Annotated in this window: 60 protein-coding genes and 1 other RNA gene (1 of these 61 running past the window's edge); 14 read left to right on the forward strand and 47 right to left on the reverse strand. The window is 45.5% G+C overall.

What is annotated here, in order from left to right; all coding sequences use genetic code 11:
• From ACK1LH_RS18415 to gnd, 3 genes are all read right to left on the reverse strand, one after another.
• Window positions 1–466, reverse strand: partial view of a 6-phosphofructokinase gene (locus ACK1LH_RS18415; protein WP_411333870.1) — the 5' portion only. 335 nt of this gene lie to the left of the window's left edge; 466 of the gene's 801 nt are visible here — the first part of the coding sequence; it begins with the start codon at window positions 464–466; the stop codon falls past the left edge of the window.
• A 24-nt stretch (window positions 467–490) separates the two neighbouring features.
• Window positions 491–2,014 (reverse strand): gluconokinase, encoded by a 1,524-nt coding sequence (gene gntK, locus ACK1LH_RS18420; protein ID WP_411335124.1) that lies wholly within the window; start codon window positions 2,012–2,014, stop codon window positions 491–493.
• A 125-nt stretch (window positions 2,015–2,139) separates the two neighbouring features.
• The gene (gene gnd, locus ACK1LH_RS18425; protein ID WP_282035255.1) at window positions 2,140–3,039 is read right to left on the reverse strand and encodes a phosphogluconate dehydrogenase (NAD(+)-dependent, decarboxylating); all 900 of its coding nucleotides are present in this window, start codon (window positions 3,037–3,039) and stop codon (window positions 2,140–2,142) included.
• Window positions 3,040–3,184: 145 nt separating this feature from the next.
• On the opposite strand from gnd, the gene ACK1LH_RS18430 reads away from it, so the two are divergent.
• Window positions 3,185–4,030 (forward strand): MurR/RpiR family transcriptional regulator, encoded by an 846-nt coding sequence (locus tag ACK1LH_RS18430; RefSeq protein WP_029284476.1) that lies wholly within the window; start codon window positions 3,185–3,187, stop codon window positions 4,028–4,030.
• Between the two features lie 244 nt (window positions 4,031–4,274).
• The gene (locus tag ACK1LH_RS18435; RefSeq protein WP_411333871.1) at window positions 4,275–4,838 is read left to right on the forward strand and encodes a hypothetical protein; all 564 of its coding nucleotides are present in this window, start codon (window positions 4,275–4,277) and stop codon (window positions 4,836–4,838) included.
• 27 nt (window positions 4,839–4,865) lie between these two features.
• On the opposite strand, the gene ACK1LH_RS18440 is transcribed toward ACK1LH_RS18435, so the two are convergent.
• A complete protein-coding gene (locus ACK1LH_RS18440; RefSeq protein ID WP_029284480.1) occupies window positions 4,866–5,183 on the reverse strand; it encodes a hypothetical protein in 318 nt (105 codons plus the stop codon).
• Window positions 5,184–5,317: 134 nt separating this feature from the next.
• On the opposite strand from ACK1LH_RS18440, the gene ACK1LH_RS18445 reads away from it, so the two are divergent.
• Together ACK1LH_RS18445 and ACK1LH_RS18450 are read left to right on the forward strand one after the other, a co-directional pair.
• Window positions 5,318–5,749: a MarR family winged helix-turn-helix transcriptional regulator gene (locus tag ACK1LH_RS18445; protein ID WP_320154612.1), complete on the forward strand. Its 432-nt coding sequence runs from the start codon at window positions 5,318–5,320 to the stop codon at window positions 5,747–5,749.
• 4 nt (window positions 5,750–5,753) lie between these two features.
• Window positions 5,754–6,971 carry an MFS transporter gene (locus ACK1LH_RS18450; RefSeq protein ID WP_411333872.1) on the forward strand — a complete coding sequence of 406 codons (1,218 nt, stop codon included), beginning with the start codon at window positions 5,754–5,756 and terminating at the stop codon, window positions 6,969–6,971.
• Between the two features lie 54 nt (window positions 6,972–7,025).
• Here ACK1LH_RS18450 and ACK1LH_RS18455 read toward each other — a convergent pair whose 3' ends face one another.
• Window positions 7,026–7,514, reverse strand: a complete 489-nt coding sequence (locus ACK1LH_RS18455; RefSeq protein WP_411333873.1) for a TlpA family protein disulfide reductase — start codon at window positions 7,512–7,514, stop codon at window positions 7,026–7,028.
• Window positions 7,515–7,624: 110 nt separating this feature from the next.
• Here ACK1LH_RS18455 and ACK1LH_RS18460 point away from each other — a divergent pair, with 110 nt between their 5' ends.
• A complete protein-coding gene (locus tag ACK1LH_RS18460) occupies window positions 7,625–7,957 on the forward strand; it encodes a hypothetical protein (RefSeq protein ID WP_411333874.1) in 333 nt (110 codons plus the stop codon).
• A 496-nt stretch (window positions 7,958–8,453) separates the two neighbouring features.
• Here ACK1LH_RS18460 and ACK1LH_RS18465 read toward each other — a convergent pair whose 3' ends face one another.
• The 5 genes from ACK1LH_RS18465 to ACK1LH_RS18485 form a co-directional block, all read right to left on the reverse strand.
• Complete coding sequence (locus ACK1LH_RS18465) at window positions 8,454–9,281, reverse strand: carbohydrate ABC transporter permease (protein ID WP_029284490.1); 828 nt, start codon at window positions 9,279–9,281, stop codon at window positions 8,454–8,456.
• A 12-nt stretch (window positions 9,282–9,293) separates the two neighbouring features.
• Window positions 9,294–10,190 carry a carbohydrate ABC transporter permease gene (locus tag ACK1LH_RS18470; protein ID WP_029284492.1) on the reverse strand — a complete coding sequence of 299 codons (897 nt, stop codon included), beginning with the start codon at window positions 10,188–10,190 and terminating at the stop codon, window positions 9,294–9,296.
• A 139-nt stretch (window positions 10,191–10,329) separates the two neighbouring features.
• Entirely contained in the window at window positions 10,330–11,580 is a 1,251-nt protein-coding gene (locus ACK1LH_RS18475) for an ABC transporter substrate-binding protein (protein WP_411333875.1), read from the reverse strand.
• A gap of 60 nt (window positions 11,581–11,640) precedes the next feature.
• Complete coding sequence (locus ACK1LH_RS18480; protein WP_029566890.1) at window positions 11,641–13,755, reverse strand: amylo-alpha-1,6-glucosidase; 2,115 nt, start codon at window positions 13,753–13,755, stop codon at window positions 11,641–11,643.
• Window positions 13,756–13,847: 92 nt separating this feature from the next.
• A complete protein-coding gene (locus ACK1LH_RS18485) occupies window positions 13,848–14,852 on the reverse strand; it encodes a LacI family DNA-binding transcriptional regulator (RefSeq protein ID WP_411333876.1) in 1,005 nt (334 codons plus the stop codon).
• 195 nt (window positions 14,853–15,047) lie between these two features.
• Between ACK1LH_RS18485 and ACK1LH_RS18490 the strand changes: the two genes are divergently transcribed.
• Window positions 15,048–15,539, forward strand: coding sequence for an NTTRR-F1 domain (locus ACK1LH_RS18490; protein WP_411333877.1), 492 nt, complete (start codon window positions 15,048–15,050; stop codon window positions 15,537–15,539).
• Between the two features lie 47 nt (window positions 15,540–15,586).
• Here ACK1LH_RS18490 and ACK1LH_RS18495 read toward each other — a convergent pair whose 3' ends face one another.
• The 5 genes from ACK1LH_RS18495 to ACK1LH_RS18515 form a co-directional block, all read right to left on the reverse strand.
• Window positions 15,587–15,898, reverse strand: coding sequence for an iron-sulfur cluster biosynthesis family protein (locus ACK1LH_RS18495; RefSeq protein ID WP_029284502.1), 312 nt, complete (start codon window positions 15,896–15,898; stop codon window positions 15,587–15,589).
• Window positions 15,898–16,791: a diacylglycerol/lipid kinase family protein gene (locus tag ACK1LH_RS18500; protein WP_029284504.1), complete on the reverse strand. Its 894-nt coding sequence runs from the start codon at window positions 16,789–16,791 to the stop codon at window positions 15,898–15,900. Before ACK1LH_RS18500 ends, ACK1LH_RS18495 begins: the two co-directional genes overlap by 1 nt.
• A gap of 473 nt (window positions 16,792–17,264) precedes the next feature.
• Window positions 17,265–17,996, reverse strand: coding sequence for an exonuclease domain-containing protein (locus tag ACK1LH_RS18505; protein ID WP_411333879.1), 732 nt, complete (start codon window positions 17,994–17,996; stop codon window positions 17,265–17,267).
• Window positions 17,993–18,973 (reverse strand): DUF294 nucleotidyltransferase-like domain-containing protein, encoded by a 981-nt coding sequence (locus ACK1LH_RS18510; protein WP_411333880.1) that lies wholly within the window; start codon window positions 18,971–18,973, stop codon window positions 17,993–17,995. The genes ACK1LH_RS18505 and ACK1LH_RS18510 overlap by 4 nt, the downstream gene beginning before the upstream one ends.
• A gap of 24 nt (window positions 18,974–18,997) precedes the next feature.
• Window positions 18,998–20,263, reverse strand: a complete 1,266-nt coding sequence (locus tag ACK1LH_RS18515) for an ammonium transporter (protein WP_411333881.1) — start codon at window positions 20,261–20,263, stop codon at window positions 18,998–19,000.
• Window positions 20,264–20,504: 241 nt separating this feature from the next.
• Here ACK1LH_RS18515 and ACK1LH_RS18520 point away from each other — a divergent pair, with 241 nt between their 5' ends.
• On the forward strand, window positions 20,505–21,470 hold the full coding sequence (locus ACK1LH_RS18520; protein WP_282033844.1) for an L-lactate dehydrogenase: 966 nt from the start codon (window positions 20,505–20,507) through the stop codon (window positions 21,468–21,470).
• A 620-nt stretch (window positions 21,471–22,090) separates the two neighbouring features.
• On the opposite strand, the gene ACK1LH_RS18525 is transcribed toward ACK1LH_RS18520, so the two are convergent.
• Entirely contained in the window at window positions 22,091–24,226 is a 2,136-nt protein-coding gene (locus tag ACK1LH_RS18525; protein ID WP_411333883.1) for a heavy metal translocating P-type ATPase, read from the reverse strand.
• Window positions 24,216–24,587, reverse strand: a complete 372-nt coding sequence (locus ACK1LH_RS18530) for an ArsR/SmtB family transcription factor (protein WP_029284516.1) — start codon at window positions 24,585–24,587, stop codon at window positions 24,216–24,218. The genes ACK1LH_RS18525 and ACK1LH_RS18530 overlap by 11 nt, the downstream gene beginning before the upstream one ends.
• Before the next feature lie 145 nt (window positions 24,588–24,732).
• Between ACK1LH_RS18530 and ACK1LH_RS18535 the strand changes: the two genes are divergently transcribed.
• Window positions 24,733–25,047, forward strand: coding sequence for an ArsR/SmtB family transcription factor (locus ACK1LH_RS18535; RefSeq protein WP_029284518.1), 315 nt, complete (start codon window positions 24,733–24,735; stop codon window positions 25,045–25,047).
• A 49-nt stretch (window positions 25,048–25,096) separates the two neighbouring features.
• Here ACK1LH_RS18535 and ACK1LH_RS18540 read toward each other — a convergent pair whose 3' ends face one another.
• The 4 genes from ACK1LH_RS18540 to ACK1LH_RS18555 form a co-directional block, all read right to left on the reverse strand.
• Window positions 25,097–26,014, reverse strand: coding sequence for a cation diffusion facilitator family transporter (locus tag ACK1LH_RS18540; protein ID WP_411333884.1), 918 nt, complete (start codon window positions 26,012–26,014; stop codon window positions 25,097–25,099).
• Window positions 26,015–26,189: 175 nt separating this feature from the next.
• Window positions 26,190–27,170 (reverse strand): ABC transporter permease, encoded by a 981-nt coding sequence (locus ACK1LH_RS18545; RefSeq protein ID WP_029566898.1) that lies wholly within the window; start codon window positions 27,168–27,170, stop codon window positions 26,190–26,192.
• Window positions 27,163–28,080 carry an ABC transporter ATP-binding protein gene (locus ACK1LH_RS18550; RefSeq protein WP_029284524.1) on the reverse strand — a complete coding sequence of 306 codons (918 nt, stop codon included), beginning with the start codon at window positions 28,078–28,080 and terminating at the stop codon, window positions 27,163–27,165. The genes ACK1LH_RS18545 and ACK1LH_RS18550 overlap by 8 nt, the downstream gene beginning before the upstream one ends.
• Window positions 28,070–28,882 carry an SGNH/GDSL hydrolase family protein gene (locus ACK1LH_RS18555; protein ID WP_029284526.1) on the reverse strand — a complete coding sequence of 271 codons (813 nt, stop codon included), beginning with the start codon at window positions 28,880–28,882 and terminating at the stop codon, window positions 28,070–28,072. The genes ACK1LH_RS18550 and ACK1LH_RS18555 overlap by 11 nt, the downstream gene beginning before the upstream one ends.
• Before the next feature lie 178 nt (window positions 28,883–29,060).
• On the opposite strand from ACK1LH_RS18555, the gene ACK1LH_RS18560 reads away from it, so the two are divergent.
• On the forward strand, window positions 29,061–29,726 hold the full coding sequence (locus ACK1LH_RS18560; RefSeq protein WP_029566900.1) for a haloacid dehalogenase type II: 666 nt from the start codon (window positions 29,061–29,063) through the stop codon (window positions 29,724–29,726).
• Between the two features lie 607 nt (window positions 29,727–30,333).
• Here ACK1LH_RS18560 and ACK1LH_RS18565 read toward each other — a convergent pair.
• The 10 genes from ACK1LH_RS18565 to ACK1LH_RS18610 form a co-directional block, all read right to left on the reverse strand.
• Entirely contained in the window at window positions 30,334–31,773 is a 1,440-nt protein-coding gene (locus ACK1LH_RS18565) for a hypothetical protein (protein WP_411333885.1), read from the reverse strand.
• Between the two features lie 63 nt (window positions 31,774–31,836).
• Entirely contained in the window at window positions 31,837–32,754 is a 918-nt protein-coding gene (locus tag ACK1LH_RS18570) for an FTR1 family protein (RefSeq protein ID WP_203288953.1), read from the reverse strand.
• 26 nt (window positions 32,755–32,780) lie between these two features.
• Window positions 32,781–33,533, reverse strand: a complete 753-nt coding sequence (locus tag ACK1LH_RS18575) for a hypothetical protein (protein ID WP_029284534.1) — start codon at window positions 33,531–33,533, stop codon at window positions 32,781–32,783.
• Window positions 33,534–33,607: 74 nt separating this feature from the next.
• Complete coding sequence (locus ACK1LH_RS18580; RefSeq protein WP_411333886.1) at window positions 33,608–34,372, reverse strand: glycosyltransferase family 2 protein; 765 nt, start codon at window positions 34,370–34,372, stop codon at window positions 33,608–33,610.
• The gene (locus tag ACK1LH_RS18585) at window positions 34,369–35,844 is read right to left on the reverse strand and encodes an alkaline phosphatase family protein (RefSeq protein ID WP_411333887.1); all 1,476 of its coding nucleotides are present in this window, start codon (window positions 35,842–35,844) and stop codon (window positions 34,369–34,371) included. Before ACK1LH_RS18585 ends, ACK1LH_RS18580 begins: the two co-directional genes overlap by 4 nt.
• Window positions 35,831–36,775 (reverse strand): lysylphosphatidylglycerol synthase transmembrane domain-containing protein, encoded by a 945-nt coding sequence (locus tag ACK1LH_RS18590; RefSeq protein ID WP_242524632.1) that lies wholly within the window; start codon window positions 36,773–36,775, stop codon window positions 35,831–35,833. Before ACK1LH_RS18590 ends, ACK1LH_RS18585 begins: the two co-directional genes overlap by 14 nt.
• Window positions 36,741–37,688, reverse strand: coding sequence for an SDR family NAD(P)-dependent oxidoreductase (locus ACK1LH_RS18595; RefSeq protein ID WP_203288975.1), 948 nt, complete (start codon window positions 37,686–37,688; stop codon window positions 36,741–36,743). Before ACK1LH_RS18595 ends, ACK1LH_RS18590 begins: the two co-directional genes overlap by 35 nt.
• Before the next feature lie 85 nt (window positions 37,689–37,773).
• Complete coding sequence (locus tag ACK1LH_RS18600; protein ID WP_029284542.1) at window positions 37,774–38,970, reverse strand: hypothetical protein; 1,197 nt, start codon at window positions 38,968–38,970, stop codon at window positions 37,774–37,776.
• An 826-nt stretch (window positions 38,971–39,796) separates the two neighbouring features.
• Window positions 39,797–40,411: a PH domain-containing protein gene (locus ACK1LH_RS18605; protein WP_029566908.1), complete on the reverse strand. Its 615-nt coding sequence runs from the start codon at window positions 40,409–40,411 to the stop codon at window positions 39,797–39,799.
• 101 nt (window positions 40,412–40,512) lie between these two features.
• A complete protein-coding gene (locus tag ACK1LH_RS18610; RefSeq protein WP_411333888.1) occupies window positions 40,513–41,922 on the reverse strand; it encodes an MBL fold metallo-hydrolase in 1,410 nt (469 codons plus the stop codon).
• A gap of 197 nt (window positions 41,923–42,119) precedes the next feature.
• Here ACK1LH_RS18610 and ACK1LH_RS18615 point away from each other — a divergent pair, with 197 nt between their 5' ends.
• Window positions 42,120–42,479, forward strand: a complete 360-nt coding sequence (locus ACK1LH_RS18615) for a DUF202 domain-containing protein (protein ID WP_320154642.1) — start codon at window positions 42,120–42,122, stop codon at window positions 42,477–42,479.
• Between the two features lie 52 nt (window positions 42,480–42,531).
• On the opposite strand, the gene ACK1LH_RS18620 is transcribed toward ACK1LH_RS18615, so the two are convergent.
• The 9 genes from ACK1LH_RS18620 to ACK1LH_RS18660 form a co-directional block, all read right to left on the reverse strand.
• Window positions 42,532–43,308, reverse strand: a complete 777-nt coding sequence (locus ACK1LH_RS18620) for a sulfite exporter TauE/SafE family protein (RefSeq protein ID WP_029284550.1) — start codon at window positions 43,306–43,308, stop codon at window positions 42,532–42,534.
• 54 nt (window positions 43,309–43,362) lie between these two features.
• Window positions 43,363–43,590 (reverse strand): sulfurtransferase TusA family protein, encoded by a 228-nt coding sequence (locus ACK1LH_RS18625; RefSeq protein WP_029566910.1) that lies wholly within the window; start codon window positions 43,588–43,590, stop codon window positions 43,363–43,365.
• A gap of 35 nt (window positions 43,591–43,625) precedes the next feature.
• Window positions 43,626–44,753, reverse strand: coding sequence for an MBL fold metallo-hydrolase (locus ACK1LH_RS18630; RefSeq protein ID WP_029566911.1), 1,128 nt, complete (start codon window positions 44,751–44,753; stop codon window positions 43,626–43,628).
• A gap of 43 nt (window positions 44,754–44,796) precedes the next feature.
• Entirely contained in the window at window positions 44,797–45,363 is a 567-nt protein-coding gene (locus ACK1LH_RS18635; RefSeq protein WP_029284556.1) for a sulfurtransferase TusA family protein, read from the reverse strand.
• A 42-nt stretch (window positions 45,364–45,405) separates the two neighbouring features.
• Window positions 45,406–45,693, reverse strand: coding sequence for a rhodanese-like domain-containing protein (locus tag ACK1LH_RS18640; RefSeq protein ID WP_029566912.1), 288 nt, complete (start codon window positions 45,691–45,693; stop codon window positions 45,406–45,408).
• 12 nt (window positions 45,694–45,705) lie between these two features.
• On the reverse strand, window positions 45,706–46,065 hold the full coding sequence (locus ACK1LH_RS18645) for a rhodanese-like domain-containing protein (RefSeq protein ID WP_029566913.1): 360 nt from the start codon (window positions 46,063–46,065) through the stop codon (window positions 45,706–45,708).
• A 20-nt stretch (window positions 46,066–46,085) separates the two neighbouring features.
• Window positions 46,086–46,565: a DsrE/DsrF/DrsH-like family protein gene (locus tag ACK1LH_RS18650; RefSeq protein WP_029284562.1), complete on the reverse strand. Its 480-nt coding sequence runs from the start codon at window positions 46,563–46,565 to the stop codon at window positions 46,086–46,088.
• A 114-nt stretch (window positions 46,566–46,679) separates the two neighbouring features.
• Window positions 46,680–46,940 carry a metal-sensitive transcriptional regulator gene (locus ACK1LH_RS18655; RefSeq protein WP_029284564.1) on the reverse strand — a complete coding sequence of 87 codons (261 nt, stop codon included), beginning with the start codon at window positions 46,938–46,940 and terminating at the stop codon, window positions 46,680–46,682.
• Between the two features lie 17 nt (window positions 46,941–46,957).
• Window positions 46,958–47,296: a hypothetical protein gene (locus tag ACK1LH_RS18660; protein ID WP_051865613.1), complete on the reverse strand. Its 339-nt coding sequence runs from the start codon at window positions 47,294–47,296 to the stop codon at window positions 46,958–46,960.
• Window positions 47,297–47,473: 177 nt separating this feature from the next.
• Here ACK1LH_RS18660 and ACK1LH_RS18665 point away from each other — a divergent pair, with 177 nt between their 5' ends.
• Window positions 47,474–47,992: a sigma-70 family RNA polymerase sigma factor gene (locus tag ACK1LH_RS18665; protein ID WP_029566915.1), complete on the forward strand. Its 519-nt coding sequence runs from the start codon at window positions 47,474–47,476 to the stop codon at window positions 47,990–47,992.
• Window positions 47,985–49,265: a DUF4179 domain-containing protein gene (locus ACK1LH_RS18670; protein ID WP_411333889.1), complete on the forward strand. Its 1,281-nt coding sequence runs from the start codon at window positions 47,985–47,987 to the stop codon at window positions 49,263–49,265. The genes ACK1LH_RS18665 and ACK1LH_RS18670 overlap by 8 nt, the downstream gene beginning before the upstream one ends.
• A gap of 86 nt (window positions 49,266–49,351) precedes the next feature.
• Here the strand turns inward: ACK1LH_RS18670 and ACK1LH_RS18675 are convergent, their stop codons facing one another.
• From ACK1LH_RS18675 to secG, 7 genes are all read right to left on the reverse strand, one after another.
• A complete protein-coding gene (locus tag ACK1LH_RS18675) occupies window positions 49,352–49,492 on the reverse strand; it encodes a hypothetical protein (RefSeq protein WP_203288987.1) in 141 nt (46 codons plus the stop codon).
• Window positions 49,493–49,715: 223 nt separating this feature from the next.
• A complete protein-coding gene (locus ACK1LH_RS18680; RefSeq protein WP_029566917.1) occupies window positions 49,716–50,063 on the reverse strand; it encodes a VOC family protein in 348 nt (115 codons plus the stop codon).
• A gap of 149 nt (window positions 50,064–50,212) precedes the next feature.
• Window positions 50,213–50,577: a transfer-messenger RNA gene (gene ssrA / locus ACK1LH_RS18685) on the reverse strand.
• Between the two features lie 156 nt (window positions 50,578–50,733).
• Window positions 50,734–51,204, reverse strand: a complete 471-nt coding sequence (smpB, locus tag ACK1LH_RS18690; RefSeq protein WP_411333890.1) for an SsrA-binding protein SmpB — start codon at window positions 51,202–51,204, stop codon at window positions 50,734–50,736.
• Window positions 51,205–51,298: 94 nt separating this feature from the next.
• Window positions 51,299–53,689 (reverse strand): ribonuclease R, encoded by a 2,391-nt coding sequence (rnr, locus tag ACK1LH_RS18695; protein WP_411333891.1) that lies wholly within the window; start codon window positions 53,687–53,689, stop codon window positions 51,299–51,301.
• Between the two features lie 18 nt (window positions 53,690–53,707).
• The gene (locus ACK1LH_RS18700) at window positions 53,708–54,451 is read right to left on the reverse strand and encodes an alpha/beta hydrolase (RefSeq protein WP_029284573.1); all 744 of its coding nucleotides are present in this window, start codon (window positions 54,449–54,451) and stop codon (window positions 53,708–53,710) included.
• A 172-nt stretch (window positions 54,452–54,623) separates the two neighbouring features.
• Window positions 54,624–54,857, reverse strand: a complete 234-nt coding sequence (gene secG / locus ACK1LH_RS18705; RefSeq protein WP_029284575.1) for a preprotein translocase subunit SecG — start codon at window positions 54,855–54,857, stop codon at window positions 54,624–54,626.
• Between the two features lie 173 nt (window positions 54,858–55,030).
• Between secG and ACK1LH_RS18710 the strand changes: the two genes are divergently transcribed.
• The gene (locus ACK1LH_RS18710) at window positions 55,031–55,954 is read left to right on the forward strand and encodes a DMT family transporter (protein ID WP_411333892.1); all 924 of its coding nucleotides are present in this window, start codon (window positions 55,031–55,033) and stop codon (window positions 55,952–55,954) included.
• Between the two features lie 250 nt (window positions 55,955–56,204).
• The gene (locus ACK1LH_RS18715) at window positions 56,205–57,056 is read left to right on the forward strand and encodes a nuclease-related domain-containing protein (protein WP_411335125.1); all 852 of its coding nucleotides are present in this window, start codon (window positions 56,205–56,207) and stop codon (window positions 57,054–57,056) included.
• The last annotated feature ends 235 nt before the right edge of the window (window positions 57,057–57,291 follow it).

Below are 57,291 nucleotides of genomic sequence, written 5' to 3' on the forward strand. Positions count from 1 at the left end.
CCTCCTTCATCAGGTCAGATACTTCATGCCCGGGCAGCTGCACGCAGCAGACTCTCTGTTTCATGTAAAGCAGCGAGCTGATTGTATCTTTTACTTTGAGTACATTCGTCACGACTTCATTCAGTGCCGTATCATATCCAAGAGCATGATCCCCGAGGTATGAGACCGGCAAAAAGAGTACGTTCGTTTTTGCCTGTGAAAGCAGCTGCACTGCTTGTTCTGATCCTCCTAGGACGAGAACAGCATCATAGGTTTCCATTACAGGCAAGAAGTCATGTTTATTCTCTGCAACCGTTTTTTCCGGGATGGAGCGGATCCATTCGCCAAGCGGCTCTGCCTGCAGCTTTCCAGTGTGCCATTCAAGTACGGATGCTTCCGTGTTTTTTTCCGCAGCAAATGCTTTAATGGCATTTAAAATCATTCGTGTTTCATTAATGGTATCAATTCCGAAAACAGCGATGCGCATGTGATCCCTCTTTCATCTTGGAAGTTAAATGTGCTTTTGCTGAAAGGCGGCGATGCTTGCATATTCTTCCTTCAGCAGCCTCGAAAGACGTATATAAATCGGTGCCAGTTCCTGATAAACGGCAGCGTTTTCGGGAATTGGCTTATGATGATGAGCAGCCCCCACCATGTCAGAGACAACATCAAGGGAAGATACATGCCCAAGGCCGTACAAGCCCAGAATAGCAGCTCCAAGGCATGAGCTTTCAAAGCTCTCCGGTACAGAAACCTCCTGGTTGAAAATATCGGCCATCATCTGGCGCCAAAGTTCAGACCTGGCGAATCCGCCTGTCGCCTGAATGCTTGCCGGCTCTCCGATCAATTCTTCGAGCGCGAGAAGAACAGTATACAGGTTGAAAATAATTCCTTCAAGTACAGAGCGTATCATGTGTTCTTTTTTATGGTGAAGAGAGAGGCCGAAGAATGATCCTCTTGCGTTTGCATCCCAAAGAGGCGCCCGCTCGCCTGCCAGATACGGATGAAAAAGCAGGCCGTCTGATCCGGGCTTTACTCGTGCCGCAATTTCTGTCAGCACTTCATACGGATCTCTGCCAAGTTTCTTGGCCAATTCCGTTTCTTCGTGCCCGAGCTGATCTCTAAGCCACCTGAAAATCATTCCTCCGTTATTGACCGGCCCCCCGATGACCCATTTGTCTTCAGTCAATGCGTAACAGAACGTTCTGCCCTTAGGATCTGTAACGGGCTTATCCGTCACGGTGCGGATAGCGCCGCTTGTTCCGATCGTCACAGCTGCAGCTCCCGGCTGAACGGCGTTTACGCCAAGGTTGGAAAGCACGCCGTCACTTGCTCCGACGACAAAAGGCGTATCACCATGAAGCCCCATAAGAGACGCATACTGAGCATCGAGTCCAGTCAGGGAAACCGTCGTGCCGACCGGCTCAGACAGGTGCTCTGCAGTAATTCCGGCAACTTCAAGAGCCTCCCTGTCCCAATTAAGCTCACGAAGATTGAACAGACCCGTAGCTGAAGCAATGGAATAGTCAACCACGTACCGCTTAAAGAGCTTGTAGAAAACATATTCTTTTATCGAGATAAACTTAAAGGTTTTCAGGAACAGCTCAGGACGGTCATGTCTGATCCAGGTGATTTTGGATAGCGGAGACATTGGATGCAGAGGGGTTCCCGTTCGAAGATAAATCTCATGCCCGTTCATTTCATCCTTAATTTTCTCCGTCCATTTTGCACTTCGGTTATCTGCCCATGTTATGCAATTTGTAAGAGGATTTCCCTCCGCGTCAACGGGAATGACGCTGTGCATCGCAGAACTGAATGAAACGAACAGAATATCCGATGGATGGACATTCCCTCCTGAAATCACTTCGCGGATGGTTGTCACAACCGCCTGAAAAATTTCTTCCGAATCCTGTTCTGCGGTCTCCGGGTCCGGGGAGTGCAGCGGATATTCAATCCCATGCGTAAAAACAATGGTTCCATCTGTTTTAAATAGAACGGACTTTGTACTTGTCGTTCCTATATCCGTGCCGATCATATATTTTTCTCTCACGTTTATTCCTCCCCTGCATTTCGTACGTACAGCGTTTTCATTTTACCTAAATGAAAAAGAAGATGCTTCTAAATAAGCCTCTTCCCTTTCCAATTATGCACGTAAACGCGTTAATCTTTATTTACAACAGCGTGGCCGCCAAATTCATTGCGCAAAGCTGCTACTACTTTTCCAGAGAACGTATCCTCATCAAGAGAACGGTATCTCATCATTAGAGAAAGGGCGATGATCGGCGTTGCCGTTTGAAGGTCAAGCGCTTCTTCAACTGTCCATTTCCCTTCGCCTGATGAATGCATAACTCCTTTAATACCGTCAAGTTTCGAATCCTTGGAGAACGCATTCTGAGTAAGCTCCATCAGCCATGAGCGGATAACAGATCCGTTGTTCCAGACTCTTGCCACCTGTTCATAGTCAAAATCAAACGGGCTTTTCTCAAGCACTTCAAAGCCTTCTGCGATTGCCTGCATCATGCCGTATTCTACGCCGTTATGAACCATTTTCAAATAGTGGCCGCTTCCTGTTTCACCGGCATACAAGTAGCCATTTTCAACACAGATATCCTTAAACAGCTGCTCGATTGATGCAAAAACCTCTTTGTCTCCGCCGATCATTGTGCATGCGCCGCTGCGTGCGCCTTCCATGCCGCCGCTTGTGCCGACATCAAAGAAATGAACACCCTGTTCTTTCATTTCCTTCCCGCGCTTAACGGATTCTTTATAGTTTGAATTTCCGCCGTCAATGACAAGATCGCCAGGCTCAAGCAAGCCTTTCAGCTCAGACAGTACATTTTCTGTAATCACGCCGGCTGGAACCATCATCCAGATCTTTCTTGGCGCCTCAAGCTTTGAAACTAGTTCCTCAATGGAAGAAGCACCTTCTGCACCCATATTTGAAAGTTTGGCTACTGCTTCTGAATCAATATCAAAAGCAACAACCTCATGTTTATGATCCATTAAATTAAGTGAAAGATTATAACCCATCTTTCCAAGGCCAATTAAACCTACCTGCATCTTTGAAAACTCCTTTTTATCACATATTATGTCCTATCCCTATTATACGAATTTTTTTTCGTTTAGCAATCGCTTCCAAGAAATTTTTTTTCACATTTCCTTTGTGCTATACTTTTTTTAGTACATGTAAGCGAGGTCATTTTATATGGGGCAAAATTGTCTAGGTAGCATCCGTTCTCATTATGCAAGGTTGAGTGAAAAAGAAAAAAAGATTGCTGATTTTATTTTGGAAAACCCCAAGGAAATTATTCATAGTACGATAAATGAAACAGCTGACCGGCTCGGTGTTGCAGAAGCGACCGTTTTCCGCTTTTGCAAGCGCATTGATTTTAAAGGCTATCAGGCGATGAAAATCGCTCTGGCTTCAGAGATTATGAGTCCGATCCAGCAAATACATGAGGAAATTAATGAAAACGATAATGAAAAAGCGGTTGCTGAAAAAGTGTTTCAATCCAACATCCGCACCCTTGAAAACACCCTGCAGATTTTAGATTTTTCATCTATTGAGAAAGCTGCCCGCATCCTTGCAGGCGCGAACCGCGTAGATTTTTACGGAACGGGGGGCTCTGCCATCATTGCGATGGATGCCTATCATAAATTTATCCGCACCGGCATTTCCGCCTATGCGTTTATTGATTCGCATTTTCAGCTGATGTCAGCCTCGCAGCTGACGAACAATGATGCAGCAGTCATCATTTCCCATTCAGGGACCAATAAAGACACGATTAAAATCATGAATACAGCGAGAAAGAACGGAGCAAAAACCATCGGGATCACAAGCTTCCCCAAATCTCCTGTCGGCCAGAATTCAGATGTTGCGCTGTTTACAAGCTCTGAAGAAACCGAATACAGGTCTGAAGCTCTCGCATCGAGAATCGGCCAGCTCAGTTTGATTGATGCGCTCTATGTAAACATGATGATTCAAAATAAAGAAAAGGCGAATCTGTCTCTTGAAAAAATCCGGAGTGCGATTTCTGAAACGAGAGTATAGCGGAAGGCGGAATACTCTGCATCGCGAAAATACACCGGAAACAGCACTGAAATAAGCAGCCTATTCCAGCACCGTTTCTGCGGTGTTTTTTTTTTGCATAGTAAAATCTAAATGAGATCGAAGAGGCAATAGACGTATAGATTAATAGATTCATAGCACTCACTTTATACAGGTTAAATTTGACAATACCAGCATGGTATTTTACATTGTGAATAATTGGGAGAATGAAAGGGAGGCGAAAAAGATGGGATTTTTTCAGCGAATGTTCAAAAAAGTAGAGGATGTTAATCGCGGAGAAGCAGCAGCCGCTGAGCTGGAATCGGAAATGGTGCTGATCACAGAAGAGGATGCCTACGATTTTTGGATTCAAATGGCCCAAAATATTCTCGTAAATGCTGTCAACGCAACAGGTTCGACAGTAGATCGCGCCTTTGTCATTCTCGATTTTCGCACTGAGCCGTCGTTTGAGCTGTTTTATCAGCAAAACGGCTCACTTTTAATGTGGGATCAGCTCGAGAACAAGACGATTACAGAAAAAATCCGGACACAGCTTCTGCCGCAGGCGCCTGACGCAGCGAATGCGATAAATGAAAACTTCATCGCAGCAGGACACGTCCCAATTGCGTATGCAGAGCTTCAGTTTGAATGGGCTACGAAAGCGTGGTTTTCCCACATCATATGGGCGGACGGCGAGCACGCTGATATTTCAAGGGATGAGCTTCTACAAAACTGGTTTGCCCGCATGGAAAAAGAAACCGAGAATGTGCCGCTCGACAGTGACCATAAGCTTTCTTGGTATCCGGAATGAAAGTGAACTCCACCACAATCAAAGCCCTCAGACGTCTGCCTGAGGGCTTTTCATTTTCAATGTATCCATAACCGTCAGACTGACAGTTTCTTTCCCCCTGACATAGCTCAGAGCATAAAGGACGGATGCAAGAAAAATCGATATTACTAAATAAATCATCCAGTAGATTGCCGTGCCGGCATACGAGATGCCGAGCACAAACGCAGCTGAAAACCAGAGCATAAGATGAAGAAGATGCTGCAGTTTATACCTTTTTTTCTCTAAAACAGCCGTAAAAAAGGACGCGCAGTATAAAGCAGCTATTGCGGCATAAATACCTGATACGATGATAACAGCAAACAGCATAACCGATCATTCCTTTCCTTACTGACTATTTTCGCACAGGCTGCAGAATCAATAAAGCAAGAACTTTCGTTACCCAGGTAACTAAAAGCTATGATATAATTACCTAGGTAACTATTTAAAAGGAGAACCAACACATGACCGCCGAACAGAACCTTTTTCACGCCATTCAGCAGCTGTCGAGGAAGCTGACAAACCGTTTAAATGAAACGCTCCAGCCTTTTGGCCTTTATAGCGCTCAATGGACCGTGCTATTTACCCTCAAAAAATCAGGAACTCTTACACAGACTGAGCTCTGTGACTATTTATCGATCGAAGCTCCTCCTATGACACGTACCATCCAGCGCCTCGTGAAACAGGGATATGTTATGCAGCTTCAGGGAGCTGATAAACGGACGAAGCACATCAAACTGACTGACAAAGCCATCCAGGATTATGAAAAATGGGAATCAGCAGTAGCTGAAATGGAGAAGGACCTTCTTTCGGGCATGCCGGAAAGCACTCAGGAGCCTCTCAGGACTTATATTCAGCAGTGGCTTCTCCACATAAGAACCACAGAAAGGAAATGACCCGATGAACGAACAAAAACTATGGACCCGAAATTTTTGGTCCATTTCTATAAGCAGCTTTTTTCTTTTTTTGACGTTTTACTACCTGCTCGTAACCCTGCCCATTTATGCCATTCACGATTTAAACGGAGTACCTGCACAAGCAGGACTGATCGTGACCATTTTTCTGGTCGCAGCCATTGTAGTGCGGCCATTTGCAGGTAAATGGATTGAGCGGCACGGAAAACGGAAAGTGCTCCTTTCCTCCCTTCTGATCTTTTTAATAGGATCCCTGCTTTATTCTTCGATAAACTCAATGAACGGGCTGCTTGCGCTCAGGTTCCTCCACGGAATCGGCTTCGGAATGGCCACGACGGCTGCAGGAGCGATTGTGGCTGATATCATTCCTGAATCAAGGCGCGGCGAGGGGATGGGCTATTACGCCATGTCGATGAATCTTGCGATGGTCATAGGACCGTTCCTTGGCTTAACCGCAATGGACCAATGGGGCACGGGAATTATGTTCAGCATCTGCATCTTTACAGCTGTTTTCTCCTTAGTGTCAGGATTACTTATGACTCTTCCAAAGGATGCTGCGGATGGAAGCAAAGTCGTTCCAGCTGCCGGCCGCACAGGAATAAAGGGACTGTTTGAGGCCTCAGCCATCTCAATAGCGCTGGTTGCAGGGCTATTCGCTCTTGTATATGCATCCATCCTTTCCTTTGTTTCTGTATACGCAAGGGAAATCGGGCTGATGCAGGCAGCAAGCTACTTCTTTGTTGTCTATGCTGTGGTCATGCTCATGGCACGGCCTTTTACAGGAAAATGGTTTGACCGCTATGGAGCAAATGTCATTATCTACCCTGCCATCCTGATTTTTGCGGCCGGAATGGTGCTTTTGAGTTTAGCCGGCACATCTGTGAGCTTTCTCATCGCTGCAGGCTTAATCGGCCTCGGATGGGGCACTCTGTTTCCAAGCTTCCAGACGATCGCCATCCAGTCCGCCGAGCCGAAAAAAAGGGGCCTTGCCACGGCGACCTTCCTGTCCATTTTTGATATCGGGATTGGTGCAGGTTCATTTATTGTCGGTGTTCTGACAGCGAAGATTTCGTTCAGCACCTTGTATTTTGCCAGTTCGTTCTTCATTTTGGGATGCCTTGCTGTTTACTATTTGCTGCATGGTAAAAAGGATTCTGCTATGCGAACGGCAGCATTGGCAGAGACGGAAAAGCAAAGTGCATAAGTAGTCATTTTGATATAGACCATTAAAAGAGCCGGCTCACATAGAGCCGGTTCTTCAGTTTTCCAGCAAGTAGTTTATTCTCTTCTCCAAAAGCCCTTCTCCGCCATATCCCATCAGCACATTCACAATCTCTCCGTCCCGGTTAATGAAAAAGGTTGTCGGCACAGCCGCTACCCTGAATAGTGATGCTGCTTCTCCCGTTTTATCCAGCAGGACAGGAAACGTGAAGCCATAATCTTTCGCAAACATATACGCTCCTTCTTCTGAATCCTTGGCTGTTAAATTCACGGCGTATATTTTCACTTTCCCTTCATATTTCTTTGAAAGCATGACTAGCTCTGGAGCTTCCTGTTTGCACGGACCGCACCAGGAAGCCCAGAAATTCAGGACCACAGGCTGTTTGTAAGGAGGTTTTAAATGATGCTCCTGCCCCCGCATATCCAATAGTTTGATTTCTGGAGCAAGCGGATCTTTCGCCAGTGCAGGCTGGTGGAATGCTAAGCAAAAACACAAAGAAAGCAGTAATACGATTATTTTTTTCAACGTATTTCCTCCCTTTTTAAAGCTAGCGTTCTCCTTATCAAAAGGGCATATTCCTAAAAAGACAAGCGTACACATGAGATAGGATGGTTTTCTGAAAGGAGCGGCTCGTTTTGCTTTCTAAAACAAGTTCAGCAGTGGTGACTTTTCTTTTTTTAACTCTGTTTATCGCGATGATGGCCTATTTGGATACACCCCAGGCAACAAGTGATGAAACCGTAACGTTTCCAATGGCTGCTGAAGAAGAGGATCAGGAGACAGCGGCTTGGGAATCGCAGCTTGTCACTGTTTATGAGGACAAAAAGATCGGGACGATATGGGAAGACGGCTACCGTGTAGAAACGTATCAGGAATTTGAGGTAGATAAAGATGCAGATGGAAAAACAGTAGATGTCAGGCCGACGGGGAATTACAGTTATTTGAAGTATAAAGGTGATGAGGAATAAGAAAAGGGCGTCCCGGCAGCTGGCCGGAACACCCTTTTTTGTTTGGGCAATAGACTGTTGGAACAGCATGAAATATTGAGTGCTCCATTAGTTCACAGCATTTATTTTTTGATGGCACTTATCATGATTTTGAGTACAATCAAAAACCGGAATCCATTTCTTGATGGCACCTATCATGCTTTTGAGTACCACCAAACTCAGAAACCCTTCTCTTGATGGCACTTATCTCGCTTACAAGTACCACCAAATTCAGATATCCTTTTCTTGATGGCACTTATCTCGCTTACAAGTACCACCAACCCCAGAAATCCTTCTCTTGATGGCACTTATCTCGCTTACAAGTTCCACCAAACTCAGAAACCCTTCTTTTGATGGCACTTATCCCGCATACAGGTACCACCAAACTCAGAAATCCTTTTTTGATGGCACTTACCTCGCTTACAAGTACCACCAAACTCAGATATCCTTCTCTTGATGGCACCATTCAAACCACAGATTATTTCCCTCCGGTAAACGATATCCCCTTAATAAAGTACCGGTTAAAGAACGCATAAATCAGCAGAACCGGAAGCGTGAACACCATAGATGCGGCCATAATGTAATTCCAGTAGCTGACGTACTGACCCTTAAAGGTATTAAGTCCGAGCGGAAGGGTGAACATTTCAATGTCGGTCATGACGATCAGCGGTCTCATAAAGTCGTTCCATGAGCCCATGAACACGAAGATGGCCTGTGCTGCAAGGGCTGGTCTTGCGAGCGGAAGCACAATTTTAAAGAACGTGCCGAGTCTGCTGAGTCCGTCCATTTCTGCGGCTTCTTCAAGTTCTTTCGGAAAGTTGATGAAAAATTGTCTCATCATGAAAATGAATGTAGCATTGATCATCGCAGGGACAATCATGCCCTGATAGGAATTGAGCCAGCCAAGCTCTTTCAAAATCAGGTAGTTCGGGATCATTGTGACCTGAGCCGGAATCATCAGGACAGCCAGAATCATGATGAACAGAGCTTTTTTCCCCGGGAAACTGAGTCTTGCCAGCGCATAGCCTGCCATGGAGTTGAACAGGAGATTGAGTGCCGTTCCAACCACTGCAATCAGCACGCTGTTAAACATCCATCTTGGAAAGAGCTCCTGCTCGATGAAGATTTGTTTGTAATTATCGAGTGTAAAGTTTTTTGGAATAAAACTTAAGGTGCCGCTTACGATTTCCTGGAGTGTTTTAAAGGATGAAGACAGCGCCCACAGGAAAGGCACAAGTGTTGTGATGGCATAGAGAATCAAGATCGCATAGACAATGATCCGTCCGGCTCCAAGCTTTTTCTTCATGTTTCTCCCTCCTTAATATAGCGACTCTTCTTTTGAAAATTTTCTCTGAATCAGTGTGGCCACGAGGATGACGATGGCGAGCATGAGCACAAGCGCTGCTGCGTAGCCCATCGTTCCAAGATTTTTGAACGCATATTGATAGACTAATAGAACGACCGTCAGTGTGGAGTTGTCAGGTCCCCCTGATCCTCCTGAAAAAATATACGACTGGTCGAACAGCTGAAACGTTCCGATCAGACCCATGATTGCGACGAATGATGTGACCGGACGCAGCTGCGGGACAGTAATCTTCAAGAATTTCTGGATTGTATTTGCCCCGTCCAGTTCAGCGGCTTCATATAAGGAGTCCGGTATATCCTGCAGGGCTGCCAGGTAAATGACCATGAAAAACGGTGCTGTTGACCAGATATTCATGATCATAATTGCATTAAGCGCAATGTTCGGATCCCCGAGAAAGTTATATGTCGGAAGTCCGATAGCATCTAGCACGTTATTGATCAGCCCGTTTTTGTTGTACATCCACATGAAAATCAGCGTCAGTACGGCTGATGAAGTCAATGTCGGCAGGAAGTACACAATCCGGAAAAAAGTCTGTCCTTTCATGCCGGCATTCAGAGTAGCAGCCAAAATCAGAGCAAGGATCGTCTGGCAAGGCACTACAATGACAACGTACTTGAACGTATTCCAAAGTGCAATTTGCGCCCTCGTATCATCCAGAATGCGCGCGAAGTTTTCAAAGGCTACAAAATCATAGCTTGTTGTTCCAAGCAGCTGAACCTTATGGAACGACATGAATATGACGTAAAAAATCGGACCGATTATAAACAGCAGCAGGACAAAAAGTGCTGGCGACATGAAGAAGTAGCCCTGCCCCGCTTCTCTTACTGTTCGTTTTGAAAGATATTTCATTTGCTGGCCACGCTCCCTGTGCAACGGATTGCTGCACAGCCTCTTTCCATTGAAGCCTTAACTTCAGCAGAAAGAAGCCGTGCAGATTTTTTAAAGGGAGAAAGGAAGGTCACGCTTCCCATTCTCCCGATTCAGCAGTTTATTTTGAGTCAATCTCGCTGTTTGCCTGTTTTTCCGCTTCTTTCAAAGCCTCTTCAAGCGGCCGGTCTCCAAGGAAAGCACTCAAAAACTGGTTGTTGAAGTTGTTCATGATGATCGGCAGATTAGAACCCTCTGACCAGACAGTCGCATAGGATGCCCCGGCAACAAGAGGTCCTCTTAGTTCGTCTTGATCATAGCCAAGCTTTTCAGCCACTGATTTACGTGTAGGCAGTGCATAGCCTTTACTTGTCCACGTTTCCATTCCTTCTTTTCCTGTCAGATAAGAAAGCAGTTCCCATGAAGCTTCTTTCTTTTCAGAAGCAGCATTCATGACATAAGCAACACTGTAAGCCATAGTTGATTTTTCACCATTGATGGAAGGCAGCTCGGCTGTTCCGTATTCTACATCCGGGAATGTATCAGCAAGAAACGGGATCGCCCAGTTTCCTTCAATGACCATAGCAGCTTTCTGCTGGCCGAATACTTCTCCGCCCCAAGTCGCGCCGACCTCTTTAGGTTCAACGGCCGACTTGTCGACATTGTGCATATCAATGACAGGTTTTAATGCTTCTGCCACTTCATCTGATGCAAAGTTTGCCTGGCCGTCTTTTACCACATCTCCGCCGAGGGACTCAGCCACCCAGAACTGGCGTGCAAGCTCAGGTGCAACCCCGAAACCGTACTGTCCGTCTTTTGTAAGCTTTTTAGCTGCCTCGCGGAATTCATCCCACGTCTGCGGTACTTCTACACCCGCATCAGCAAGCATTTTTTTGTTGTAAAATAACGCTAGAGTCGAGTAATCTTTTGGAAAACCGTACGTTTTGTCATCCGCAATAAACGCTTCAAGCAACGGCTTTTCAAAATCCTCTACATCGAAATCTTCTGTTACATACTCATCAAGAGGCTCAATTACGCCCGTTTCGATTAACGCAGGAGCTTCAAAAGCATCCAGGTAAAACACGTCCGGACCTTCGCCGCCAATTAGACGGGTTTTAATGACATCCATGTATTGCTCCGTAATAACCTCAATTTTCACATCAATGTTCGGATGCTTCTCTTCAAAGTCAGCAATGGTCTGCTTTAAAAGCTTTTCTTCCGTCGGATTTCCTCCCCATCCGGCAAGTGTCACTTCTGTCTTTTCTCCGTCTGTCCCTTCTTTAGAAGCTCCGTCTGAACTGCACCCTGAGAGAACACCCGCCATCAGCATTGAAGCAATTCCAAGTCCCGCCATCCATTTTCTTGATTTCATGTCCTTTACCCCTTCCAATTTTTATGATCTAAAGGGGGTTCCCCCCCAGAAGATAATGGGTTATTTCTGTGCGAGCTGCTTAGATGTGTTAAGTTGAAATCCTGTCGTATTGTTAAGCACTTCGATTTTGTAATCTGTTCCGCTGCGTTTGATCGAAAGAGACAGTTTTCCCTTTCCGATTGCGAGATCATGTACTTCAAGTGAATTCATTGTTGGGAGCAGAACAGGTGAAAGCGTGATTTCTTCCTTTATGCTGTCCGGAAATAACCCGAGCAGAGATTGAATAAACACAAGCGGTGTTCCGGCTGCCCAGGCCTGAGGCGAGCAGGCAACAGGATATTTTACCGCCTTGCCTCCCTCGCTGCTGTAACCGCAGAACAGTTCAGGCAGACGGTCATATTCAAAGTGTGATGCCGCTTCGATCAAACCGTTTATGACTTTGGCTGTTTCCTGATGGAAGCCCGTTTTGCTCATTCCAAGCAGTGACATGCTGTTGTCATGAGGCCAGATGCTGCCGTCATGATAGCTCATCGGATTGTAGCCGGCTTCGCCTTCCGCCATTGTCCTAATGCCGTAGCCTGAGAACATTTTCGGCGACACAAGCATGTCTGTTACTGATTTTGCCCGGGTGTCGCTGAGCATGCCTGAAAACAGAACGTGACCGGGATTTGACGTAATCGTTCCTACCTGGTCTTTCTTTTCATCAAGAGCGATGGCATAGAACTGAACATCCTCCATCCAGAACGCTTCTTCAAATCTCTCTTTTAAAGCTGATGCCTGTCTGCGGAGAAGTTTTGCTTTTTCAGAAAGATTCATTTTTTCATAGATATCAGCAAGCCCTGTTTTCGCCTGATAGACGTAGCCCTGTACTTCTGAGAGAGCAATCGGCGTTTTCGCATACTCCCCGTCACGGTGAACAACTGAATCACCTGAATCCTTCCAGCCTTGATTGGCTATGCCCTTGCTTGACTCCTGATGATATTCAACAAATAGATCATCATCGCGGTCTCCGTATTCATTGATCCACATTAAAGCGTTCTCAATTGTCGTCTCAAGCGATTCAGCAAGCTCGAAATCTCCCGTCCATTTCACATATTCTGATAAGAGGATTAAAAACAGCGGTGTAGCGTCAACCGTTCCGTAATATGGGGTAAACGGGATTTGCCCTGTCGCTGCAAGCTCTCCAAACCGGATTTCATGCATGATTTTACCCGGCTGCTCATCTCTCCAAGGATCCAGATTCTTCCCTTGGTAGTGCGCCATTGTAAGAAGGGTGCCTTTTGCAATCTCTGCCTGGAAAGGAAGGATCTGAAGTGCGGCAATCAGGCTGTCACGTCCAAATGGAACGCCAAACCAAGGAAGTCCTGCTACCGGGAAAGGTCCAAACCCAACGTCTGTCAAAAGCACTCTCATATCATTCAGCCCGCGGTCAACCAGACGCTGCAGCGGTGCAAAATCAGTTTTCACTGTCGCTGTGCCGTCATTCCATTTTTCATATGAAGCTTCAAGCTTTTGAAGAGCGTCTTCTTTTTTCACCATCTTATTTCCGCTGATGTCGCCAATTTTCGGCTGTACGGCAAGTGTCACCGAATCTGATTCCCCGTGTGCCAGTTCAAATTCGAAAACAATGGTTCCGTCCTCTTCAGCGCGTTTCGCTTGTTTATCCCAGGTAATGACCGTGCTGCGGTTTACATGGTCTGCGCCTTCATAGTGAAACGAAAGGGTGTTTTCCTCAACCTTTTGTCCGGTTCTTTTGCCAAGATCGCCGTTTTGGAATCCGCGGACAACAAACATGTCGAGAAAATCAACATCTGCATGCACACTGATTTCAAATTTTACCGGTTTCGGAAAGTAATTTTTCACTTTCACTTCCTCGTACAGCACATCATCGTAGATAAAACGGGAGCGCTCCATTTCAACGGATTCTCTCCACAGAATCAGCTCGCCGTCTTTTTCCATATGGGGATTCGTTAATAGAATGCTTGATTTGTAGTTTTTATCCGCTTCAGATGAGAGAAGGATAGGATCTTCGCCGTTGATTTTCAAGTCCAGTTTGCTCAGGAAGCGTGTGTCCTTTGTGTAAAGCCCTAAGCCGTACGGATGGTTTTCAGGTATATTCCCACTTGTGTCTGTCAGCAGAAACAGGTCGTTTTCTTTAATCACTCTGTAATCCATGAATGTCCTCCTTGATGGTTCCGAAACGTTTTGGATTTCATGCAGCACTTCCCGAAACGTTTCGGTTTTTAGCAGTACCACGTAAGTGGCTTTTATTTTGCAGACTCTCTTATGATTAATTCTGTTTCAAGTGTAATAACTTGTGCATCGCTTTTTTCTTCAAGCATATCTATGAGTGCATTCGCTGCTTTGTAGCCGAGGTCAAACTTGTTCTGGGCAATGGTCGTCAGAGGAGGTGATGAATAGGCTGCAAGCAGAATGTTGTCGTAGCCGATGACAGAAAGCTGTTCAGGAACGGAAAGTCCCGCTGCTTTTGCACTTTTTATCACGCCGAGCGCCATAAGATCGCTTGCGCAGAAAATGGCTGTCAGTTCAGGGTGTTCTTTTAAAAGCATCGTTCCTGCTTCCTCTGCTTTTTCCTCCGTAAAGTCACCGCTCGCGATATACTGCCCGTTTACTTGAAGTCCAGCTTCCTGCAGGGCTTCCATATAGCCTTTAAGCCTTTGTTTACTGACATAAGCCTGATCATGGCCATTCACCAAGCCGATGTTTTTATGGCCGGATTGAATGAGATGCCGGACTGCTCGTTTTGCCCCGAGAACGTTGTCAGTTGTGACATAGCCCACGCTCTTTGATGAAATCGGGATATCAATCAGCATACACGGGATGTCGCTTTCTACAACTTCCTTTAAATAAGGGTCATCGATTTTCATCCCTTGAAGAATGACTCCGTCAACTCTTCGTTCCCTGCACAGCTGCGAGTACGTTTTCTCCCGCTGCTTTGTCGTTGTTGTACTGAAAAGCACCAGATCATAATCACGTTCTGAAATGCATTCATTTACGCCCGAGAGAACCTCAAAAGTGAAATTGTCTTTGGAGCTGACACGGTTCATGCCGGATACAAGCATCCCGATGGTTCTGGACTTTTTCATGACAAGTCCCCTAGCCAGTGTGTTCGGGCTGTAATTGAGCTGTTTGGCAATATCCATTATCTTTCGTCTTGTCTTTTCATTCACATCGGAATAGCCGTTCAGTGCCCGTGATACAGTCGTTACCGACACGCCTGCCGCTTTCGCAATGTCTTTTATCGTAGTCAAAATACTTTCCTCCAAAACGTTTCGGATGCCTTTGATAGTCATCTTACCCGATTATGATAACGTTTGCAAATGTTTTTTATCTGGAATTTTTTTCAGGTTCGCCAATTGAATATCAGGTTTATAGTTACTAGCACTGTCAATTGATTAGGCACGTACATATAGTAGGAAGACTACTCTAAAGGAGAATATGAACCTATGAACAATCGGATGATAAATGGTCATTTTGATGCGGGATCCCTGTTGCCGTGGACCTGCACAAATGCATCACCTGCAGCACCGTCTGCTGCCAAACTTCATGGCGGAACCGTCAACAGCAGCATCTCACAGTATGTAAAAGTTAATTCCGGAGAGACGCTCGAACTTCTTGTTGCCTTATCAGATGTTAGAGCTCCGCTTACAATTTCTGTTGTTTATTACAGCGCTTCGTACGCTTTCCTTGGTTACGGCCTTATCAAAAACATTCCTTTTAATGCCGGCAATAAAGGAACGATGAACGTTCGTGAAACCGTCTCTGCAGCACCAGCAGGTACAGCCCAGGCACTGATCTTAATCAACAAGCTGCCTCAGGCGGGCTCTTCAGATGTCATTGTAACTGGCGTTGAACTGTTTTCAGGCGCAGAGGAAGAACCGATGGTTGTGGATATTTTCAAACTGATTCAGGGCAATCAGTCATTAATAAAGAGCTGAAGGGATGCTTTCAGAATGAAAGAAAGGGATGAACCATCCCTTTCTTTTTATACATATCTTAAGCCAATCCTATTATTGAATGTCTGATTCTTATTTTTAAAAACAAAAAAGTTGTTTGCGAAGTCTATGGTCAGCTCGTGATCATAGGCTTCTTCAAAATCATGATCAACCAGGATGCTGAGTTTTTCCACTTCCAGTATTTTTTCATAGTCTGCCGGATCGCGTTTAGGGACAACTTTCATTTCATAAAGGGTATTGACGATGTCACAGCTGCCGCGGTCAAACGAGAGCTGAAGCATTTTGTCATCCGGTATGCTTTTAAGCTGCTCCTTCGCCCGGTCGGTTACAGTCATTAACATTACTCTTCCTCCTTCGGAACCAGGATTTCAATGTGCCGTTTTAAGTTGCCCACTTTCACAGGCAGCTTATCCCCTTCATCCCCGTCAACATTTGCAATCATTTCGTATGTAGAGGAAACATCTACCTCGGGAACTTTTAAATAAACAACCTGCTCGCTCTCTGCCAGATCCCCTGTCATCACTTTTGGGAGCAGCAGAAGAAATTGAGGCAAGGCCATATCTTTTATGATCAAGACGTGCAGTTTGCCGTCGTTGACCTTTGCTTCTGGCGCAATGGTTTCAAACCCGCCCACAGAATTCGTCAGGGCGATCAGCATGAGCAGCGCCTCTCCCTCCCACACGCCCTCTTCATGCTTGACGCGGAGTTCAAATGGCTGCTTTTCTTTCATTTTTTTTACCCCTTCGACAATGTAGGCGAGCGGACCAAGCTTTGTTTTTTGCTCAACAGGCGTGGAAAAGGACGCTTCAGCGAGAGCGCCGACAGCTACAATGTTGATAAAATAGCGGTCGTTTATTTTGCCTACATCTGTCCATCTAGAATGCTGCTTCTTCATCAAGCTGATTGCAGCTTCCGGATCTAGCGGGATATTCAGCGCCCTCGCAAAATCATTGACCGTACCAAGAGGGATAAGGCCGAACAGCGGTCTGTGCTCCTGTTCAGCTATTCCGTTGATCGCTTCATTAATTGTTCCGTCGCCGCCCATTGCCGCAATAAAATCAAGCCTCCGTTCGCAGGCTTCGCGTGCAAAATCTCTGGCGTCCCCTTCCCCCTCTGTTTCACGCAATTCCGTTTCATAGCCCATCTTTTTCATTGTTTCCAGGGCATATTCCGTGTATTCGGCCCCTTTTTCCTTGCCTGAAGATGGATTAACAATCAGCATCGCCTGCTTCAAACCCGATTCCCCCTTGAATGTGTTCTTTTCTATGGCTTTACCCTTATTCTGTATTATTTGAACCTGTTAGATTGATGGATTGATGTTTTTTCTTTTAAAAGTAAAACTGTTACCACTCCGATTTTTATTTTTGAATTGTACCCGTTCCCTTGCGCTCCAGTCACTTGCTTTCCGCGGGGAGGGCCGGGAGCCTCCTCGGCCAGCCTGCGGGGTCTCCCGTGCCCTCTTTATGCCCCAGAAAAGCGGAAGCGCCCGTTTTGCTCCGGCAGTCAGATAAGAAATCCCCCGAAAAGTCCGGGTCCCGCCTTTTTGGGGGATTTTGTTCTGACAGAGGAGCCTGAGCGCTGCAGCTGGACAAGGAGTCAAGTGCCTTCCGCTACAGTTCACTGGTGCATTTAAGTTGTTCATAGAAGTAGCAAAATTCATGAATTGAATCAAAAAAAAAAACACTGCCAAGTCAAATGGCAATGCTTTTAACCCGCAGCGATCCGTTCATAAATATCCCGAAGGTTTCTGCAGCCCTCTTTTTTCACATCTTCAATGTACCCGCACCAGAGTTTGGCTGTCATGACGGCATCTCCAAGGGCATGGTGCCGGTCAGTGACAGGAATAGACCGGTGTTCGCACAAGTCTTCGAGTCTGACAAAATCCGTGTGGGGTTCAGCAATCCGCTGAAGAAAGGAAGTATCGACGATCCGGTGCTTGAAGGGTGCCCGGAAATGCTTCCAGCTTGCGTGCTGCATGAACTTTTTTTCATGAGCTGAGTGATGCGCTACAAGCGTATCCCCTTTCACAAATTTAAAAAATTGAATGAGCGCTTCCTCAAGGGCCGGTGCCCGTTCCAATTCCGCTTCTGTAATTCCCGTCAGCGTGCTGATTTCATCAGGAAGGCCGTTTTCATGCCGGACAAGTGTATAAAACCGCTCGTCTTCGAGCATCTCGCTTCCCTTCACTTTCACCGCACCAATTGAAATGATTTCATTTCCCTGTTCAGGAAAAAAGCCTGTCGTTTCAATATCAAACACGACAGCGGAAAACTCTTCTAAAGGAACAGACATCACTTCCTCCGCCTTCATTTCCCGCTGGAGCTGCCTCAAAAAGGCAATCTGCTGGGAATTTTGCCCGCCCTGTGCCGTTCCGAAAACACTCGTCTGAAACTTGCCGTGCACTTCCCTGATAAAATGAATAAACGGATTGGATTTCATGAATGAACACCCTTTTCAATGATCACTTGAACGTAGTGATGCAGTTTCTTCCCGTTCTTCAGAATCGTTTTCAGCTCTTTCTTTTCCGCACGGGTAAGGTCCTGTACAGGCAGATAATGCACATCATCATACTCTTTAATTCTCTTTAAATTCGACATCCTGAACTGAAGCAATCTCAGAAAACTGTCTTTATAGATTTCAAGTTCATTTTTATATTCACCCTGCCGGGAAAGGCTGTTTATCCGCTCAAGGGTGGAGGATTCCATAATCCCTTCTTTAATGGCAAGAATTCTGACCGCATTGACATATGGAAGAAATGCCGCCTGTTTAATGTTCAAGCACCCCTGATAATGGCCGCTGCTTTCTGTAAAAATCTGTCCGAGCGGTCCGACAGACGGTTTGATGTGCATGATGGTATCCAAAAACCTTTGCAGAAGCTTTGGCGTTTTCTTTTGATGATTGTCCACCCTCCGCTTTAAACGGACAAGCAGCTTATCATCCCCCGCCATGGTTCTTGCATCAATGAAGATCTGCAGGTATCTCATCGATTCAAAGCTGACATCTTCCATCCATTTGTCGAGCTGTCCTTCATATCCTTCTGCTGACTTGCACCATAAAGGATTTGAGCTCATCACTTTCCCTTCGCAATAAGGGTAGCCTGCAGCATGAAGTCCGTCCGATAGTTCTTTTCCGAGAGCCAGAAAGTATTCCTCTTCAGCTGCACCACTTTTTTCATACACCATTCCATGATCCTGATCGCTTACGGCCCCCTGCTCAAATCTCCCTGCACTCCCCATGACAAACCATGCATAGGGCGAAGGAGGATCCCCTTTCTCCTCCTTCACAATCTGCAGAGACCGTTCGAAAACCGTCCGCATGACCCGGTCATGAAACACATTCAGCGAATGCGCATCAGACATATGATTCTGAATCTCCTTCTCTCTCCACTCCTTGATTGACCCGTAGCTATCTCCCATGAACCGCACGTCCCTTTCGCTCCATTACGAGCTGATCTTATCCTCTTTTGATAAGAATACTTCAGGATAGCCGTAACTTCCATGCTCACTCATATCAAGACCCATAATTTCTTCTTCCTCTGTCACACGCAGACCGCCCATCAGCTTTTTTGCTGCGTAAAGAATGACAAACGAAACGATGAAGGCATATGCACCTGATACCCCGACGCCCATGACCTGAACGCCAAGCTGTTCAAAACCGCCGCCGTAAAAAAGTCCCGGCTTTCCTACTGTTGCAAGTTCAGGCGCTGCAAAAAATCCGGTTGAAATGGTTCCCCAAACACCCGCTGCCCCGTGAACGGATAAAGCAAAGATCGGATCGTCTATTCTTTTCTTTTCAAAAAATCTCACACTATAGAAAACTAGGATTCCGGCAACAAATCCGATTAGAACAGCTGCCCACGTTTCAACAAATGCACATGATGCGGTAATCGCGACAAGGCCGGCAAGTGCCCCGTTCAGCATCGTCGGGACATCTGATTTCCCGAGAACCGCCCATGAAACAAGCAGAGCAGCAACCGCGCCGGCAGCAGCCGCAAGGTTCGTATTCAGGGCTACATAGCCGAAAAAGCCATCTTCCACTCCGAGCGTACTAGCGGCATTAAAGCCGAACCAGCCAATCCACAGTACGAGCACACCAAGAGCCGTAAAGACCTGGTTGTGGCCGAAAATACTGTTGGCAGAGCCGTCCTGATTAAATTTTCCGATACGGGGTTTTAACAGAATTGTAGCAGCTAAAGCAGCCATAGCACCTGTTAAATGAACAACTGTCGAACCGGCAAAATCCTGCTTGCCGTGCTCTGCAAGCCATCCGCCTCCCCAAATCCAGTGAGCGACTACAGGATACACAAGCGCCGAAAACAAAACCGTGAACACAAGATAAACTGAAAGCTTCGCGCGCTCAGCAAATCCGCCAAGAGCAATGGTGATCGCAATCCCTGCGAATGCAAGCTGAAAAAGAAAGAAAACAGATGAAGATAAATTCATCCCCTCAAGCTCGTATCCAGAATAGAAAAAATGAGAAAGTCCAACAAAGAAATTGCTGTTGTCACCGAAAATAAAACCGAATCCAACCGCCCAGAAAATAAGCGATGCAAGACCAAACGTAAAGATCGTTTTCCCTGCAATATGCCCTGCATTTTTCATCCTGGTCGAGCCTGCTTCAAGCAGAATAAACCCGCCTTGCATAAGTATGACAAGAATGGCACCCAGCACCACCCATAAACTGTTTAATAAATACACCGAATCCAATTGAATGTCCTCCTTGATGATCTTTATCTTACATTACATGTTATAAAACATAACATTAAACTATTATTCTATATTCTATCTGAATATTGAATGTTGTCAACCAGTTTTCTGTAAATCATGTCATAAATCCTAACATTGATGAATCTGCCTATTTTTTCTAAACAGGAATGGACATTTTTTCCTTTTTAAGGTAAAATTATATTGTGAAGTTTTTCACATAATAATGGGAGGGTGTTGCACTGTGGCACAGGAAAAAATAAACCGTGTAGTGCTTGTTGGAACCGGATTTGTAGGATCAAGCTATGCGTTTGCTCTTATGAATCAGGGAATAGCAGATGAACTGATTCTTATTGACGCGAATGCCGAAAAAGCCCTTGGAGATGTCATGGATCTGAATCATGGAAAAGTCTTTGCTCCGAATCCGACTGCCATCAGGCTCGGAGACTATGAAGATTGCAAACACGCAGACCTTGTTGTTATTTGTGCAGGCGCCAATCAGAAGAAAGGCGAAACACGCCTTGATCTTGTTTCAAAAAACCTGAAGATTTTCAAAGAAATTACCGAGAGTGTCATGCAATCAGGATTTGACGGCATCTTTCTCGTTGCAACAAATCCCGTCGATATTCTCACGTATGCCACATGGAAATACAGCGGACTGCCACAGGAGAAAGTGATTGGTTCAGGAACCATTCTGGACACATCCCGCTTCCGCTACCTGCTTGGAGATTACTTTAAAATTGCGCCGAACAACGTCCATGCATACATCATAGGCGAGCACGGAGACAGCGAGCTGCCGGTGTACAGCACTGCGGACGTCGGAGGCATACCTGTTATGAAAATGATTGAACGGAACAGCACCTATAAAAAAGAAGACCTGGATGAGATCTTTAAAAATGTACGCGACGCAGCCTATCAGATTATCGAGAGAAAAGGCGCAACCTATTACGGCATTGCCATGGGCCTTGTCCGCATCACAAGAGCCATCTTTCATAACGAAAATTGTGTGCTCACCGTTTCTGCGCGTCTTGACGGACAATACGGCGAATCTGATGTGTACATCGGCGTACCCGCCGTTATTAACCGCGACGGCATCAGGGAAATCGTTGAGCTTGACTTAAGCGAAGACGAACAAAGCAAGTTCCGCCGCAGTGCAGGGGTGCTGAAAGAGATCCTGGCACCGTTTTGGCCGGGAGATGCACCGGCTTAAGGAAAAAGAGAGTAAGACTGCAGCACTCCGGTTTATGGGAAGCCGGAGTGTTTTGAGTTGGAAAATGTGCTTTTTAGCAGATGGATGGAAGAGTCATAAGAGGCTTCGATTGTTACCTTTAGCTGCGGCGGAAAGGCATGAAGGGTCATAAGAGGCTTCGATTGTTACCTTTAGCTGCGGCGGAAAGGCATGAAGGGTCATTAGGGGCTTGGATTGTTACCTTCAGCTGCGGCGGAATTGTCTGAAAGGTCATAAGAGGCTTGGATTGTTACCTTCGGCTGCGGCGGAAAGGCATGAAGGGTCATTAGGGGCTTGGATTGTTACCTTTAGCTGCGGGAGAATTGTCTGAAGGGTCATAAGAGGCTTCGATTGTTACCTTCAGCTGCAGCAGAAAATCCTGAAATGTCATTTGTTACCTTCAGCTGCGGCGGAAACGGCTGAAGGGTCATAAGAGGCTTGGATTGTGACTTTCAGCTACGGCAAAAATATCTTAAGCGTCATATAGGCAACAGATTGTGACCTTCATACATGATAAAGACCTCTGAAAGGTCATAAATTCCCCAAAAGCACTTATTCCATTCAAAAAAACACGAACCCCGCAAGGTCCGCGTTCTCCCATTCTAGCTGTCTCTTTTTTCTTTTACTCTTAACAGACGCAATCCGTTGGCTGTCACAAGCAGGGTTGCTCCCATATCTGCGAAAATGGCGATCCAGAGGGTCAGCCAGCCGGGAATGACAAGAAGCAGCGCGATGAGCTTAAGTCCGAGTGCAAACGCGATGTTCTGCTTGATGATGACAAGGGTTCTGCGGCTTAAGTCAATGGCAAACGGCAGCTTCTTCAAATCATCACCCATCAGCGCTACGTCCGCTGTTTCAAGCGCCGTATCGGTTCCGGCTCCGCCCATGGCTATTCCTACAGAAGCTGATGCAAGAGCCGGAGCATCGTTTACTCCGTCACCGACCATAGCGGTCTTGCCATAGGTCTGCTGCACATCTTTAACGGCTGTTAATTTATCTTCCGGAAGAAGGTCCGCTTTTATGTCCGAAACGCCGAGCTGCCTGCCCACCGCTTCAGCAGTTGCTGCATGGTCTCCCGTAAGCATCACAGTCTTGCTGATCCCAAGCTCCTTCAGCTGATCGATCACCCGGATGCTGCTGTCCCGCACCTCATCCGCTGCAGCTAAAAGAGCAAGCGGCCCTTTATCTGTACCCGCAAGCATGACCGTTTTTCCTTCTCTCTGCAGGGACTGCATTCTTTCGGTCCATCTGGAATCCAGCTTGCCGGACTCTTCAAACAAAGAGGCATTCCCTACATACACCCATTCCCCGTCAACCTTGCCTTTCAGCCCTTTTCCAGTGACAGACGTAAAGTCTTCGACCACCAGGGAATCAAAAGAAAGATTCAGATTTCTGGCCTTCTTTAAAACGGCAGATGCAAGCGGATGCTGTGATTTGTTTTCAAGAGCGGCAATCTTTGTGAAAAATTCATCTTCAGAACGTCCTCCAGCAAGAACTTCAAAGTCCGTAACAGCGGGTGTTCCTTTAGTCAGGGTTCCTGTTTTATCAAAAGCCACAGCCTTAATGCTGCCAAGCTCTTCAAGGTAAATGCCGCCTTTTATCAGCACTCCGTTCCGGGCCGCATTGCCGATGGCCGTTACAATGGATACAGGTGTAGAAATAACGAGGGCGCACGGGCATCCTACCACTAAAACGGCAAGCCCCTGATAAATCCACGTTTCCCATGCACCGCCAAGAAATAATGGCGGAAGAACAGCAACCAACAACGCGACAGCCATAATGGCAGGCGTGTAATATTTCGCAAACTTATCAACAAATGCCTGTGAAGGGGCACGCTCAGCCTGAGCCTCTTCTACCAGATGAATGATTTTTGAAATAGCCGTATCTTCTGCAAGCTTCGTGACCTCAACCTCAAGAAATCCTTCTTCGTTCAGTGTCCCGGCAAACACATCTGCACCGGGGCTTTTTTCAGCTGGCATGGATTCACCGGTAATCGGAGCCTGGTTAACAGATGAAAAACCTTTTATAACCCTTCCGTCCATAGCAATCTTCTGTCCCGGTTTGACAATCATTAAATCTCCGACCTCAATATCATCAACCGATATCAGCGATTCCAGGCCATTTCTCCTGATCAGGGCTGTTTTCGGGGCTATTTCCATTAAAGAACGTATCGACCGGCGCGCCCTGTCCATTGAATAGGATTCAAGCGCTTCGCTGATGGCAAACAAGATGACAACAACCGCACCCTCACTCCACTCTCCAATGATTGCAGCACCAATAACAGCGATTGTCATCAGTGTTCTCATATCGAATTCAAGGCGCATCAGATTTTTAAATCCCGTGAGGAAAAGCGAATATCCCCCAATGATTATGGCAACCAGAAATGCCAGAATAGACGGCAGGCTTTCTTCTCCATATGCAAAAAGAGAATAGTACCCGAAAGCAATGAAGCCTATTGATGCGAGCAATGCCCCATGCTTTTTGATAAAAGGTTCTGCCGGTGTTTCCACAGCCCCTTTTTCAGGAAGTATTTTCAGGTGCTCAAACGCACCGGCTTTCTCGATTTCTTTTATACTGGCTGTTCCCATCACGGTCAGCTTGGCGGCACCGAAGTTCACTTTCGCATCCGTCACGCCGTCCAGCTCCTTGACGTTCCGCTCAAACTTCCCGGCGCAGCCCGCACATGTAAAACCTTGTACCCGGTACACATTCTTCTCGGCTGATTGTTCAGCTTCCATGGATGCTCATCTCCTCTTGATGAACAAAAGCAATCCGGATCTGCTGCAATACATGCTCATCATCCAATGAATAATAGACAAGTTTTCCTTCTTTCCGGAACTTTGCGAGACCGGAATTTTTCAAAAGCCGCAAATGGTGCGATGCGGTTGCTGTTGTTGTGCCGGTGATGGCGGCTGCATCACAGACACAAAGCTCCCCCTCTTCAAAAAGGGCACAGACAATTTTGAGTCTCGTTTCATCAGCCAGTGCTTTATAAATTCTCACAGCCCTTCCTGTATCCAGCTGTGCTGCTTTTCTTTTTGCCCGCTCCACCTTCTCAGAGTGAACACAGGTGATTTCACAAACATCCTGCAGATTCATTTTCATCACACCCCACATTCAAATCATTGTTTGAATAAAGTATATGCATGAATACATGAACAGTCAAACAATTATTTGAATGTTTGTATAAACAGAACATTTTTCCTATAATAAAGGAACAATCGCCCGGAGAAGGAGAATATCAATGTCTAATGAAAAACACGGGTCCTATCAGGACTTGGACGAAGAAACGCTGTTTATCGCATCGCAGACATTCAAAGCATTGTCCGATCCTACCAGACTCCGTATCTTAAATCTCCTGACACAGGGAGAACGCTCGGTCAATGAAATAGCTGAAACCTTATCTCTTCTGCAGTCAACCGTTTCCCACCAGCTCAGATTTTTAAAAAACCTGCGCCTGGTCAAATTCCGCAGAGAAGGCACCACCTTATTTTATTCACACGATGATGAACATGTTATCGGGCTTCTAAAACAGATGATTGAGCATGCGCAGCATTAAAAAGACAGCAGAAAAGCCCCATAATTCGGGGCTTTATTTTAATTGTCTTTTAATTGCAGTGCTCATCCCCGCAGCAGCCTGATCCTGTCCAGTCGACCTGAATGGTTGTATGATGAAGTCCGAATTTGTCATGCAGCAGTTTGTTCGCTTCTCTTAGGACAGCCTGCTGTTCCATTCCTTCCTCCACTTCAAGATGACAGCTCAGTGCAGGAAAATCTGATGTAATCGACCATACATGCAGATCGTGCACCCCGTGTACACGGTCCATGTTCAGCAGAGCGCCTTTAATTTCATCCAGATTCAAGTTGCCCGGAACACCCTCCATCAAAATATGAAACGAATCCTTTGTGACCCTGAATCCGCTGATGATGATTAAGATGGCCACAATGATACTTGCAATTGGATCTGCTGCTCCCCAGCCGAAAAACATGATCAGCAAGGCGGCGATAATGGCCCCGACAGAACCAAGCATATCCCCGATTACATGGAGAAAAGCACTTCTGACATTCAAATTGTCATCCTTGTCACCCTTCATCAGAATAAATGCAGCTGCAATATTAACCAGCAGGCCGATGCTTGAAATAATCAGCATTCCTGAGCTTACTACTTCCGGTGGATCCACAAACCGCTGATAGGCTTCTATAAAAATAAAAATCGAAATGACGATCAGCGTCAGGCCGTTTATGAATGCAGCAAGTATCTCAAACCGTTTGTACCCGAATGTTTTAGAAGAAGATGCCCCTTTTGCCCCGAATACCAGAGCCAGATAACTCAAGCCAAGCGCAGCCGCATCACTCAGCATATGACCTGCATCAGAAAGCAGAGCCAGACTGTTTGTCAGAAGCCCCCCTATCACTTCAGCAACCATAAAGAGAGCAATAAGAGCAAACGCCCAAAGCAGTGCTTTTTTATTGTTCGTATGGTGGTGGTGATGCCCGTCATGACCATGGCTGTGAGAATGTCCCATCCAAATCCCTCCGTTCTTCTTATATATGAATATATGCTCATATACATTATTTCAAAACGTGTTGTTTTGTGCAAGTTGTACTTAGTTTTTACATTTCTATTTTAATTATCAGGTTTGTACGCCCTTAACGGAATGCAAGTATGAAAAAAACAGCCGCATCCCCTGCGGCTGTTTCTTAGTAAATATCTCTTCTCGAAAAGACAAAAAACGATACGATGAGGCCGCACACGGCCCATACGCCGAGGACACTCATTGAAAATCCGAGCGACATCCCGCTGATTGGCGGAGCCATTCCGGCTACGTAGTCTGTGAGCCTCAAGTTGACCATGAACAAGTATTTCGCTGATTCCCACGAGGAAACCATATTGGCAAGAATCGCTCCCGCAATCAGTGCTGCGAGCATGACGCCCATGACGGATGCCGTACTCTTCATGAGCACGGACAGGGTAAAGGTAAGCGTGCCGATGACGACAGCGACGAACCATACGAGCCCAAGCTCCATCAGGATATACTGCCACTGGTCAATGAGCTGAACATTTTCCGTGTTCAGTTCTTCTCCGGTCACGGTAAATCCGGTCAGCACAGGCATTGTCCACCCGCCATATCCGAAGACGACTCCAGATATCAGGTAAGACAGAACCCCAAGCGAAAGAACAATAAACGATATGGACAAAAGCAGGGTGATGTATTTACTCAGAAGGATCTTCCACCTTTTCACAGGTCTTGTCAACAGCAGTTTAATGGTGCCTCTGTTCGCTTCGGACGAGACAAGGTCTGCTGCAATGACCATGACCATGAGCGGCAGCAGGAGATCGATGGAATTTTCGGCGAACATCCTCATGAACGTCGGTGCTCCCGGCGCACTTGGATTGATGTCATTGTCCAGGTAGTATTGCTGCTGTTCCATTCGGATCTGCAAATATTTTTTCCATTCAGCTGAAATTCCGCTTGAACTCAGCCGGTTCTGGGCATTGATAATTTCCTGCTGCAGCTGAGTGCGCCAGTCTGTGGTCCCAAGTTCTTCTTGAAGCTGTTGTGCTTCTTTCATTTGTGCATAGGTGAAAAGGCCAACCAGGACGGCAAGAATTCCTGCGATAATAAAGAGCCGCTTTTTGCGAATGATTTTGATCATTTCGTTGTAGACAAGATTAATCAATGGTTTCACCTTCAGTCAGTTCAATGAACAGGTCTTCAAGAGTAGGAAGCTTAACCTGGATTTCTTTCACTTTAACACCAGCTGAAACGAGCTTCCCGTTCCAGTCCGGGATATGTTCTTCTTCATGATACGTGACAATCTGCTGATCAAAGTCTGACAGGATGGCTGTTTCCGCTGCCAGCACTTCTTTCCCTTTTTCAGGAGGGTCAAGCTTCCAGATGACTCTCTCTTTCTCTGACAGGAGGTGCTCTACTGTGTCTACTTTAAGTACAGATCCTTTAGATATAATCGCCACTCTGTCGCACATCAGCTGAATTTCACTGAGCAAATGAGAGGATACCAGAACACTCAGTCCTTCTTCTTCTGCTAGGAACCGGATGAATTCCCGCATTTCCCGGATGCCCACCGGATCAAGGCCGTTTGTCGGCTCATCAAGAATGAGTACATCCGGCTTGCCAAGAAGAGCCTGGGCAATACCAAGGCGCTGGCGCATACCTAGGGAGTACGTGCTTACGCGGTCGTCAATTCTGTTCTGTAGTCCGACAAGGTCCACCACTTCCTGTATCCTTTCCTTCGGAAGCCCGGGAACCATGCGCCAGAAATACTGAAGGTTTTCCCGGCCTGTCAGGTAAGGATATAGTTCAGGGTTTTCCACAATGCACCCGATATGACTGATGGCTTTTGAAAAATCCGTCTTTAAATCATGGCCGCAAATTGTAATCTTTCCTGACGTTGCTTTAATGAGCCCGACAAGCATGCGGATCGTCGTTGTCTTTCCTGCTCCGTTTGGTCCGAGAAAGCCGAATACTTCTCCCTTTTGCAGCTGAAATGAAATGCCTTTAATGATCTCTTTCCGTCCAATTTTCTTTTTAAGATCTGTCACTGCGAGCGTTGTCTGCTTACTGCTCATCCTGCTTCTCCTCCCCGCTGAACACAATCAATGATGAAAGCCTCTCTCCGATCAGCTTATAGCCTTCTGAGTTAGGATGAAATTTATCGCTGTACAAGTAGTCATTCACGTTCTGCTCAAATAAATCGAACGTCGGAACCATGATGACGTTTGGGTATTTCGCTGCCGTCTCTGCGGATTCAAAATTCCACTGTCTGACAACAGCTGACGTCGTTTTTGCATCTTCAAGATCATTAAACGGGTTGTAGAGACCGACATAATAAAGCACGGCTTCCTTATTTATTTCGCGAATTTCGCTGAAAATGGCATCCAGATTCTTTACATACGCTTCTCTTGCCGCTTCATTTGCAGAAGCGTTCAGATTTTCCAACGCCTGGCCACCCTGGAACAAATCATTTCCGCCAATCGTCATGACAATCGTATCCGCTGAGCGGAGCTGCCTCTTGATTTCAGGCTTTTGGAGCTGACCTATGACGTCTTTTGAGACTTGTCCTTTTACAGCCAGATTAGACAGGTTAATCTCTCTGTCTGTCTTTTCTCCGAGCTCATCCATCATGTAGCCGATGTATCCTTTACCGGACTGATCCCCGGTTCCCCGCGTTAGAGAATCTCCAAGCGCGACAATCTGATACTCCCCGTCGCTCGAAGCGCTTACTTCTTCCTTTTCACTCTGACCGGGCGAAAGATTAGCAGCCGGCCCGCTGAAAAAATAATGCTGAATCGTCCATCCAAGTCCAAATATCCATAAAGCGGTTGCCAGCACGGATAAAATGCCGATAAACTTTGCTGCAGTTGGTTTCAAACGATCACCTTTTCCTTACGTGTTATCCATCAATTTACATGAAAACAGAAGCTCAGTGCAACTTTGAGTACGTTCCATTTTGGACAAATTTGACCATTGTTCAAGCTTTCGCCATATTTTCTGTCTGTTTGTGTATAGTAAAAAAACGGGTATGGCTCAGTAATAGGAGGAGACGCCAATGAATAATGAAATAAAGGCTTGTGTATTTGACGTATACGGCACACTTTTTGATGTGCATTCCGTAAAGAAAAAAGCAGATGAACTTTATGATGGACGAGGAGAAGAGATCAGCAGGATATGGCGGCAAAAGCAGCTGGAATATTCCTTCCTGCGGCAGATTATGGGCAACTATGAAACGTTTTTGACCGTCACAAGAAACGCACTGTCATACACCCTTCGTTCGCTTCATCTGGAGAATTCACCTGAAAAAGAAGAGCTGCTTATTAATGAATATAAAAAGCTGGAATGCTACCCGGAAACGGAAGAGGTTCTGCGGAGCCTATCGGATAAAAAATTGGCTGTCTTTTCAAATGGATCCCATGATATGCTGGATCCCCTCATTGAACAGTCAGGACTTGCGCCTCTTTTTGACGCCATTATCAGTGTTGATCATGCGAAGCAATTCAAACCTTCCCCTGCTTCCTACACCCTTGTATTAAAAGAACTCGGGGTCGAGCGGGAAAACGTGCTTTTCATGTCATCAAACGGATGGGATATTTCCGGTGCCAGAAATTTCGGATTCCAGACAGCTTGGATCAACCGGGGAGGCATGCCCACAGAAGAGCTTGGGGTAAAGCCGCATAGTATTTACGAAGATTTGAAAGGGATTTTGGAGTGGAGATGAGTTGCAAGACAATTTATCTTACCCTCCTAAACCGCAATTCGATGTGAGAGGGCACGCAAATCTACTTTTCTTACCCTCCGAAACCGTTATTCGAACTGCCAGGGTAAGCAAATCTACTTTTCTTACCCTCCCAAACCGTTATTCGATCTGAGAGGGCACGCAAACCTGCGTTTCTTACCCTCCCAAACCGTTATTCGATCTGCCAGGGTAAGCAAACCAACCTATCTTACCCTCCCAAACCGTTATTCAATCTGCCAGGGTAAGCAAACCAACCTATCTTACCCTCCCAAACCGTTATTCGAACTGCCAGGGTAAGCAAACCAACCTATCTTACCCTCCCAAACCGTTATTCAATCTGCCAGGGTAAGCAAACCAACCTATCTTACCCTCCCAAACCGTTATTCGATCTGCCAGGGTAAGCAAACCAACCTATCTTACCCTCCCAAACCGTTATTCAATCTGCCAGGGTAAGCAAACCAACCTATCTTACCCTCCCAAACCGTTATTCGAACTGCCAGGGTAAGCAAATCTACTTTGCTTACCCTCGCAAACTGTAATTCGATCTGCGAGGGTAAGAAAACCTCATCAGCTGCACTCACCTCACCCATCATTCCTTCAATTTATAAAGTTCAATCTCCCCGTAAACAGGATCAAAAAGCAAGTTCGAATGAAATTCTTTTACTTTTTCAAGACGGGGATATAAGTCCACTCCCTGTTCCTTAAATCCGTCGACGAGCTCGCCTGTCAGATAGATTTCCTTGTTTTTTTGGTAGGAGATGTCTTTTTTGAAGTATGGATATGTGTAAAAGCGTTTATGGTCATAGGGAACGGAAAGATACTGCAGCACCCGGGTTTCTTCCCACGTATACACAATCAGCGGCTGTTGCTGCTGTTCAAGGTATTCCGCCATCTGATAGACGGCGGGTTTTTTTTCGACCTGTTCTTTTAGAATGGGAACACTTACCGCTAACTGAAGGATGGCAAACAGAATAAGGGCATACTGAGCTTTTGCAGATTTTGCGGCAGCCATTGTAAAAAGGCTGAAAAGCAGCAGCATGGCAATCGGAAACGAGTGTCTCGGTTTATCAATGTTTTGCGCGAAGAGATTCCAGATAAAATAGGCGCCGGCAAGGGTGAGCAGCAGCTTGTTGTTCGACCAGTACTCCCTGAATGCAGCCTTTCGGAATCTGATCAGCAGCAAGCAAGCAGCTGCAGTACCCGCAGCAAGCAGGAGAAGTGATCCCGCAAACATGCCTGTATACACAACGTTGTTGACAGTCAGCCGGTAAAGTCTGGACAGGAGCGGTTCCCCTGACTCCGTAACAGCGCCTCCCCAAGAAGTGAAGTGACCTGCTACAAATCCCATGGAAAGCTTTAGAAAACCGCTTATGCTCCCTTCACTGAGAATAAGCGCAGCAAGCCACACTCCCTGAAACAGAATGGCCGCAGCAGCAAGGCCCGCAAGCTCCCTAAAACGTTTTCCTTTTCGGTACTGATGAATCCACAGGAGCACGATGGCAAGTCCGAACGGAGCATACGAGAGCCTTATCCCCATTAACAGACTGAAAAAAAGCAGCGGCAGGAGCTGTGCCGTCAGATTGTTTTTATGATATGCACGGTGAACCGCCCATAGATACCACCACAGCGCCCCGATTGCCGCTCCTTCTGACATCGGCTGAGCTGAAAGGATAGAGAGGTACGTGTTCGTCTGCAAGGCCGCCACAACCAGAAGTGATGGAAGACGTCCGGCATACTGCCTTGCAAGCAGATAAACCGGCAGGCTCGCAGCAAGTGTCATGATTCCGTTAAAAACAGACAGTGCCTGTGCAGGGTTTTCTATCCAGCTGTTAGCAAGCATGCCTCCGAAGATAAAAAAAGGATAGCCGGGAAAATGCGGCTGCATGGCAAGAAGATCATATCTCTCAAGTGCAAGGGCAAAGTCAACCTGATCCCAGGTTGCTGCATAGGGGCTGCTGTATAAAAACCGTAAGCTGAAGACTGCAGCCAGAAGAAAAAAGGCGGCGGCTGTCGTGATGTTTTTGCTCATTATTGCATTCTCCTCTGCTGGATACTGAACGATAAAAAACGCAAGGCATATGCCTTGCGCTTTTTAGCCTAAACGTGCCTCAGGCTTCAATACTTCTTTGGATGCTTCTTTTTCTTTCTTTACAGGCTTCTTAGTTGTCAGCAGCATATAAATGACAGCAAAATAGCCAAGGTATCCGATGACTTCCTCGAGAGAAGGCATGGATGAATAGCCAAGAAATGCTTTCAGGAAGATGCCGATATCTCCTGATAAAAGCGGTGCTGTGCCGTGATCGCGCAGATAGTGCGCATAATCAATTGGATGCTCCGGCAGCAGCCAAGTAATGTTGTACACATGAGGCATGACGCTTCCAATGATCTTTAAATCCTGAAGGATAGAAATACCTTGGACAAACAAACCCGCAGCGATCAGGACAATGAAAGCCCCCGTAATTCTAAAGAATGCTTTAAGTGAAATCTTCATTGTTCCTTTAAAGAATAAATAGCTGACAACAGATGCTGTGAGCAGCCCCGATATAGCACCCCAGCCCTGCATAGCCGCTCCAATGTTTCCGCCCGTGATGGCTGCGAAAAAGAAGACCGTTTCTACACCTTCGCGGAGGACAACAAGGAAGGAATGCATGACCATGCCGATGATGCTACCGGCAGAAATATAATGACTGATTTTTCCCTCAATGGAGGACTTGATGTTTTTGCTGTGTTCAGCCATCCAGAAAACCATTTGTGTTAAAAGAATGGAGGATATAAAGATAATGGATATCTTCAGGTACATTTCGCTTCCCATCGCCGAAAAGCCGGTAAAGACGACCTGGAAAAGCAATGCCACAAGGTAGCTTGCGAAAATGGCAAGGCCTGCACCAAGCCAGACAAATTTCACAAGCTTTGCATTGTCTATTCTCTTTAAATATGTGGTGATAATCCCTACGATCAGCAGGGCTTCAAGTACTTCGCGGAATGTGATTAAAAATGCCTGAAGCTGCATACTATACCCTCCCCTTTATTATGCGGCTACTTTCTTCTTCTCCGGATGGTGAATACTGTAACGGCCGCAATCACTGCTGCGAGCAGCAAAATTGGAATCCAGTTTTTCAAATTCGCAAGATCTGTCCAGTCCGTTGTCTCTGAAGCGGTCGATTCTTCCTCTCCGCTTGTAAAGTGTCCCTGTTCAAAATCTTCTATATCAAATTCTTTTTTCAGGTTCGTTAAAATAACATCTTTGCTTTCATTAAACGAATCCTGGCTTGCATCTGCTTTTCCGACACCGAAAAGGCCCGGATTTCCAAGAGATTTTAGAGCTTTATTGAATTCATCTTTGTTCTGCTGATCCATTTCAGGGTCACTCTCTGCGATGCGCGGCGACAAAGCTTCGTAAGTAGCAAAGCCTTTTGCAAGCAGTCGTTTGCTTGTATCGTAATCTTTAAAATTCGCGTCTACGTTCTCAAGGCGGCGGCTGATGTTCATGGCAAGAAGCTTCTCCATGTTCTGAACCAGCTGTTCTTTGTCTTTATCTTCTATATTCTGAAGGATTGCTTCTGAAGGCTCAGCGCCCATGTGCATATCCACTTCTTCCTGAACTGTTTCATAAATCTTCTTTGCCTCAGCAAAATCAGGAGGAGATTCGTCGAGCTGAACCTGCATGTTTTTATAAGCTTCTGCGATCTTTTCCTCATTCGGATCACCGTAGGAATAAGCAGAAACACTGTTATGTACAGGCAAACTGAGTAGTATTAGTGCTAAAAGCAGGATAAAAGTCTTTTTCATTATGTTCCCTCCCTAAACAATGATAATGATTCTCATTTTTATTGTCAATAAAAAATGAGAAAATAAAAAATACTCTAGGAGCATTTTTTATTTTCTCTAAAAAGCGGCAAAACATGTGCATCTCTTTTTATGTCCGGTTTTCTGACCGGGCGCGTCATTTCTTTAAAGATGGCAGGCAGAACAGACGACATGTATTTTCTGAATTTAATAAATGACTGACCTTCTGTCCGCACTTGATAGGTGATCGGCACCTCTTTTACCCTGAAGCCTTTGCGGACAAGGTTAAGTGTGATGACCTGGGCATAATTGTAGTCATGGATGATTTCAGCGTGTTCCATTGCCTGGCGGGAGAACGCCCTCATGCCTGATTGCCCGTCGTAGATCCACCTTCTTAATAGAAGCGACTGAAGGAGGGTGAAGCAGTAATTGCCAAGCCTTCTATGAAGCTTCATCCCTTTTATCGTTCCTAAAAATCTCGAACCCATTGTGTAGTCTGCTTCTCCTGCAAATATCGGTTCCAAGAGGTTTGGAATTTCATCCGCTGGATATTCGTTGTCGGCATCAATCATGACAGAGATATCAGCCCCTAATCGAAAGCTTTGCGCAAGGCCTTCTCTGACCGCAGCCCCGAGGCCGCCGTTACGGGGCATTGATACAATATGATCAGCGCCTGCCGCTTTTGCGACACGGACAGTTCCGTCTGTTGAACCATCGTCAATAACCAGAATTTCAACGTCCACATTCTCATGAATGTTCCGGGGAACACATTCGATGACAGGTGCGATGGATTTTTCTTCGTTGTATGCGGGCAGAAATACGATTACTTTCTGTTTTCTCATTGATCTGATCCTTTCTTAACGGCATCCATGAGCACCGGTCCCCTGCTGTGCGATGGAAATGGTGCGCCTAGCAGATAGGAAAGGGTAGGCGCAATCGATACGAGACTGTGTTTTTCCTCCACCACTTTGCCTTTGGCAATGGATGGGCCGTACATGAAGAACGGCACAATCCGCTCTCCCTCATCAAGATGGCCGTGACCGCCGATGCCATCGGCCTGGCCGTGGTCCGCACAGATGATAAACGTCGTATTTTCGGCTTTTCCTGATTTTTCAAGGTGTCCGATAAAATCCTTTACGAGATGATCGGCTTCTTTTATTTTCTGAAGATACTCGTCATATAATACACCTCTGCTGTGGCCTGTCTGATCTGTTGAAATCAACTGGACGATGAACAGCTCAGGATCCTGCTCATCCATAATCTGCTTTGCTTTTTCCATGATTTTATAATCAACCACATCATTTTTCATGACGGCGGTAAAGGTTTCAACGTCTTTTCCAAATGCGTCCACAAGGTGGGCAACGGCAAGCATTTTCCCCTTTTTCCCCACTTTGCGCAAGGAATCAAAAATACTTTCTGTCCGCACTCCGAATCTCCACACCATGTTGGATTTTATGCCATGCTCAAACGGGTATGTGCCGGTGAACATGGATGAGAAACACACAACCGTTCGTGCAGGATACACCGTTTCCATCTTCGCATACTCTGTTCCGTTCTTGCGGAGGTAATCGAGATAAGGGGTATCAGCTTCTTCAAACCGTTCCTTTCTCATTCCGTCGATGACAATGACAACTACTTTATCATTCAAGCCTTTTTCAGGTACTTCGGCATTATCTGTATATGTGGAAATCGGCTTCGGCTTCCAGTCGAACAGATACCGATGAAGAATAAAGGTATAAATGAGCAGACCCCCATACAAAATGATGAGCTGCCCGGCAGCAATATCTGCATACGTTCCGCCATTGTATAAAACGCTGAACGCATAGCTCCAGACGGAAAGAACAAGTGCCAGCTTCGGTAGCTGCTCCTGTGCATTTCCGCTTGTGGAGTCACTGTTTTTTAACACAAGCTTCCAGAAACGCGTAAAGTTAGTCCAGGACGTCCCAATCCGAAGATGATAATAAAACGTGCCCCAGAAAAAGACCGTAAAAAAGAAATAAAGACCGGCAGCAAATAAGAGCAGGCCAAGATTCACTGCATCAAACATAAGCAAATACGCAATGAACGGAATCCACAAATAATTCCTTAAAAATAGAGGGAAATCATAGAGATAATAAATAATAAGCAATGGAATGACAACGAGCAGCGAACCTGCGAACGATTGCCAAAAACGGACATCTTCAAAAAGACCAAGATGAAACAGCAAAAAAGAACCTGCTGCAAAAATAGGCGTGAACGGCTTGCCTTCATTCAGCAAATTCCAGCACCATGCAGCGATTTTCTCAAAAGATGAAGCCTGTTTAGCTTTTTCCAATCCGATCCCTCTCCTTTCTTTTCATGAATGTTGTCAGTTCTCTCACCGGAAGCGGCAGCAAAAGAAATGCCGCCAGACCGCCTGCATATGAAAAGACAAATTTAAACACGTGGCTGATGACTGCGTATCCGTAGGCTTCCTGGACGGCTTCACCTGTCTGAACGAGGGCCGCTGTCATCACCGATTCATAAGTGCCCACCCCGCCCGGCGTCACCTGAAATACCTGTCCTGCAACCGTCACGCTGTTCACCCAAATCGATTCAAGGAAGGATAAGCTTCCAGGTGCAGCAACACCAAATATAACGAACGCTTCAAGCACCCAGCTCACAATAATTAAACATATGACTGCCATGCCCCTCACACCGTGAAGCCCTTCTTTCAGCTGAAGAGTCTGCTTTCGGAGGAACTCAGGAAATTTCAGCCCCAGCAGCAAAAGCCCGACTCCTGCAACAACTCCCAGCAAAATGACAAGCGGAACATTCAGGCCAAATCCGCCAAGAAGCACAGTAAAGCCAGCCCCTGCAAACACACTCAGCACAAGCATGTCAAGAAGCCTCAGCACAACCACAGAGTGGGCTGCCTGCCCAAGAGATACATTCCGGTCGCCTTTAAAAACAGCTGCTCTCACTGCGTCCCCTGCTTTTACCGGAGATAAATGGTTGACAAACAGGCTGTAAAGCAGGCCTGCGAGACACTTTCTGAATGAAGCGCGATTTTTGAGATACAGCTTCCAAGCAGCTGCCCGTAAAATAAAGGCAGTCCCGTACAAAAGGGTGATCGCAATCAGGACGTTCGGACGCTGCAGGAGAGACTGGAACTGGCCTATCATTAACTCCGGATGGAACACACGGAGGCTGATAAAGATAAAAAAGCCTACAAGAATGAGGCCTGTCAGATTAAATAAGGTCCGAATGCTCTTTTGCCCAGGCAACAGTTTCCTCAAATCCTTTCTTAAAAGACACAGCTGGTTCATATCCCAGTTTCGCCCGTGCTTTTGAGACATCCGCCCAGGTCGACGTCACATCGCCTGTCCTTGCCTCTTTTTGCAGCAGCGTCACATTCGGAAAGTGATGCTTGATCTCATCCACTACCTCACTCATTAAAACGGGCCGGCCTGATCCAAGATTGTACACGTCACTCTCTTTTGATTTCAGTGTCAGCAGAATGCCGCTCACAATGTCATCAATATACGTATAATCACGGCCTGTACCCTGTCCGTAAATAGTAATCGGCTCATTATGGAAAAGCTTGCGGATGAAAGTGGCAAACGCCATATCCGGCCTTCCCCACGGTCCATATACGGTAAAGAATCTGAGGATATTCATCTGAAAGCCATACATGTGGCGATAAGAGTGGCAGAGTGCCTCTGCACCTGCTTTGGAGGCAGCATACGGGGAAAGAACCCTTCCTGTCGCCATATCCTCTGACAGCGGAAGCCCTGCCTGTTCTCCGTAAACGGATGAAGAAGAAGCAAAGATCACATGCTTCACATTCTGTTCAGCGGCACAGGCAAGCACATTGTTTGTACCGTCGATATTCGTCTTAATATAAGCAGAAGGATCTTTAAGGGAAGGTATGACCCCTGCCAGTCCTCCCAGGTGAACGACAGCATGGGGCTTTTCCTTCTCCATGATGACAGAAACCTTTTCGCGTTCCAGGAAACTGCAATTATAATAAACGGCAGGCCCGGTTTTGAATACCTGCTTCAGCTGATATTCTTTTCTCGCATGGGGCAGTTCCTCGGAAAGATGATCTATCAAAACCGGGTGCATGCCCTCTTTTAAAAGGCGGATGGCAAGATGGCTTCCAATGAAACCTGCCCCTCCTGTTATAAGTACTTTCATATTTGCATTAATCTCCTCATCATCCATTCTCATCGTAAAAAGAAGAAACCTTGTCTGCAAACAAGGCTTCTTCTTTTATACCATATTATTGAGCTTTCTGAATGAGATTATTTAAGCTCTCTTCAAGTAAAGGCAAATATTTGTCTGCTTCTTCTTTGTTGCCTGCTTTTGCAGCTTCAAGATAGCTATTAGCATTTTCAGTCAGCTTCGCTGTTTCTTCTTCGCCAAGAATTTCTTTGATGTCATTTTCAATCATGTTGATGAAAAGAGCACCCTCGATGGCTGTAACTGTTCCTTTTTCTTCACCGAACGCTTCTTTGCTTTCTTCATATTCATGAAGGGCAATCTTGCCGAATCCGCGTACGAACGCTCTGTTGATTTTGTAAGCATCAATATTTTTCGCATCTGTCTGAAGATCAAGCTGGCCTAGGATGTAGTCTGCTTCTTCAGGCGCATTCTTTTGCAGATAAGGATACACTGACTGATAGAAAGCCCATCCTTCTGACTGCTGAATCATCGCTTCTGTTTCATCCGTTTTCGCTGATTCTGACGCTTTTGTTGCATAGCCGTTCGGCACAGCGCCTACTGCATAATAGAATGTTTTCATCAAGGTTTTATCAACTACTTGTTTTCCAAGTGAAAAAGCAAGTTTGTCGTCATTTTCAATGGCTGACTGAATTTCGCTGAACCCGCCTGAAATAACCTCCTGCATGTTTGACTCATAGGCGGCATCGCGCTTTTCAACGGTTCCTTCAAGAACACTGTAGAATGTCATTGCTTCTTCATATTCTTCCGTTACTTCTTCTTTATTTCCCCAGTTTTCATCGATTTCAGCAAATTCGTGTCTGACCGTCTGGAAAAATTCTTTCTGCATGAGCTTATCAAAAAGCTGTCTTACAACAACCGGATTCATTTCTTCGTTCTTGCCGGCTGCAAGTGCAGCTGTCAGCGTCTGGTCAACCTGTTCTCCGAATTCCTCATCGCGCTTTTTAACAAGCGGCTGAAGGTCGGATATGTAGATTTCTTCTACTTTTGCAAAGTCCACTTCTTTGTCTTCTTTTGCTTTATCCAGTTCTGCAACTGCTTCTTTATAAGAGGCCACAAGAGCTTCAGGCTCCATTTCAGCCTGCTTATCTGTATCTGATTTCACTTGTTCTTCTTTGCCTGCTTTCTCTTCTGCAGCCGGTTTCTCTTCATTTGATGACGCGGAATCTTTTGAACATCCGCTGATGATAAGAGCTGATGCAAGAGCCGCTGATAAAATCGTCCACTTAAGTGACATGTTATTTCCCCCTGTTTATCGCTGTTGATAATGATTTTCAATAAGTACTTCGTCATTATAATGGAGAACGATTCTCATTGTCAACACACTTCAGACTATTTGCACAGGTTTTAAAGCATCAGTCTGGTCGATTTGATTAAACAAAATTCCGAAAAAAATGATGCCACTCCTTATGAAACATACGGCATTACGTGGAATTACGCCACTAACCATCATCCATCTCTGGTAAAAACGGCAGCACTACAACGAATGACGCCACTAACCATCATCCATCTCTGGTAAAAGTGGCGGCACTACAACGAATGACGCCACTAACCATCGTACATCTCTGGTAAAAGTGGCGGCACTACAACGAATGACGCCACAAACGTGCATCCATCTCTGGTAAAAGTGGCAGCACTACGACGAATGACGCCACAAACGTGCATCCATCTCTGGTAAAAGTGGCAGCACTACGACGAATGACGCCACAAACGTGCATCCATCTCTGGTAAAAACGGCAGCACTACAACGAATGACGCCACTAACCATCGTCCATCTCTGGTAAAAGTGGCAGCACTACAACGAATGACGCCACTAACCATCATCCATCCCTGGTAAAAGTGGCGGCACTAACCATCATCCATCCCTGGTAAAAGTGGCGGCACTACAACGAATGACGCCACTAACCATCGTACATCTTTGGTAAAAGTGGCAGCACTACGGCTTATGACACCATAAAATCGGGAACATTCTTAGTCGTTTTAACATAAAAAACCGGACTAGCTATAATCCCAGTCCGGTTCTTTCTTGGCTGAAACAGTTACTTCCCAGCCTTTTATTACAATCAATTATTAATATACTTTTCAAACACGCTGCCAAAATCTTTAATATGGTACTGCTCGCGTACAGATGTCATCCATGTGAACCCGAAGTCCGTCAGATCTCTGTATGTATCAGCAAGCTTTGTATCATCCGTTCTTGAGTTTTGCAGTACATTCACCGCTTTATCAAGACTTTGAGACGCCATATCAATGTAGATGGCATTCTCATGCGTAGTTTCAGCGATGCGAAGAAGTGATTTGTACAGGTCCTTCAGCTGTTCAATTTGATCTTTGCGCACGTCAATGTCAAAACGCTGGCTGCCCAGTGTAAACTTGATTTCAACGTCCATATCAATTTTGCCTGCTGTTTCAAGCATGACATCTGAAAACTTATGCTGTGCGTAAGGATAGCGTTTCAATGTTCGCTTTGAAGAGACAGCATTTGCACCATCTACATGGATAAAGGCAAGATTCGTAAAGCAGTACTCGTCTGCTTTTGTTTTAATTAAGAAGTAGATTTTTTCGTTGTCTTCATGCATTACATAATCGTCTGCATCTGTTTTATCAAAGTCTTGAGGGCTGATGATCGTGCCGATATCTGACAGGCCAAGTGCTTCTGAAGCGATCTTTTTAAACATGGTTTTCATCCTTCCTTGTTTAGCATCTCCCTAATTTTAACAAGAGGCAGAAGGATTGGGAACCGTTTTTTATGAAAAGATTTCAGACAGGATACCCTTTGTCAGCTTTCTTTTGAGTACGGCAGGTCCGCTTCCTTCCAGGCAGAAAAACCGCCGATAATATTGATGGAATCTTTGTACCCTTCTGCCTGAAGAACACTCATGGCGATGGCTGAGCGCACCCCTGATTGACAGTGGACAAGCAGCTTTTTGTCATCCGGGAGCTCATCCGTTCTCTTTTGGATGGTTCCAAGCATCATGTGCTTTGCTTCCAGAATATGCCCCTGCTCCCACTCTGCAGCGTTTCTTACATCGATCACTGCATAGTCTTCAGGGTTTGATTTAAGCAGATCAGCTGCCTCGGCTGCGGTGACTTCTTCATACGTTTCCATGTCTGAAATCTCACTGATGCCTTTTGGTTCTATATATGCTGCCGTTTTATCATACCCTACCGACTCGAGCATTTTTTTTGCCTGTTCAACAGATGCTGACTCACACACGAGCACCGCTTCCCTGCTGTAATCAAGAAGCCATCCGGCCCAGTTTGCAAACGTTTTGCCAAACGGAATATTAAGACTTCCAGGCAAGTGCCCCTCTTTAAAAAGATCAGATGGCCTTGTGTCAATCACTTGTACCTCTGAATTCTTTTTCAGTTCCTCAGCAGACATCTCCTGTATATCAGCTTCACGCAAGTAATCCGGCCCCTCTTTGTTCACTTTTTTCATAAGGGCAAAATATTTCGGAGGCTCAGGCTGGCCTTTAAGCAGTTCTTCTATAAAGTCATCCTTGTTATCAAGTTTAAAAGCCCAATTGTTTTTCTTTTCATATCCGGCCGTTGTAACCGGCACAGCCCCCAATGCTTTTCCGCAGGAACTCCCTGCTCCATGAGCCGGCCATATCTGCATAAAGTCAGGCAGTTCCCTGAACTTCTGTACGGACTGATACATGGCAGCTGCCCCTGCTTCAGCAGTTCCGGTTACCCCTGCCGCCTTCTCCAAAAGATCCGGACGACCAATATCTCCGACAAAAACGAAATCTCCTGTGAAAATCCCCATCGGCACATCAGAGCCGCCTCCTCTGTCAGTAAGAACATAAGAGATGCTCTCCGGTGTATGCCCAGGAGTATGAAGCACCTTCAGTTCGATTTTCCCGATTGTGAAAACAGAGCCATCCTTCAGAAACTCGTGGTCAAACTCTTCAGCAAATCCGTATTTCCAGTTTTCATCGCCCTCGTCAGATAAAAAGAGCTTGGCTCCTGTCTTTTTCGCAAGCTCTCGTGATCCAGATACATAATCGGCATGAATATGGGTTTCTGTTACGGCTGAAATATGAAAACCCTCTTTAGCTGCCGTTTCCAAATAGGGAGATATGTGGCGTGCAGGATCTACAATCAGTGCCTCGCCTGTCTTCTGGCATCCAACAAAATAGGACATTTGAGCAAGATTTTCATCAAAGAATGAACGGAAAAACATAGAATTGCCTCCTTGTTATTTTACATATACCCGTATATGTATATTACCTCGTCAACATTCTTCTAAACCTGTTTGTATCTAAACTGATTTCCGCTTTTTATTTATAAATATGGACATACTCTTACAGAATTCAAAAGTTGAATATATACCCCATATAGTATTTAATGAAGGTAAGATAAATGAATGAGGTGAACCCATTGAATAAAACAGTGAGCTCTAATTACATTCAGCAGCATCTCGCAAATGAAAGAACCTATTTAGCCTGGATCCGGACATCCATCGCCATTATCGGAATCGGGTTTCTTATGACTAATATTCATTTTACTTTTTTGTCAAAACTGTCTGATATGGCTGATGCCATAACTACTATTACCGGTATTGTCTCCATTTTTTCAGGAATTGGGATTGTCCTGTTTTCGACGTATGACTATATCAAAAAAACGAAGCAGATCGATACTCAGACGTTTAAGCCCTCTAAACATATTGTCATCTTTTTATCCATCATTATTCTTGTGCTGATTCTTGGGTTTACTTTCTACTTTTTCCTTATAATTTAATCGAGCAAGATAAAAGAGCAGCAAATCAACCGATGATCTGCTGCTCTTTCTATTAAAGAATATCCAGCCAAATCTTCACGGCTGTTAATAATATCAAGACAGCGAGAATGATCTGAAGGATTTTCGTATTCATTTTTTTACCTGCTATTGCACCAAGCGGAGAAGCAATCAAACTTGCAACAACCATAATCAGAGCAGGATAGTAGTCAACCTGGCCTGTCGTTATTTTCCCTACAGTTGCTCCAATGGATGAAATCAAGGTAATTGCAAGGGACGAAGCAATCGTCATTCTTGTAGGAATTTTAAGAACCACGAGCATAATCGGCACAAGTAAAAATGCCCCGGCTGCACCGACAATTCCTGATCCAACACCAACAATAATTGCTAGAACAGCAGCAAGCCACTTGTTAAACGTTACTTGATCAAGAGGAATATCATCGATGCCCTTTTTAGGAATGAACATCATAATAGCTGCAATCAAAGCAAGTACTCCGTAAATCACGTTAATGCCTTCTTCAGACATTGCTTTAGAGCCAAATCCGCCGATAAAGCTTCCGATTAAGATACTTGCACCCATATAAAGGATGAGCTGCTTATTTAAGTATCCGCCTTTTCTGTAGGCCCACACACCGCCGATTGTCGCAAAGAAGACCTGAACAGCACTGATCCCCGAAACTTCATGGGCGCTGAAGGCTGCAAGTCCGAAAAGGGGCGGAATGTAGAGGAGCATCGGATATTTTATAATTGAACCGCCGATTCCAAGCATTCCGGAAATGTATGAACCGATAAAACCGATTAAGAAAATAGTGATAATAAATGCAAAATCCATGGGTGAGTCACTCTCCTTTATTAAAAAAGGGAACCTGATCCGGTTCCCTTTCTATTATCCTTTTTTGATCCAGAACTTGAAGACACTGTTTTCTTCTTCGTGTTTTACAAGCTCGTGGCCGCCCGATTTTGCCCAGGCTGTAAGGTCCGCCTTTGCCCCTTTGTCTGTTGCATGTACTTCAAGCACCTGTCCAGATTCAAGTTCAGCCATCGCTTTTTTTGTTCTGACGATTGGCATTGGACAAGCTAAACCTTTTGCGTCTAATACTTTTGCTGTTTCCATTTTAAAATTCCTCCTAGAGTTAATTTAAAGTCTGATTATCTTACTGCACAGCGGTTTGGACCGATTTCCATTTCACGCTGCTGCTCTTCATCCGGGGTGATTTTCCCCATGTTTGTTTCGCGAATTTCCTGGTACGCATTTGGCTGCGGAGGAAGATTCTCGGTTACAAGCTTTCTGAACTCATTTTCATCTTCAATGTTTAAACCATGGTTCTTTTCAAAAAGTACGCCTAGCTTCTCAGAAACACTGCCATCGTCATTTAACTCATCAATAATCATGAAATGAGCCGGAAGGACAAGCAGATCCTCAGACAATTCTTTATAGCGCTTATAAAGACTCTCGCGCAAGTCGCCTACCCAGTCTTCAGCCATACCTGCAAGATCCGGTCTCCCAATGGAATCGATGAAAAGAATATCACCTGAAAGCAGGAATTTCTCATCAACGACGAAGGAAGTTGATCCAATCGTGTGGCCCGGTGAATAAAGGGCATGGATATTGATTGTCGTACTGCCGATTGTGACATCTGTTCCGCTTTCTAATGCGTTATAGTCAAAGGTTACTTCACCAGCATCCTTTGGAGGCAGCCAGTAGGCTGCGCCTGTTTTCTCTGCGATGATTCTTCCGCCGGAAATATGATCCGCATGCAGATGCGTATCAAACACATGCTCAATTGCTGCACCCTTCTCTTTTGCAAACTCGAGATATAAATCTGTCATACGGGTTGAGTCAATAATCGCTGCTTCACCGTCTGAAATGACCATGTAGGAAAGACAGCCTTTCCCGATGCGGACGAATTGATAAACCTCGCCGCCGTTCTTTAAGTCTCCGACTTTTACAGGCTCGAGATGCTCACTCCAGGCTTTCATGCCGCCTTTTAAATAGGACACAGACAGACCTTCATCAGCAAGCATTTCACCAACCATAATGCTTGATCCTTCTTTTGCACAAACGACTAATACGTCACAGTCTGCCGGAATCTGATCTAGTATCTCTTCAACCCCATCAAGCAAATCAAAATACGGGATATTTAAATAGCTGAAGTTTTCGCCTTCGATTTTCCAATCCTGAAAATCACTTTCGTTGCGGACATCCAAGATGAATAAAGGCTGTTTATCAAATACCTTTTTTGTTACGTCTTTTGCTGTCATCACATTTAATGCCATGTTTAATTACCCCCTAAGGTATATTATATGGTAAAAAAATTTGTTAGATGCGTGCCGTATTGCCAGACCATGCAGACATGCCTGGAACAACGTTTTTCACGTTCGCAAATCCATTGCCTGCAAGTTTTTGAGCGGCAAGATCACTTCTGCTTCCTGTACGGCATACAACATAAATCTCGTCTTCTTTGTTCAGCTCATTCATCCGGTCATCAAGCTCGCCAAGCGGAATAGATACTGCATTTGGAATATGTTCAAAAGCATATTCTGCTGCTTCCCGTACATCGAGAATCACAATGCTGCTGTCTTCAAGCTTTGTTTCAAGCTCTTCATTGCTGCTTACGTGAGGGTACGTTTTCTCTTTTGTTTCTTCACCTGAAGATTTGCGCACATAATGCTTAAGAATGCCGTCTTCTTCGATTGTGCCGAGATAATGATGTCCTGCGCTTCCTGCCCAGGCTTTCAGATCAGCCTTCGAGCCTTTGTCTGTAGCGAGCACCTCGAGTACCTGCCCAGGTTCAAGATCTTTCATCGCTTTTTTCGTCTTTACGATTGGCATTGGACATGCAAGGCCTTTTGCATCAAGTGTCAAATTCGTTTTCAGCGTATTCATTTTCATTCCTCCTAATTGTCTAAGTGCTTTTTCCTGTGAAAATTATTCCGTTTTCCCTTCCCACTCAAGCATTCCGCCAGTCATATTAATAACCTTGAATCCCTGGCTTTCTAGAAACTGGGCTGCGCGGCCGCTTCTTCCGCCTGAACGGCAGACCATTGTGTATTCTTTGGTCTTATCAAGTTCATGCATGCGGAACTCAAGAAGCCCTAAAGGAATGGTCATTGCACCGGGAATTTTGCCGGCTGCCGTTTCATCCGGTTCTCTGACATCAATCACAGTTAAGTCGTTAAGTGTTGCTTCAACTTCTTTTGCCGTCATTTGCTTCATCATTTGGCCTCCTTAATTCCAGGCGTTCATTCCGCCCTTAACGTTTGTCACATCTTTAAAACCAAGCTTCTTTAATGTTTTGCAGGCACTCTGGCTCCGCATTCCGCTCTGGCAGATCACAACAACCTCACGATCCTTTGAAAGAAGCTGTGCCTTTTGAGCAAGTTGATGCAGCGGCATATTTTTAAACCCCTTAAGGTGTCTTCCTTTATACTCTGCAGGAGTCCTGACATCAATAAACTGCTTGCTGCGGTCATCCAGCTGCTCTTTAAGCTGAGCAGTCGAAATGGCCCGGATACCCTTTGCAGGCATAAGCCTTTTTATAAGAAAAAGTAAAAGCAAGCCAATTAAAACGTATTGTACAATCTCCAACTGCACTCACACCTTTCCAGTTAGATAAACAGATTCACATTGCCGTCTTCTGCGTCTGCCAAATAAGCGGCAACCCCGGCATATTCAATGTTATCAAGAAGTTCTTTCTCCTGAAGACCAAGCAGATCCATTGTCATTGTGCAGGCTACAAGCTTAATATCCTGTTCTTGAGCCATTTCGATCAGCTGCGGAAGCGGGATAGCGTTGTGCTTTTTCATGACATCTTTGATCATCTTAGGACCCATTCCAGCAAAATTCATTTTAGAAAGTCCCATTTTATCTGCGCCGCGCGGCATCATTTTGCCGAACATTTTTTCCATGAAGCCTTTTTTAACAGCAATCGGTTCATCTTTGCGAAGAGCATTCAAGCCCCAGAATGTGTGGAAAATCGTTACTTCATGATCGTACGCCGCTGCACCATTTGCAATAATGTAAGCTGCCATTGCTTTATCGTAATCACCGCTGAAAAGAACGATGGTTGTTTTTTTAGTTTCTGACATGTGTTGTTCCTCCTGTTTTTACCCCTTAGGGTATATAGTTTTATAAAAAAATTTACCTTTACCCCTATGGGTATCATACTAATAAAAAATAAAGAGGGCGTCAACCCTTTTATTTTATCTGCTTCTTACCAGCAGATTAACAGCTTCCTTAACCAGATCTTCCGTGTTATGGCCTTCCTCATTTGCAGCCCGTACACATTCCACCAGGTTAGAGCTCACAACGACACCAATTGTCCGGTCAATCGCCGTTCTCGTGGCAGACAGCTGTGTAATCACATCTTTACAGTCTTTCTCTTCTTCCATCATCCGAAGAATGCCTCTAAGCTGACCTTCAATCCGCTTAACCCGGTTTTTCATTTGATCATTGTACTCCATGTTCTTCTCTCCTTTCATTAAGCATTTATATTGGCAATCGTACACCCTTTGATCTGAAATCCTTTTTGCTTCAGAATACGGATGCCGAAATTTCTCTGCACCTTATCGGATGCAATGATATGAATGTTATTGTGCTGAATTTCCTTATAATATCTGTGCAAATAGGCAACAGGTATATTTCTTGCACCCGGCACAGGATTCTTATAAGACTCATTGTAAGCTCTCAGATCCAGTACCATAATACCTTCTGCCGGCTGATCCGGCATGCTGCTGCAAGCGATTCCCCGCACAGGAAAGTAGCGGTTATATAGTAAAATACATGATAACACGATTATACTCAAAAACAAACCAATCAACGATAGCATCTCCCCGTTAAACGATTTGATGTGAACAAGACTAATAATATACCCCTTTGGGTATTTTGTCAACAACCCTGTTCGAAATTTTTTCATATGCCTAAATGACTTTTTTTAGAAAAAAAATTTGAACTTTATGACCAGTCTGTCACTCTTATAAAAGAGAGAGGTGAAAAAATGGAGGCAGCACGACTGATCAAAAAAGCGAAGCGGGGCGACAAGGACGCTCTGCTCCACTTAATCATGGCAGAAAAAAACGCCTATTACAGGCTTGCCCTTACTTATATGAAAAACCCGCATGACGCAATGGATGCGATGGATGAAATGATTGTAAGAGTATACGAAAAGCTCGACCAGCTTAAAAATCCCGAATCTTTTTACAGCTGGAGCAAAACCATTTTAGTGAATTGCTGCAAATCATTGCTCGCTGAACAAAAGAGGACCCTGCCTATAAATGACTGGACATTAACCGAAGAGAAATCAGTACATCCTATTACCCAAAGTGATCATCACATGGAAATACAGGAACTCCTTGCCCGCCTAAGTGACGAGCAGAGGGAAGCTTTAAGTTTAAAGTACTTGCATGACCTCGAACTTCAAACGATTTCAGAGATGACCAATACCCCGCTTGGTACTGTAAAGTCACGCATTTTTCAGGGACTAAAAAAACTGAGAACCCTTACTGGAGGTGAATAAGTTGAAAACCGGCGATGAACTTTTTGATGAAGCAAAAAAGCAAATAGAAGAGATTCAAGCACCAGGTGAGCTCGAACCCAGATTAAGAAGGGCACTCGAATCAGTCCCTGTCAGAAAAAAGAAACGCCCCCCTTTCCTTTTGACAGCTGCAGCAGCCATCTTTCTTCTCGGAATCGTCACCTTTCAATATGACGCTTTAGCCTATTACGGAAAAAAACTGTTAGGCTTTGACGAATTAAGTTCAGGCACATTGAACGAACTGAATGAAAAAGGCTACGGACAGGTTATTGAAAAAGACGCCGTCCTGTCCGACGGAACGAAGCTCACAATCAATGGCGCAATGGCTGATGAGAATCAGTTTGTCCTGTATTATACGATGTCAAATGACAACGGACTTCGCTCAGATGCCGATCTTTCCCCTGCGAGGATTACCGGTCTTTTTACTAACTCCACGGCGGAAAGCGGCACTTCTCAAGTAAACGATCATGGCACTGAGTTAAAAGGCATACTGTCCTTTGAGCCCGTCAGCCCTTTTTCAAACGACCTGACGCTGCATTTCTCTGAGCAAATGAAGAATGGCTCTATAAAAGAATCTGCTCTGACATTTCCTTATTACCCAAACAAAGCCCTGCAGACCTCCTTAAAAAAGCCGATCAGGAAAACATTGCGCGTAGATAAAGGGCACATAACCTTCCGCTCAATCAAAGCATCACCAACAATGACTATTATAGAAGGAAAACTTGATGTAGAGAATTTTGACCGTGCTGATTTTGCCCTTGGAGGAATTGAACTGAAAGCAGACGGGAAAAACGTTCCGCTCACTGGTGGAGGAAGCAGCACATCACTGTTCGGCACATCCTTTGATATCCGGTACGACGCCTTGCCAGAAACAGTTGAAACACTCACCCTTGTCATGAAGACATTTACCGGCTACGAACCACTGAATAGGAAAATCCCGCTCAGCGAGGCTGATAAGCCGCAGACTCTGGCGGGAGAAAAAGAACTTTCCCTTAAAAACTTGGCCAAAACATCGCGCGGCATTGAACTTACTGTGGCAACAGATGAAGATGTCATGCTGGAGGGGGTATCCCTGACAGATCACCAGGGCCGCAGCGTTCCGCTTGAGACAACAGTGAATATGCACAAAAACGGAAAGGGCATGAAAGAGAGGACGCTAATTTTCAATACCACCGCAAAAGCCGAATCTTTATTTATTGAGGGAATGCATTATTTGAAGACTTATGATGAGAGGATTGAAATTGATGTAAAGTGATTAAACACTGTGCCGCATTGGTGCTGCCACTTTTCAGGTGGTGGACTCTCTTTTGTGGCGTCACTCACTAGAGTGCTGCCACTTTTTTAGGCGATGACTCCTCTTTTCTGGCGCCGCTCGCTCGAGTGCTGCCACTTTTCCAGGTGATGGATCCGCTTTTCTGGCGCCACTCGCTCAAGTGCTGCCACTTTTCCAGGTGATGGATCCGCTTTTCTGGCGCCACTCACCGGAGTGCTGCCACTTTTTCAGGTGATGGATTGTCATTTCTGGCGCCACTCACCGGAGTGCTGCCACTTTTCCAGGTGATGGATCCTCTTTTCTGGCGCCACTCGGTCGAGTGCTGCCACTTTTCAAGTAATGGATTGTCATTTCTGGCGCCACTCACTCGAGTGCTGCCACTTTTTTCACTGGGGTTCCTAAAAAGTGGCGTCCCCGAACGTTGCGGCTGATTTAGTCAGCTGCAGAATGAATCGTCAACGGCATACCGTCTGGAGCAGTCAAAGCGTAGATTTTTTCACCTTGCTCGAACATCGGCCCATCAAGCTTGATTCCTCTGGCTGATGCAAACTCAGCAAACTCGTCGGCATCGTCAACGATGAGCTGAAGCATGACGGATTCTGGCATGCAGTCACTTTTTCTCCAAAACTCCAGCTGGCTGTCCCCCGCAGTAAAAACTCCGCCCTGATTGTCAGCTGTCTCTTCTCGTCCATTTGGTATGCCCAGCTTATTCTGAAAAAAATCCGCCATTTCCATACTATGCTCAGATACCGTTACGTAGCGGTAGCCTAATACGTTCATGATTCTTTGACCTCCTGCTCAATTTAAGTTCACTACTTGCATTGTCTGTTTTTTGTTCATGAAATATACCCTGATAACAGCTTCATTACTTCTGCCAAAACCAAAAACAGACCAGCCTCAAAGGCTGATCTGTTGTCATTTACTATGTATGGTGGAGACGGTGGGAGTCGAACCCACGTCCAGAAACATCGGCACCATAGCGTCTACGAGTGTAGTTGATATATTTGCGATTCGCTGACTCGTATGCCTATCAACGGGCGTCGGAGCAACTAGTCTGATTGATCTCTTCCCTTATCCCCAGACGGAGGCATCAGGCGTAGCCCACTTAGAGTGAGTCCCTTACCCTACCACATGGGCGATGGAGGGAGGAACCGCTATAGACTGTTATTAAGCAGCTAAAGCGAAGTTGTTGTTTTGTTTGCCAGTTATTATTGGCTTTGACGTTTTGACGAGGACGATCCCCTCGACTCGCAGCTACAGCTCGAACTATCCCTGTCGAATCCGTAACGTCCCCATGATATAAGGTTCAGCAAGGAAATGAATCCAAGCCTCACATGGGTGTTCGGAGACGCTCGATAATCAAGCTTGAGCGTATATGAAATTGTGTGTTTGTCTTACAAGTTCCATTATAGCAGAATGACGCGGAATATCAATTGTAAGTTATTGTCAATCAATAATCCTTCTGACGTTCGCGGAAAGCACGCTCGACTTCTCGTTTTGCTTCTTTTTTCTTCAGGTCTTCACGCTTGTCGTATTTCCTTTTACCCTTTCCGAGTCCGATCAAAACTTTGGCAAAGCCGTTTTTCAGATACACTTTTAAAGGCACAAGTGCATAGCCTTCTTCTTTTGTCAGTCCAATCAGCTTGCTGATTTCTTTTTTATGAAGCAGCAGCTTGCGCGTTCTCAAAGGTTCGTGGTTATAGCGGTTGCCCTGTTCATAAGGTGAAATATGCATGTTGTGAAGAAAAACCTCACCCTGCTGCACTCTCGCAAAAGAGTCTTTCAAGTTCACGCGTCCGGCGCGGATCGCTTTGATTTCTGTCCCCTGAAGGACGATGCCCGTTTCATACGTTTCTTCAATGGCATAATCATGGTTGGCTTTCTTATTCTGCGCAACGACTTTTCCGGTTCCTTTTGGCATGCTGCATCCCCTTTCTCTCTCTATGGCGATAGCCTCTATTTTAGCAAAAGATGAAAGGAAAAGGAAGCCTGAGGCTCCCTGTCCATTAAATCCATTATTGCTTTTTCTTCTTTTTCGTCTTCCGTTTTGCAACAGGGGTATTCTGAAACGACTTCTTTTTCTTTTTCTTCTTATTAGGATTCTGGTTGCTCCAGCCGTCCTCCACACTGCCATTGCGTTCAGCAGGCTTCCTTCTGTCATCAGAAGCAGATTTTCTTCTGTTTCTGCCTTCTTTTGCCCCGCTGCGCTTGCCGCGGTCGCCCTTGATGACTTTAGGAGCATCTTTGGCTGAACGGCGTCTTGTGCCTTTCATGCCGACAATTTCAAAATCAACGGCCCGTTCGTCTTTGTTGACATTTACGACACGGACGGTGATTTCATCCCCTATGCGGTACACAGTTCCCGTACGCTCGCCGATCATCGCATAGTTGCGCTCATCGTAGCGGTAGTAATCGTCTGTCAGATAGCTGACGTGAACAAGTCCTTCAATCGTATTCGGCAGCTCGACGAACATGCCGAAATTTGTGACTGAACTGATGATGCCGTCGTATTCCTCACCGACTTTATCAAGCATGTACTCTGCTTTTTTCAGATCATCTGTTTCGCGCTCAGCATCAACTGCGCGGCGCTCCATGTTTGATGACTGATCTGCAATCATCTCCATCTTTTCAGCCCACTTAGCCTTTGTCGCTTCATCCACCTTGCCTTCAATTAAGTAAGTCCGGATCAAACGGTGAACAATCAAGTCCGGATAACGGCGGATCGGAGATGTGAAATGCGTATAGAACTCTGTTGACAACCCAAAGTGTCCAAGGCTTTCCGGATCATATTTCGCCTGTTTCATGGAGCGGAGCATGACGGTTGAAATGACCATTTCTTCAGGCTGGCCTGCTACATCATCCAGAATATCCTGAAGCGCACGCGGATGAATCGTATTGGCTGTTCCTTTTACGGCGTATCCGAAGTTTGTGACAAACTCAAGGAACCGCTGCAGCTTTTCCGTATTCGGCTCCTCATGAATACGGTAGATAAACGGAACATTCATCCAGTGGAAATGCTCGGCAACCGTTTCGTTTGCAAGCAGCATGAACTCTTCAATTAAACGCTCAGCCACGGTCCGCTCTCTCAGAACGACTTCTGTCGGCTTCCCGTCTTTATCAACAAGCACTTTTGCTTCTTTAAAATCAAAATCGATTGCTCCGCGGCTCATCCGCTTGTTTCTTAAAATCTGTGCCAGCTTCTCCATGCGTTTAAACATAGGAATCAGCGGCTCATATTTTTCAAGGAGCTCAGGTTTTTCATCAACAAGAATTTCCTTCACATCGGAATAGGTCATCCGCTCCGTCGTTTTAATGACACTCTGGAAAATTTCGTGTTTGACGACTTCACCAAGGCTGTTGATCTCCATTTCACAGGAAAGCGTGAAGCGGTCAACCTTCGGATTAAGCGAGCAGATTCCGTTTGAAAGACGGTGGGGAATCATTGGAATAACACGATCTACTAAATAAACACTCGTAGCACGCTCCAGCGCTTCTTTATCAATCGGCGAACCTTCCGTCACATAATGACTGACATCAGCAATGTGAACGCCAAGCTTGTAGTTTCCATTATCGAGTTCGGTGACCGTGACTGCGTCATCAAGATCCTTTGCATCCGCTCCGTCGATTGTCACAATCGTTTCATTGCGGAGGTCGCGGCGGTCTTTAATATCTTCTTCCCGGATTGTCTCAGGAACTTCGTTTGCCTGCTCAAGCACTTCTACAGGGAACGCCTGAGGGAGGCCATGTTTATGGATAACCGAAAGAATATCCACACCAGGATCATTTTTGTGCCCGAGAATCGCTATTACTTCCCCTTCAGCGCTCATTCTGCCTTCAGGGTAGGTTGTCAGCTTCACAACGACCTTATGCCCTTCAATCGCACCATTAGAGGCTTTTTTGGGGATGAAAATATCATTTGGAATCTTTTTATCATCCGGAATCACAAATCCGAAGTTTTTGCTTTCCGTATACGTTCCAACAACCTCTTTCAGGCCGCGTTCAACGATGCGGATGACGGTTCCTTCCTGCCTGCTGCCGCTTGATTCCGTGCTGACTCTGACAAGCACCGTATCACCGTGCATGGCATTGTTCAGCTCACCCGGAGGAATAAAGATATCATCCTGGCCCGGCTCCTCTGTGACTAGAAAGGCAAACCCCTTGGCATGCCCGCTGAGCCTTCCGCGGAAAAGATTCATCCTTTCCGGAATTCCGTAGCGGTTGCTGCGCGTCCGCACGACAAGCCCTTTTTCCTCCATGACAACAAGAGCCTTTACGAACTCTTTAAAATCTGAGGATTCCTTAATGCCAAATGCCTCTTCAAGCTCCTGAACGGTCAGTGGCTTGTATGCTTCCTCTTTCATAAAAGAAAGCAGTTTTTCTATATGTAGTTCAATTTGCTGATCCATTTGCGTCCCTCCTTTAAATTACTGCCAGTCAAGACCTTCCAGGAACTCGTAAACGTCTGCATGAAGCTGCTCCCGCTCTTTATCGAGTGTAATAACATGTCCTGACTCTTCGTACCATTTAATCTTTTTATTGTCTGTTTCCACTTCGTTATAAATAATATTTGCACTGTCTGTATTAATCATGTGGTCATGCCTTGCCTGTGCAACAAATGCAGGCGAGTAAACCATATCTACATTATTTCTCACATCAGCAATCAGCTCTTGTAGTGCTTTCAGGGTATTCATCGGCGTTTTCTCAAATTGCTTCATTTCCTCTTCGATTTGCGCCTCTGTTTTCCCTTCGAATTTTTTAAAATTGCGGGCATATTCAAGGATTCCTTTATACATCACTTCTTCGCTCTTGATGTACATCGGCGCACACATCGGCACAATACCCTTTACAGGTACAGTGTAACCCAATTTGACCGAAAACACACCGCCCAGCGACAATCCGGCAACCGCAATCGATTCATGCCCCCGGTCCTTAAGGAGCTGATAGCCCTCCATAACGTCTTTCCACCAGTCTTCAGGACCCGTATGAACAAGCTCTTCAGGCGGCACTCCGTGTCCCTTGTACTGAGGGGCATGACACGTGTAGCCTCTCTCGTTCAAATAGCGTCCAAGCATCCTCACATCCGCTGTGTTCCCTGTAAAACCGTGCAGCAAAAGAACAGCACGGTCTCCCCCTTCAAACGTAAACGGCTTCGGCAAAACTCTTTTCATTTTAAAAACTCCTTTATGTAAACTAGTCATATAAATAAAGGCTTCTATTGTTAAGATTCCTTCTTCCGTTTCTATTTAAACAAACGTTTAATTAAAGGGCAAAAATGCTGTTTAAAAAATAACAAAAGGGAGTCTGATGGCAATCAGACCCCCGAATGATTAGAAAGATGTATTAAAATCCTGCGTAAGAAACCAAGATTGTAAGTACAAAGAATAAAACAGACAGCACGATAGTCGCGCGGTGAAGCACCAAATCAAGTCCGCGTGCTTTTTGCTTTCCAAAAAGCTGCTCAGCTCCGCCTGAAATGGCTCCTGATAAACCTGCACTCTTCCCAGATTGAAGAAGTACGACTGCGATAAGGGCAAGACTGACGATAACAAGCAAAGTAATCAATAAAACGTGCATGGACGACACCTCCTAAAACCCGGTTAGCATTATTTTCAATTTACCATATTGCCGTCCAAATGTCACTATCATTCAAAGTTGATTTTTTATTAGCCTCACGAAACATTCCCTTTGAGGGAAAAGCTTCCTCTGTGATATGCTGTTTAAATAGTTCGCAGAAAGAAGGGAAAATCTTGAACAACACCCGCATCTATCTGATTCTGGTCGGTGTTATGCTCATATGGGGCCTGAATGTGCCCCTGCTTAAAATCATTGTTGACAGCTTTATGCCTGTTACTGTCACCTCAGTGAGAATTTTTACTGCAAGCATTTGCGTCCTGATCATACTGGCTTTTTTAAAACTGCTCCGCAAGCCTACATTAAAAGAAACTTTTTACATTGCAGCCGGCGGCCTGCTGAATGTTGTGTGCCATCACTACTTTCTTTCTGTCGGCCTGACAATGACTTCCTCTACAAATGGAGGACTCATTCTCGGCCTTGGCCCAATGCTTACAGCCATCTTGTCCATTATTTTTCTTAACCAGCGTCTGACGGTTATCCGCTTAACAGGATTTATCCTTGGGCTAACCGGTGTCGGGTTCACCATTTTAGCCGGAAGCAAAGGCGTCAGCAGCATGAATACAGGCGATATTTACATTTTCATCTCGATTTTCACTCAGGCATGCAGCTTTATCATAATCAAAAAAGCATGCCGCACACTGGATCCGCGTCTTATGACAGGATACATGCTGTTCTTTGGATCCTTTGTTTTATTCCTTATCAGCCTGGTCACAGAACCTGGCGGACTTGCAAGCCTTACTGAAGGAACGCCTGAAGTATGGGGAGTCTTCTTCACATCCGCCATCCTCGCAACGGCGATTGGACACATGACCTATAACTACGCCATCGGCATGGTCGGACCGGCAGAAACGTCCATCTTCATGAATCTAAGCACCTTTTTTGCACTCGCAGGATCTGCTCTGATTTTGCATGAAGCCGTATATGCATCACATTTATTTGGACTTCTGTTCATTGTGTCCGGGGTCATTTTAGGATCTGGGGCATATGAAGAATTCAGGCATCGCCATCATAAACATGAAGCATCTTCTTCGGGATGAAGAAGGTGTTTTTTTGTAGTTTTTTAGGTAAGGGCGAAAACCTTCTTAGCTTTTCCCCCAGCATACTGCTTGCGAACAGGAGTAGGAGACATATGCGAAAATTACTTTTTCAACGAATAAAATTAGATTTTGAAGATTTGCCGGATCATCTGCTCTCGCCTTATGATGAGCAGAGGAGGTGATTATACTGATTTTAAAAGAACGAACAGAATCGGCGGAACTGAGAACGTATAAAAGCTTAAATGCGCGAATGGACTTAGCGCGTGCAGACCAGAAACAGTGCGACTACCTTGAAAGCGGATATGAGGGAGAGAAAATCTTTGATGGATGGGTAGAGCACGCTGGAGAGGGACTGATTTTAAACGACCTTCTCTTTGTCACCGGCGGAAGCCACTATCAGATGGATTCTCTTTACATCGCTCCGCAAAAAATCTATCTATTCGAAGTGAAAAACATGTATGGAGACCACTACATTGAAAAAGAAGAATGGATCTCATGTGGGGCAAAAACCGAAGTCAAAAACCCCATTTTACAGCTGAAAAGATGCGAATCTCTTCTTAGAAGACAGCTGCAGATTTTAAGATGCCCACTTCCGGTTGAAGCCTATGTCGTATTTGTAAACCCGCACTTTCACCTCTACCATGCTCCCCTCCATCCCCCTATGATCTTCCCTTCCCAATGGGACCGTTTTTCCCAAAGACTGAAAAGTATCCGTATGCCGCAAGGCCTTCACTCGGAGCTTGCGGAGAAGCTTTTATCACTCCATGTGGAAAAATCCCCTTATGAACGGCGGCCCGATTTTAGATATGAGGAACTTCGGAAGGGGATTGTGTGTGGGGGGTGTGGAAGGTTGGGGATGGATGCACTTAGCAGGGATCAGCTGGTCTGTGTAAACTGCGGGCAAAAAGAAAGATTTAAAAACAGCGTTTTGAGAAGCGTGGAGGAATTTCGTCTGCTGTTTCCGGATAAAAAGATTACGTCTGAACAAATACACGAATGGTGCGGAAACATAAAAAACAGCAGGTCTATTCAAAAAATACTAAAAGAGAATTTTGTGAGAGTGGGTCGTTCGAGAGGCACTAATTATGAAGAGAAAAAGTAGTTTTCATTTGGAGCACTTTCTTATTAGTTTAAATCTGGCTTAGAACACTTTCGGGCCTGAGCTCTACCTAGTTTGTGCTGCTAACTCTGGGTTAGAACACTTTCGGGACCGGGCTCTACTCACTTTATGTTGCTAACTCTGGGTTAGAACACTTTCGGGCCTAGGCCCTACTCACTTTGTGATGCTAACTCTGGCTTAGAACACTTTCGGGACCGGGCTCTACTCACTTTGTGAT

Source organism: Metabacillus indicus, from assembly GCF_046603695.1.
In the GTDB taxonomy this organism is placed as follows: domain Bacteria; phylum Bacillota; class Bacilli; order Bacillales; family Bacillaceae; genus Bacillus_P; species Bacillus_P indicus.

Coding starts and splice junctions, on each gene's coding strand:
- gntK (WP_411335124.1), bottom strand. CDS start 2,014: ATGATCGGCACGGATATAGGAACGACAAGTACAAAGTCCGTTCTATTT.
- gnd (WP_282035255.1), bottom strand. CDS start 3,039: ATGCAGGTAGGTTTAATTGGCCTTGGAAAGATGGGTTATAATCTTTCA.
- ACK1LH_RS18430 (WP_029284476.1), top strand. CDS start 3,185: ATGGGGCAAAATTGTCTAGGTAGCATCCGTTCTCATTATGCAAGGTTG.
- ACK1LH_RS18435 (WP_411333871.1), top strand. CDS start 4,275: ATGGGATTTTTTCAGCGAATGTTCAAAAAAGTAGAGGATGTTAATCGC.
- ACK1LH_RS18440 (WP_029284480.1), bottom strand. CDS start 5,183: ATGCTGTTTGCTGTTATCATCGTATCAGGTATTTATGCCGCAATAGCT.
- ACK1LH_RS18445 (WP_320154612.1), top strand. CDS start 5,318: ATGACCGCCGAACAGAACCTTTTTCACGCCATTCAGCAGCTGTCGAGG.
- ACK1LH_RS18450 (WP_411333872.1), top strand. CDS start 5,754: ATGAACGAACAAAAACTATGGACCCGAAATTTTTGGTCCATTTCTATA.
- ACK1LH_RS18465 (WP_029284490.1), bottom strand. CDS start 9,281: ATGAAGAAAAAGCTTGGAGCCGGACGGATCATTGTCTATGCGATCTTG.
- ACK1LH_RS18470 (WP_029284492.1), bottom strand. CDS start 10,190: ATGAAATATCTTTCAAAACGAACAGTAAGAGAAGCGGGGCAGGGCTAC.
- ACK1LH_RS18475 (WP_411333875.1), bottom strand. CDS start 11,580: ATGAAATCAAGAAAATGGATGGCGGGACTTGGAATTGCTTCAATGCTG.
- ACK1LH_RS18480 (WP_029566890.1), bottom strand. CDS start 13,755: ATGGATTACAGAGTGATTAAAGAAAACGACCTGTTTCTGCTGACAGAC.
- ACK1LH_RS18490 (WP_411333877.1), top strand. CDS start 15,048: ATGAACAATCGGATGATAAATGGTCATTTTGATGCGGGATCCCTGTTG.
- ACK1LH_RS18495 (WP_029284502.1), bottom strand. CDS start 15,898: ATGTTAATGACTGTAACCGACCGGGCGAAGGAGCAGCTTAAAAGCATA.
- ACK1LH_RS18505 (WP_411333879.1), bottom strand. CDS start 17,996: ATGAAATCCAATCCGTTTATTCATTTTATCAGGGAAGTGCACGGCAAG.
- ACK1LH_RS18510 (WP_411333880.1), bottom strand. CDS start 18,973: ATGGGAGATAGCTACGGGTCAATCAAGGAGTGGAGAGAGAAGGAGATT.
- ACK1LH_RS18525 (WP_411333883.1), bottom strand. CDS start 24,226: ATGGAAGCTGAACAATCAGCCGAGAAGAATGTGTACCGGGTACAAGGT.
- ACK1LH_RS18530 (WP_029284516.1), bottom strand. CDS start 24,587: ATGAATCTGCAGGATGTTTGTGAAATCACCTGTGTTCACTCTGAGAAG.
- ACK1LH_RS18535 (WP_029284518.1), top strand. CDS start 24,733: ATGTCTAATGAAAAACACGGGTCCTATCAGGACTTGGACGAAGAAACG.
- ACK1LH_RS18540 (WP_411333884.1), bottom strand. CDS start 26,014: ATGGGACATTCTCACAGCCATGGTCATGACGGGCATCACCACCACCAT.
- ACK1LH_RS18550 (WP_029284524.1), bottom strand. CDS start 28,080: ATGAGCAGTAAGCAGACAACGCTCGCAGTGACAGATCTTAAAAAGAAA.
- ACK1LH_RS18560 (WP_029566900.1), top strand. CDS start 29,061: ATGAATAATGAAATAAAGGCTTGTGTATTTGACGTATACGGCACACTT.
- ACK1LH_RS18565 (WP_411333885.1), bottom strand. CDS start 31,773: ATGAGCAAAAACATCACGACAGCCGCCGCCTTTTTTCTTCTGGCTGCA.
- ACK1LH_RS18570 (WP_203288953.1), bottom strand. CDS start 32,754: ATGCAGCTTCAGGCATTTTTAATCACATTCCGCGAAGTACTTGAAGCC.
- ACK1LH_RS18575 (WP_029284534.1), bottom strand. CDS start 33,533: ATGAAAAAGACTTTTATCCTGCTTTTAGCACTAATACTACTCAGTTTG.
- ACK1LH_RS18580 (WP_411333886.1), bottom strand. CDS start 34,372: ATGAGAAAACAGAAAGTAATCGTATTTCTGCCCGCATACAACGAAGAA.
- ACK1LH_RS18595 (WP_203288975.1), bottom strand. CDS start 37,688: ATGAAAGTACTTATAACAGGAGGGGCAGGTTTCATTGGAAGCCATCTT.
- ACK1LH_RS18600 (WP_029284542.1), bottom strand. CDS start 38,970: ATGTCACTTAAGTGGACGATTTTATCAGCGGCTCTTGCATCAGCTCTT.
- ACK1LH_RS18605 (WP_029566908.1), bottom strand. CDS start 40,411: ATGTTTAAAAAGATCGCTTCAGAAGCACTTGGCCTGTCAGATATCGGC.
- ACK1LH_RS18610 (WP_411333888.1), bottom strand. CDS start 41,922: ATGTTTTTCCGTTCATTCTTTGATGAAAATCTTGCTCAAATGTCCTAT.
- ACK1LH_RS18620 (WP_029284550.1), bottom strand. CDS start 43,308: ATGGATTTTGCATTTATTATCACTATTTTCTTAATCGGTTTTATCGGT.
- ACK1LH_RS18625 (WP_029566910.1), bottom strand. CDS start 43,590: ATGGAAACAGCAAAAGTATTAGACGCAAAAGGTTTAGCTTGTCCAATG.
- ACK1LH_RS18630 (WP_029566911.1), bottom strand. CDS start 44,753: ATGGCATTAAATGTGATGACAGCAAAAGACGTAACAAAAAAGGTATTT.
- ACK1LH_RS18635 (WP_029284556.1), bottom strand. CDS start 45,363: ATGAATACGCTGAAAACGAATTTGACACTTGATGCAAAAGGCCTTGCA.
- ACK1LH_RS18640 (WP_029566912.1), bottom strand. CDS start 45,693: ATGAAGCAAATGACGGCAAAAGAAGTTGAAGCAACACTTAACGACTTA.
- ACK1LH_RS18650 (WP_029284562.1), bottom strand. CDS start 46,565: ATGTCAGAAACTAAAAAAACAACCATCGTTCTTTTCAGCGGTGATTAC.
- ACK1LH_RS18655 (WP_029284564.1), bottom strand. CDS start 46,940: ATGGAGTACAATGATCAAATGAAAAACCGGGTTAAGCGGATTGAAGGT.
- ACK1LH_RS18665 (WP_029566915.1), top strand. CDS start 47,474: ATGGAGGCAGCACGACTGATCAAAAAAGCGAAGCGGGGCGACAAGGAC.
- ACK1LH_RS18680 (WP_029566917.1), bottom strand. CDS start 50,063: ATGAACGTATTAGGCTACCGCTACGTAACGGTATCTGAGCATAGTATG.
- smpB (WP_411333890.1), bottom strand. CDS start 51,204: ATGCCAAAAGGAACCGGAAAAGTCGTTGCGCAGAATAAGAAAGCCAAC.
- rnr (WP_411333891.1), bottom strand. CDS start 53,689: ATGGATCAGCAAATTGAACTACATATAGAAAAACTGCTTTCTTTTATG.
- ACK1LH_RS18700 (WP_029284573.1), bottom strand. CDS start 54,451: ATGAAAAGAGTTTTGCCGAAGCCGTTTACGTTTGAAGGGGGAGACCGT.
- secG (WP_029284575.1), bottom strand. CDS start 54,857: ATGCACGTTTTATTGATTACTTTGCTTGTTATCGTCAGTCTTGCCCTT.
- ACK1LH_RS18715 (WP_411335125.1), top strand. CDS start 56,205: ATGGACTTAGCGCGTGCAGACCAGAAACAGTGCGACTACCTTGAAAGC.